Here is a 55,536-nt window from a genome sequence, read left to right as displayed (position 1 = left end):
GTGATGGACCGGCTCGGCCTGGGCAGCGAGGCGCTGCGCCAGGAGAAGCCGGAGCTCGTCTATTGCGCGATCACCGGCTTTGGCCATGAAGGTCCCCTCTCCGGCCGCCCGGCCTATGACCATGTGATGCAGGCAATGGCCGGCTTCATGACCCTGCAGGGCCATCCCGACAGCTTTGCCTATGTCAAAACACTGATCTGCGACAAGATCACCGCCTATACTGCCGCGCAGGCGATCACCGCCGCCCTGTTCGCCCGCGAACGCGGTGTCGGCGGCCAGCATATCGATCTGTCGATGCTGGAAAGCTGCATTGCCTTTCTCTGGCCCGACGGCGGCATGCACCTCACGCTGCAGGCCGACGACGTAACCCACGGCGCGCCCTTTGCCGACTATTATCAATTGCCGCTTCGCTCGACCGACGGAGCCATCGCCTACGCCGCGATGACCGACGATCACTGGGCGGCGATCTTCGATATCGTCGGTCGTCCGGATCTGAAGACGGAAGAAAAATATCAGGGCATGGCCAACCGCAGCGTCCATATGGCGGAGCTTGCCTCGATCATCGCCGCGCAGAAGCCCGACCTGACCAGCGCCGAAATGGTCGCCGGTCTCGCCGAACATGATGTGCCGGCCGCCCCCTGCCTGGCGCTCGAAGACCTGCCCGCCCACCAGCAGGCCGTTGCGATCGGCATATTCGAACAGACAGAACATCCGCTGCTCGGCGCGGTCCAGCATGTCAGCGCGCCGGCCCGCTTTGGCGGTACCAAGCTCGCCCCCTGCGGCCCCAGCCCGGCACTGGGCGAGCATAGCGACGCGATTCTCGCCGAGCTCGCCGCACGCCCGCAACCATAGACCGCTTCAATCGAATTCTGACGCCGTGATCTGGTTGCACATGGCTGCAATCTGGCTATTCTCTCCGAAAAATAAGGAGAGAATCGCATGACCTGGCAGATGGCAGATATCTGGGAAAATATTGCTGCGGCAATTCCCGACAAGCCGGCAATCGTCGATGGCGACAAGCGTTATAGCTGGGCCGAATATGAAGATCGGGCCGCCCGTGTCGCACAGATACTGGCCGACCATGGACTCGAGCCTGGCGCGAAACTCTCGATCTATTCCTATAATTCGGCCGAATATCTGGAGACCCAGTTTGGCGCGTTCAAGGCCCGCGTCACTCCGGTCAATGTCAATTACCGCTATCTCGAGGCGGAGCTGACCCATGTCATCAACAATAGCGACAGCGAGGCTCTGGTCTTCCAGGCGCAATTTGCACCGCGCGTGGCAGCCATCCGCGACCAGCTCGAGCAGGTCAAACTCTTCCTCGAAATCGACGATGGTTCGGGCGAGCATCTCGACGGGGCCGTGACCTATGAAGAGGCCCTGCAAAACGCGCAGCCAATGCCGTCGATAGAACGGTCGAATGACGATATTTACATGCTCTACACGGGCGGTACCACCGGCATGCCCAAGGGGGTGATGTATGATCACAAGAGCTTTGCCAGCGCCCTGCTCGCCAAAGGCTTTGAAATGCGCGAGATGGAGCCGCCGACCGATGCGTCCAGCTTCGGTCCCCTGGTCCAGCAACTCCACGCTGCCGGTGCGACCGGTCGATCGGTTCCGGCCTGCCCGCTGATGCACGGGACCGGCATGTGGATCGGCGCGATGATCCCGCACAGCCTGGGCGGCTGCGTCGTGCTGTTCGACAACAGCCATTTTGATCCGGCAACGCTCTGGCAACTGGCCGAGGACGAGAAAGTCACCGATATCACCATCGTCGGCGATGTTTTCGCCAAGCCGATGCTGGCGGCTCTAGAAGACGCCAAGACGGCAGGACAAAGCTTTGATTTATCATCGCTTCAGATGATGGGCAGTTCCGGCGTGATGTGGTCGACCGAAGTGAAGCGCGGCCTGCTGGGCCATTTGCCGCATATGGCGATCGTCGACAGCATGGGTTCGACAGAGGGCAGCATGGGGACATCGATCACGACGGTGGAAAATATCGATATCGACCAGACCGCGAAATTCGAAATGAACCCGACAACCAAGGTGCTGACCGAAGAGGGCAAGCCGGTCGCGCCCGGCTCCGGTGAAATGGGCCTGATCTGCAACGGCGGGATGGTGCCGCTCGGCTATTACAAGGACGAGGAAAAAAGCTCCGCGACCTTCAAGACCTTTGACGGTGTGCGCTATTCGATCCCCGGTGATTTCGCGACGGTCGAGGCTGATGGCTCGATCACTTTGCTCGGCCGCGGCTCCGCCTGCATCAACAGCGGCGGCGAGAAAATCTTTCCCGAGGAAGTGGAAGAAGCGCTCAAGACTCATGACAGTGTTTACGACTGTCTGGTTGTCGGCCTGCCCGACGACCGCTTTGGCCAGAAGGTAACGGCGGTTCTTTCGCTGGCCGAAGGCGCCAGTTTCGACGAAGCAGAACTCAACGACCATGTCCGCTCGAAACTCGCGGCCTACAAGGCGCCGCGTGCCATGGTGCTGGTCGACGAAGTGCCGCGCGCCGCCAATGGCAAGGCGGGCTATAAGGCCGCAAAAGAAATGGCGCTGGAACGGCTGCAGGTGCCCGCCTAACTCCGGTTCCGCCTGAACCCGCCGGCCTCTGTCGCCAGCTCGACCATTGACGGATCGTGACCATCCACCGCATGGACGGGAGATGATTGTCGAACTGATCCACAACCCGGCTTCGGGGACCTTTGACGAATTCCGGCTGGATGTGCTTTCCCGGGCCTTTCAGGCCTGTGGGGCGCAGGTACGGGTCGGCCGGACCGAGATTGACGGGCGGTTCGAGATATTCCCGGAATGCGATCTGGTCTGCGTGTCCGGCGGAGACGGCGCCTTGCGGCTGGTGGTTGCATCGATGGTCAGGGCCGGACTGTCGAAACCGCTCTGCATATTTCCCGCCGGCACCGTCAATCTGGTCGCCAAGGAACTCGGCTATGCCAGCGATCCGGAAATATTTGCCCGCGAGATCATGGCCGGTTTTCTCAACCGGCAGGTGGCAAGGATGGAAGCGCCGCTGGTAACCAGCGACGACCGACCCTTTGTCGCCTGCATCAGCGCCGGACCGGACGGACAGGCTGTAGCGCGGCACAATCCGGCATTGAAGAAACGCATCGGAGGTGCCGCTTATGCCTGGTCGCTGATCAAGCTGCTTGGCGACTGGCCGGAGCTGCGCTTCTCCCTGACAGCGGCCGCACCCGATGGATCGGAAACCCGCCTGACCTGCGCCGCTTTCTACGTGATCAAGGCGCATCATTATGCCGGCAGCTGGACGCTGGCCCCATCGGCAGAATTGGCGTCGGATCTATTCCATGTCGTCGCACTGACGCGGGCGCGCCGTCGCGATTTTTCCGCTTCTTGCTGGCAGTCGCACGGGGGCGGGATCCGGCGCGGCTCGGTTTCGTCCGGTCGCTCCCCGCCCGTCGCCTCTCGATAGGCGCAAAAGACGAGCCGTCCCGGCAGGCGGCTTTTCAGGTCGATGGCGATCTGCTTGCTCAGCAGCCGAGCGAGATCAGGATGACCGGACAGACGGTCACCTATTGCCTGCCAATCCCGGCATAGCCCCCGCTGGTTCAGGCCGCGCGGCAGTGTCCCGCGATCAGGTCGACCATCGCCGGCAATTTGCTCGGCGGCAGGTCATGGCCCATGCCCTCGACCAGCTCGAAGCGCGCGTCTTTGACATTGGCCGCTATATCCTCTCCGCATGCGGACGGAATGAGCGGATCATCCGCCCCGTGAATCACCATCGTCGGCGCGCTAATCCGCTGGGCGACCGGACGCAAATTGCCGGTATCGATGATCGCGGCCATCTGGCGTTTCGGGCCCGGCGGGTAGAAACCGCGTTCCTGCGCCAGCTTCATCATCGCCCGCCGTTCCTCCGGCCGATTGCGCCCTTCTTCCGACGCAATCAGCGAGGAAAAGGCCAGTCCGAGTTCCAGAGCCTCGTCCGGCGTGCGCGCCTTCGCCCGCGCTGTCTGCATCAAAACCTTGCGCACGTCGCGCTGCGCCGGGCAGGCCGGGACCATTGGTCGATGACATGATCGGCGTGAAGGACAGCACCCGGTCGGCGTGATCCGCGGCGATCAGCTGGCCGATCATCCCGCCCATCGAAGCGCCGACAATATGGGCCTTGTCGATTTTCAACGCGTCGAGCACCCCGACCGCGTCATTCGCCATGTCGCTGAGATTATAGGGTGCCATCTGACGCTTGGGAAAGAAGCGCTTGGCGAGCATCTGGCGGATCGGATGGGGCGGCCGCACGCCGTCAAATTTATAGGAGAGGCCAACGTCCCGGTTGTCGAAGGTGACGACGCGAAAGCCCTCGGCCACCAGGCCGTTGACGAAATCCATCGGCCAGTAGATCAGCTGCGCGGTATAGCCCATGACCAGCAGGATCGCCGGATCGGCCGGGTTTCCGTGGTCTTCCACTTCGATATTGATGCCGTTGGCGATGACTTGCATATGCACTTCCCGATCTGCGCGAAAACCGAATCAGTAACAGAAAGCGCCAGCGTTACAAGAAGCCTGGCACCGGCTCGCTAGGGTGTGCCGGTCGGTTCCGGCGAATCCCTGTCATTGGCCACCATATTGCCAGTCGATCCGACCGTCACGGCCCCCAGTCTGGCAACCTGATTGTCGTCGTCGACCACCGCGCGCGCCGTCAATTGCGTCGGCACCCTGATGGCCTGGGCCGACAATTTCTCGATGCGCACCGTGTAGCTGCCATAAGGCACCCCATCGAACAGGAAGAAGCCGTCAAACTCGGTCCGGGTTTCGCGCACCACCCGCCCCTCGCCATCGAGAAGTTCCAACCCGACGCCGGCGATCGTGCCGCCGCCCCGGCGAACCAATGTACCCTCGACCTCGCCGGCACTCACCAGCGGCAGTTCGACCGTCGTTGCGATTCCGGGCCGCGGCGTGATCACCACGCCGGGCAGGGCCGGTTGCACATAGGGGCTGGACAGGCTGCTGCTGTCGATCCCGATCAGCACCGGCCGGAAGGGCTGCAGATTGTCGATAACCGCCCGGCCCCGGATATCGGTGGCAGTGAAGGCCGCCGACTGGCCTGCGGTCAATTCGACATTTTCCGCCAGCGATTCACCGGGCTGGCGAATCCCGTCCCGGTTTTCGTCATGAAAGACGATGGCCAGCGCCTGGCCGTTGTTGGCCAGCTTGTTGCTCGAGAAGCGGAATTTGCCGTTGCGCGGATCGGGTCCCAGGCTGAAGGCCAGATTCAGGCCGGCCGCTATCGAACCATCGGTCGCGGCTTCGGCGGTCGCGGTCAGCGAAAAACGTTCGAAGCGGCGGATGATCCCGATAGCCGCCCGCCCGCGATCAAGCCCGGCGTCATAGCCCAGTTCGGCCCGCCAGTCGGACCGCTCCCCGGCCCGCCATTCACCGGTAAAATTGACCTGTTCGAAGCGCTTTTCGGGGGCCACGCGATAGATGGCTTCGCCACGGAGCCGGACCTTGCCAATCCGGCCGTTGGCGAGCAGCCGGGCTCCGATACGGTCTGAGGGAGCGGGACCGAATTCGCTGAACTGCTGTTCCCAGCTCAGCTCGCCGGTCAGCGACAGGCGATTGAGATTGAACGACATGCGGCCCGTTATATCCAGACTTTCACGGCCATCCGAACGCGTTTCATATTGCGCGTCAAGATGCACCGGTATGAGCTTGCTACCCAGCTTGAAACTATGGTCAAACGCCAGGCTGTGGCGTGAATCCGCGTTTTCTCGATCTGGTCCGATATGAAACCGCCGCGCGCCCAGATCGACTCCGCGGTGATATAGCTGTCCCCGATCTGGCCAAGCAGCTGGCCGCGTATCGCCATGCCGCTGCCAAGATTGGAAGCGGCCGAAAGCTCGACCAGAGCCGGTCCCACGGCGCGGCGCACCGAGCCCTCGAGATAATCATGCCGCTTGCCGTCAATCTGCAGGCTGAACAGGGACGCCGCGACCGAGGTTTTGGCGTTGAGTCCGCGTTCGAGTCCCACGCCGCCACGCCAGCCCGCCTGACGGGTCGGCAGGAAATCCCCGAGCCGGATCAGATCCTCGCCGGCTTCGTGAATACCGGCCCAATAATAGGTCTGGCGGGGCGGGATCGAGTCGATGCCCACCGGGATGACCTGCACGTCGCGCCGGATCTGCCCCTGCGGACCGTAGAGCACCACTTCAAAGCGATTCTGGCCATAAAGCAGCGGCACGTCGATAAATTCATAGCGTCCGTCGACACGGTTTTCGGCAAAGGCGAGCAGCTGGCCGTTACGGTAAAGTTCGGCATCCCAGCCGCTGGGCAACTCGCCACGAAACTCGTCCGGTCGAAACTGTCGGGCCGTTCGATCGGGCGATTGGTCACCAGGCTCCCCGTCCGGCGACCGACTGGGAAACCAGCGGAGTCGAAAAGGTGGAAACATCGCCCAAGGCAAAATGGGTGGCCTGAAGCGGCCCGAGAAGTTCGCCCCTGGGGTCGGTTCGATAGGCCCTGACCCGCAGGCTTTCGGGAACACCGTCATTATCGGAGGAAAGCCGGGCATCGAAACTCGCCTTGCCGACTTCACCGGACGCATAAAGCTCATATTGCAGATCGACTTTCTGGCCCGACCGTTTGTCGCTCAGCCCGCCGCCCGAAACCACCGCATCAACAGACGGTGTGCGCCAGAATTTGTAGGATTCCGAAGATTGCGGGAGAGAGGACAGGTCGAACGCCTTGCGCGGCCGGATTTTTGCCGCCTGTTCCTTGCGTTCCAGCGCGCGCTGGAAGGGCAATTTGGTCTCGGATTCAACAGTGAGCAGCGCGTTGGAAAGATCGGGAACGAAATCGACCGCAAACCAGTCCGACAGGCTTTTCACATCGACGCACCAGCCCTCGGGCACATCGTGAATCTGGTCGGGCAGAAGCTTCTTGCCAGCGTTCACCTTTTGTACCGTAGCGCTGTCGCGATCGATGGTCAGCGTCTGGCTCTCGGAAAAGATCCAGCCAGTTGCGCGGCGCGACTTCTTGTCCAGACGCAACGGAATATCCATGGCAATGATGATATCGGCGAGATCGACGCATACGCCCTTGTCGGTCTGATAACCCCTGACACCGTCGCCAAGGCGGTATTTGCCCGAACGCAGATCGAACAGGAGCGCATCGTCATCACTGGCGGTCCATTTTTCGACCGCCTGGGCCGGATTCCCGAGAAACAGCGAAGCCGCCGAGATCGCAATGATCCCTGCGGCCTTGACCAGGGCATTGAAGCCCCGGCCGATTATATCAGTTCGCTGTATCATGGGTTACATCATGACTTGGTGACGGCTTGATGCCACACTAAGTCATTGATATAAAATTTTTATCTAAGAACCATGTCGGTTTTGGCGATGAGCCCGCCGCCGGCATTGGCCGTCTCGTAATATTCCACGGTGATAGGTCCGGAGAGCTGGGCCGCGATTTCCGGAGGTACCGGCAAGGTTACCGTGCGCTTTTCCACTTCCGGATAGACGGCGATACCGCGGGCCACCATGACCGGCTCGTCCACGCCTGGCTTGGTAATCACGATTTCACCATAGGTGGACCGGTTGCCCGAGCGGCTGAGATCGAATGCGAAGGACTGGCCTTCCGCATTCTGTTCCATACGTCCGTTGGCGATGGCGGCGGTTGCCTGGAGATTTCCCTGGCGGACGATGACCGGAATGGTCACGCCATAAATAGGCGTCAGGGCGATTGTCAGCCCGCCCTCGGTCGCCGACTGTTCGGTCACCGAACGGGCCTTCGGGATGGCGCGGAAAAGGAGATGGACGCGATATTCCCCGTCCGCGAGACCGTCGGGTGCTCTCACGCCCAGACGAATGGCCTGCGGCTGGTTTGGCGGCAGCGTAACCCGGCGCGGCGCGTAGCGGATCATCGCCTTCGACGCTGTCTCGATCTCGTTGATCTGGTCTTCCGGCACATCTTCCAGACGGCCGTCGGCGGTCATCCGCCGCAACTCCATGGAAATCCGGTAGGTGGCGGTTTCGGATCCGATATTGTTCAGGATCACCTCGGTACCGCGCTCCCCGTCGAGCACCACCCGGGTCGGAGCGACCAGTAGATCGCCGGCGGCATAGGCCGGTGTCGATGGCAGTGATAGTGCGGACGCGATCGCGCCCAGCATGATGCTGTATTTTCTGAACGTCTTGAAACCCTGAATGGTCATGATAATCTCCGCCTTGCTGGTCATACGGATAGGTCGGCCGGTACGGCCTTTTCCCACAGCACCCTTATGCGCAAAGAGGGTTACCAAAGCGCTAACCATGCCGGATTTTTGCGCGGCGTCCGGCTTCGGCAAGCGTGATATATGAAGAAAAACCCGCCTGCAAGCTGGGCTGCAGACGGGCTTCCCGTGTTAAAAACTTGTGGCGGGTATTGGACCCGCCCGATCAGCTATTACTGATAGTCGACCGATACGCTGAACGTACCGGAATAGGCACCATCAGCCTGGTTAGCCGCAACGCTCAGCGTGCCGCCAACAGCGAAACTGTCGGTACCGTCCAGAACGAGCGTGGAATTGCTCGACGTCAGGGCAGCGGTCATGGTTCCGCTAGGTCCGTTCAGGGTCACCGAAGAGTCGACCGAAATGTCGACGGTTGCACCGGATGTGCCGTTAATGGTGAAACCGGCAGCGGTAGGCGTACCCGAGCAGACGAGTCCGGTGCCACAGGCGCCGACACCAGCGGTGCTTACGGAAACAGTCGACGCGGTCGCACCGGTGATGATCGTACCGAAGTTGAGATCAACTTCGTTCGAATCAACGGTTACCTGCTTGAGAATATTGGCGCGCGCATCGGCGGAAGCGGTGGCAGCTTCTGCTGCATTTGCGCCCACGACAGAAGCCAAGAGCACGGAAGAAGCCAAAGCGGCTTTCACAAATTTCGACATAGTTACTGGTCCCTATATTTGGTTACATCATTGAAAGGACACATGCGGTGTAGTCAGACCAAACCCACTGGACTGCTATCGCCTGTGTCAACATTCAGCTGCTCTTATCCAAGGGAAAGAATAAGGCTTTGCTGTGAGTCATGGTTAATTTCGGCTTAACAAATTAAGTCCCTGATATATATAGGTTATATAGGGTTAATCTGCGCGTTACCTTGCCCTGGCAGGGCCGTGTTCCGGCCCGAGAGGCCATTTGCGGCCGTCCGGTATCAAATATGTTCGCCGGTAAGGCGCTGGCAAATCAGATCGAGCTGATCGAGATTGGCATATTCGATAGCCATCGTTCCGCCCTGGCCGTTCGACTGGATCTTGACGTTCAGTCCGAGCAGATCGCCAAGATGCGCTTCCAGCGCCTGGATATCCGCATCGGTCTCTGACATGGCGGCCATTTTCTTCGCCGACATCGGCTTCTTGACCGCCATCGATTTGCGCACGAGCCGTTCGACATCGCGGACCGACAGTCCCTTTTTCGCAATTTGCGGCGCCAGTTCTTCCGCATTGGGCGCGTTGATCAGGGCCCGCGCGTGCCCCATGGTCAGTTTTTCATCGACGACCAGGCTTTTGACGCTGGCCGGCAGTTCCAGCAAGCGCATGATATTGGCGATATGGCTGCGCGATTTTCCGACGATCTCGGCCAGCCTTGTCTGGCTGTGGCCATAATCGGTGCTCAACCGCGCATAGGCTTCCGCCTCTTCGATGATATTCAGATCCTTGCGCTGGACATTCTCGACGATTGCGATCTCGAATGTTTCTTCATCGTTGAGATGGCGGACGACCGCGGGGATCTGATGCAGCCGGGCCCGCTGTGCAGCCCGCCACCGGCGTTCGCCGGCGACAATCTGGAACGTCTTGCCGTGCGGCCGAACCACGATCGGCTGGATGACACCGCGTTGCCGCATACTGTTGGCCAGTTCGTCCAGCGCATCGGTATCGAAATGCTGGCGTGGCTGGTCGGGATTGGGCCGGATATCGGAAACCGCAATCGAGCGCAGCCCATCGACCACGCTCTCCGGTGCATCGTTATTGCTTTCGGCGGGTTCGCTGGTGACGATCGGTTCTTCGCGCTGGATTTCGCCAAACAGGCTGTTCAGCCCCCTGCCCAGCCCGGTTGCTCGCTTCGGTGCCTTCTTCGCCTTTTCGTTGAGCGCCTGGTCCTCGTCCATCAAGCGGCCACCTTTCGGTCTGGAAGACGCTCGATCAGCTCGCGGGCAAGATCGATATAGGCGACCGATCCGCTGCAGCGATAATCATAGATCAGCGCGGGAAGTCCGTGACTCGGTGCTTCGGACAGACGGACATTGCGCGGTATCACGGTTTCGAACACCACGTCGCCGAGACAGGCCCTGACATCGTCGGAGACCTGTTCGGTCAGCTTGTTGCGGCGGTCATACATGGTCAGGACCACGCCCATCACCGAGAGCTGGCGATTGAAGCGGGCGCGGATGCGTTCCACCGTCTGCAACAACTGGCTCAGGCCTTCGAGCGCGAAAAATTCGCACTGCAAGGGCACCAGCAGCGATTCAACGGCGACCATCGCGTTGAGCGTCAGCAAGCCGAGCGACGGCGGGCAGTCCACAAGAATGATATCCCAGCGCCCGTTGTCGGCCGCATCGAGCGCCTTTTTCAGCCGGTGCGTCCGCTCTTCAAATTCCACCAGTTCCACTTCGGCACCGGACAGATCAACGGTGGCGGGAACGATTTCCAGTCCGGGCACCTTTGTCTGGTTGATGCAATCAGTCAGCGAGACATCATTGATCAGCAGATCATAGCTGCTGTTGACGCGGTCGCCCTGCGACAGACCGAGACCGGTGGAAGCATTGCCCTGCGGATCAAGGTCGATCAACAGGACTTTCCAGCCGCTCGCGGCCAGTGCCGTAGCCATGTTGATTGCCGTGGTGGTCTTGCCCACTCCGCCTTTTTGATTGGCTATTGCGATACGAACCATCTGCAGTTCTACCCTAGAAATTAGGTTTCTAGCCCTTTCCCACCAATATACCGGCGTCCGGATCGGTCAAACTATGTTCCACGTGAAACATTTTTTGCCGTTTTGGCGACAGGCCTTTCAACTCCCTTACCGCATTTTTGCCTTTTGGTAAGAGCCAAAGCGTATTTTTGTGGAAAACGGTGTGAAAGTGCGATGAGCCGTTCCAAAGGTGCAAAAGCGCGAGCACTTATGACATCGACCGGGAAGCTTTCGACATTTTCCAGCCGATCGGCGATCACGGAAGCATGTTCCGCGATCCCGGTTTTCGCGATGACGTCGTTCAGAAATTCGACACGGCGTTTGCGCGATTCTACCATCCGGACCTGGTAACGCGTCAATATGGCGATAATCATACCCGGGAAACCGGCACCGGTACCCAGATCCAGCCAGATTTTGCCGGAATCGGGCGTTGGTGCATAGCGCAGAAGTTGCGCGCTATCGACGATATGGCGCGCCCAGAGGCTGTCGGCGCTGGCTCTGGAAATCAGATTCTGGCGCTGCATCTCGTCTCGCAACAGGGCGTTGAAGGCTTCCAGTCGCTCCCATGTTTCACGTGAAACATCATATTCAGCGCGAAGCCAGGCTTGCGCCTCTTCCTCGGTCATGCCGCGATATTCCTGGCATCGCGGCGCCTTGCGTGGACGAGTATCGCTGCGAGAGCCGCCGGCGTAATACCACGGATCCGCGACGCCGCGGCCAAAGTCTCGGGACGCGCTGTCGTCAACCGCTCGACCATTTCGTTGGAGAGGCCTGCGATACCGGCATAATCAAGATCATCTCCGAGACGGATCTGCTCATTGGCCCGCAGATCGCGCAACTCGGATTCCTGCCGTTCGAGATAGGGCGCGTAGCGGGCATCCTCTTCGATTTCGAGCATCAGGGCCGGCTCCGCTCCGGTCAAACATGCTTCCAAGTCTTCCAGCGCAGTGATGCTGATATTGGGAAAACGAAGCCACTGGAACAGGCTTTGCCGGGTTCCGTCGCGCCGGACTTCAATCCCCGCCTTCACCAGATCTTCGCTGGAATATATGCTTTCCAGCTTGCTAAGAATATGGTTGCGCTGCTGCTGACGAGCGGAGAACCAGTCGCCGCGCTCGCGTGATACGCAACCCGCCTCCATGGCAATCGGCGTCAATCGGGTCGAGGCATTGTCCGCCCGCAAGCGCAGGCGATATTCCGCCCGCGCCGTGAGCATGCGATAGGGTTCGGTGACGCCCTGCAGAACCAGGTCATCGATCATCACCGCCATATAGCTGGTGCCGCGATCCAGCACAGGCGCGTCCTTGTCCTGAACCGCGCAAGCCGCGCCCAGTCCGGCGATCAGTCCCTGGGCTGCCGCTTCTTCATAGCCGGTGGTGCCATTGATCTGGCCAGCACAATAGAGGCCCTCCAGATCGCGGACTTTCAGCGAGCGATCCAGCGCGCGCGGATCGATATGGTCATATTCCACCGCATAGCCCGGCACCAATATTTCCGCCTGCTCGAGACCTTCCATCGTGCGCACGAAAGCCAGCTGGACATCGGCGGGAAGCGAGGTGCTGATACCGTTCGGATAGACGAGATCGGTATCGAGACCTTCCGGCTCCAGAAACACCTGATGCGAATCCCGGTCGGCGAAACGGTGAATCTTGTCCTCGATCGACGGGCAATAGCGCGGACCCTGCGCATCGATCGCGCCGCTGAACAGAGGCGAACGATCGAGCGAGCCGCGAATGATCTCATGGGTTTCGGCTGTGGTCCGGCTGACGGCGCAAAATGTCTGGGGAACCGTTCGCCCATTTGACAGCGGCGACATGGTCCACTGTTCGTCATCAGACGGCTGTTCCGGCAGGGCAGCCCAGTTGATCGTCCGGCCATCAAGCCGCGGCGGCGTTCCGGTTTTCAAACGCGCGATCGGCAGACCGGCATCACGAATTTGCTGCCCGAGGGAAACCGATGCAGCCTCGCCTGTCCGTCCGCCCTCAAGCGTTTCTTCGCCGCGGAACAGTTTGCCATTGAGGAAGGTTCCGGTTGCCAGGATGACGGCTTGAGCGTTGATCGTTGAACCGTCGGCCATGCGGGTGCCGGTGACCTGCGATTCTGACATGACCAGACTGGCGACCTCGCCCTCGATAATCGTCAGATGGTCCTGCGCATCGATCAGGCGATGAATCGCCGCCTTGTAAAGCTTCCGGTCCGCCTGGATTCTCGGCCCCTGAACCGCTGTGCCCTTGGACAGGTTGAGCATCCGGTAATGGATCGCGGCGGCATCGGCGGCGCGCCCGATCAGCCCGTCAAAGGCATCGACTTCGCGTACGAGATGGCCCTTGCCCAGTCCGCCAATTGCCGGATTGCAGGACATGGCGCCAATGCTGTCTTTGGTGAAGCTGACCAGCGCTGTGGATACACCCATGCGCGCGGCCACCGCGGCTGCTTCGCAACCGGCATGGCCACCGCCCACGACGATGATGTCAAATGTCTGCGTCATAGCGCGGCCCATAGCGGAAGCGCGATTGCAGGTCAAAACCTACCGTTCACGCCCTGCTGTTCCACGTGGAACAATCACTTGCCGATGCAGAATTTTCCGAACAGTCCGTCGAGCATATGCTCGGTGCTGGCCTTGCCGGTGATTTCGTCGAGTGCCTTGCGGGCCATGCGCAGATGTTCTGCAACAATCAGATAATCCTGTTCGCCTTCCATTGCATCCAGACTCTGGCAAGCCGCAGAGAGACGATCCGCCTGACGCGCGTTGACGCTGACCTGATCGGCGTCCGGTAATATATGTCGGGCTCTTTCCACAAGATGATCGACGAGGAGGTCCATTCCCTGACCGCTGACCGGCGACAGGGTAAATGCCGCAGCGGCCTTCGGCGTGTAATCCGGATGGTCGCAGCGCGAGCTGATCTCGATCAGATTGTCGCGATCCGGTCCCTCCCCCTCTTCGCCCAGCCATAAGATGATATCCGCCTCGGCAAATTGTTGCCGCGCCCGGTCGATGCCAATCTGCTCGATGGCCTCCGCACCGGTTTCGCGAACACCGGCGGTATCAATGAAGAGAAAGGGAATCCCGCCGAGCGCAATCGGCACCTCGATCACATCGCGCGTGGTGCCGGCAATATCCGAAACAATCGCAGCTTCCCGCTCGACCAGCGCATTGAGCAAGGTCGACTTGCCGCTATTGGGCGGACCGCCGAGCACAACCCTGATACCATCGCGCAATTTCTCGGCGCGCGGACGTTTCAGAAGGATCTGCATTTCCTCGACCAGCAAACGGGCAGTATTTTGAATTTGCGCCATTTGCGCCGGGGCAACATCATCCTCGTCGGAAAAATCCAGCTCGGCTTCGACCCGGGCCGACAATTGCAATATCATCTGCTGCCAGCCGTCGACCTTGCGCGACAAGGCGCCGCCGGCGCTGCGCACCGCTGCCTTGCGCTGCAATTCGGTCTCGGCAAACAGCAGATCGGACAGGCCCTCGGCTTCTGCCAGGTCCATTTTTCCCGACGTGAAGGCACGGCGGGTAAATTCTCCCGGCTCGGCCCGGCGCAACCCGTCCATCTGTTCCAGAGTCTGTTCGATCGCCCGGATAACCGCCCGACCGCCATGACAATGGATCTCGGCCAGATTCTCGCCGGTTGCGCTATTCGGGCCGGGGAACCAGAGACACAGTGCCGAATCCAGCAGATCTCCACTAACCGGATCGGTTATATCTGACAGGAAAGCAACACGCGGTTCTGGTGAGTTACCGGTCAGCGATTCTAGTGCCTGCCCGGCCTTCGCGCCGCTGATCCGCAGGATTCCGATTGCCGCCGGCGGTTGCCCGCTGGACAGGGCAAAAATGGTATCGTCGGCGGTCATAGAATCGAAAAACGGGGGCTAATCGGACTTTTTCTTGGTCGAAGAAGATTTTCCACCACCCGATGCCGCGCCCATGGCGCCGGTCAGAAAAGAGGAAAACATCTTCAGGCCGGCCTCGCCCATCGGGGCAATGATCTTGGTGAAATTCTGCAATTGTTCGACCGAATTGGCGCCCTGCAGGAATTTCGACATTTCCTGGACATAGCTTTCGTTCAGTTTCGCAACGTCGGGCAGACCGATCAGGCGGCGCGCCTCTTCCGGCGTGCAGTCCAGTTCAACGGTGACTTTCATTTTGACTTCCTCTGTTTGACCGTCGAAGCGAGTTCCCCCCTCACTCAACAGGTTGATGTTCCACCTTGTCTGAAGCTGATATGGGGATAATGTAGCCAAAGAATCAAGAGATGATGCAAAGGAGCTGTAACGATGGGCGCGTTGGAACAAATCAAGACACTGAGCGGAGACGCTGAATTTCCCTGCTATATCGCCCGGCCACAGGGCGAGATCAGCGCTGCAATCATCGTCATCCAGGAAATATTCGGGGTCAACAAGGGCATCAGGGCGAAATGCGATGACTGGGCCGGCAAAGGCTATCTCGCCATTGCCCCCGATCTGTTCTGGCGGATTAACCAAGGCACGGATCTTGATGCCGACGTGGAAGCGGAATTCCAGCAGGCGCTCGACCTGATGGGCAAATTTGATCAGGATCAGGGGATTCGCGACATCGAAGCGACGATCCATTTCGCCCAGAACAGCATCGGCAGCCACAAGGTCGGCTGTGTCGGCTATTGCCTCGGTGGCCGCCTCGCCTTCATGACCGCCTGCCGGACCGATATCAGGGCTTCTGTCGGCTATTATGGCGTGGGTATCGACGGTCTGCTTGGCGAAAAGCATGCGATTGCCCATGAAGTGATGCTGCATATTCCCACCGCCGACGGCTTTGTCCCTGCCGATGCGCAGGCCGCGATGCACGCCGGGCTGGATGATCATCCGAAAGTGACGCTGCACGATTATGAAGGGCTTGATCACGGTTTTGCCGCCCAGTTCGGCGCACGCCGCGATGAAGCCGCCGCGACATTGGCCGACAGCCGGACCGAAGCCTTTTTCAAGGAGCAACTGGCATGAGCGCGCGCGCCAATCTGAAAGTCTGGCACGACCATTTCGAGGATAAAGGCGGATCCGGTCTGGCCGACCAGATCGCCGAAGATGCCGTGTTCCATTCGCCCGTCGTGCACACGCCGCAATCCGGCAAGCCGATGGTCGTCGCCTATCTCAGCGCTGCTGATGTAGTGCTCGCCAATGACAGCTTCCGCTATGTCCGTGAAATTGTTGATGAATCGCAGAATATGGCGATGCTGGAATTCGAACTCGAGCTAGACGGGATCCAGGTCAACGGCGTCGATATCATCAGTTGGAATGACGACGGCAAGATTCAGGATTTCAAGGTAATGGTCCGGCCGCTCAAGGCGATCAACAAGGTCTGGGAAGAAATGGGCAAGATGCTGGAGAAGATGAAGGGTTAGGATTCTGCAGTCCTGGCCAGAAAATATTCACTGCAGCCTTGCGGATTCACCGGAACACCGAGAACAGAAAGCGGGATGAATGCAAGGCTTGGAATCCAGGATTCCGGTTCGTAAATCATTCTGGGAATGACCAGCAAAGCGATGGTAGCGACCCACACCAACAAGAACTTGGCCACCGCACGTCGCAAACCATAGCTGAACCTGAACTCGCCAAATCCGGGTGTATCGAGAATGATTGCACTGGCCTGAGCATGTTGAAACGCTGGCACCGTCAATCGGAACCCACCCAGCGCGAGCGGACAAATCGACACCGATGCATGATGATATCCGCCGATGTGAACCAATATCCCGGCTGCATCCAGCAGCGATGCAACAACCATGGTTTCGCTACGGGAGTTGATAATGGCAATCGGGATCATCTGGTCTGACACCAATCGATCCTACGAAAATTTTCGCCCCGCTCAACAATCACCCGAACAGCGTCAACACCCCGATCGTCTGCTCGTCACCGACCAAGCCTGAATAGATCATCTTGCCGGCGACATAGACGATGACCGCCAGACCCAGATAGGCGATCCATTTGTAGCGCTCGATATATTTGGCGATGACATTGGCTGCGAGGCCCATCAGCGCGACCGACAGGATCAAGCCAACGACCAATATACCGGGATGCTCACGCGCGGCACCAGCGACGCCCAGAACATTGTCGAGGCTCATTGATACGTCGGCGGCCATCACAGCCCAGGCGGCAGCCCACAAAGTTTTTCCTGATTTGACACCGCTATGCTCGTCGCCTTCGATTTCCGGCGAGCCTTCCGACTCTCCTTCGTGAAAAATTTCCCGGTAGAAGTTCCAGGCAACCCAGAGCAGCAACAGTCCACCCGCCAGCACCAAACCGACAATCTGAAGCAATTGCACCACGATCAATGCGAACAAGATGCGCAATATCAATGCCGCGCCAATACCGATCAAAATGACCTTCCGGCGCTGTTCTGCCGGTAATCCGCCGGCCAGGGCGCCCACGACAATCGCATTATCCGCCGCAAAGACAAGATCAATCAGGATCACCTGCCCGAACGCCGCCATGGCTTCGGGCGTGCCGATCTTGGAGAAATCGGTGAGAATCGCCTGCCAGATATCAGCGGGCGAACCGAGCCCGGAGGCGGCGGCGGAAAAGATGGAGATCAGATCAATCATGGAAAATACCGGGTCCGTAATAAGTTATCTCGGGCATAGGGTCGTAAAAAGCGTGAAGCAAGGCGCGCCAGCGCTGGTAATCTTCGGAACCGTGAAATCCGTCGCGATGCGACTCTATCCGGTCCCATGTCACCAACAACAAATATCGTTCCGGGTTCCCTGACTCCGGTCGAACTTCGATCGACTGAAAACCCGGCTGACGTGCAATGAGCGGTCTGGCTTTCTCCATCGCCGCTTCAAAACTCGCCGATTGCCCCGGCCGAATCTGCAATATGGCATGTTCCAAAATCACCAGGGCAGTCCGACAAGTTTACTGGTTCATACTGTCGAAGAAATCGTCGTTGGACTTGCTGTCCTTCATCTTGTCGAGCAGGAATTCCATCGCGTCGATCGTGCCCATCTGCATGAGAATACGGCGAAGGACCCACATTTTCTTGAGCTTCTCGTCCTCGACCAGCAGCTCTTCCTTGCGGGTACCGGACTTGCCGACATCGAGCGCCGGGAAGATACGCTTGTCCGCAACCTTGCGGTCCAGCACGATTTCCGAGTTGCCGGTGCCCTTGAATTCTTCGAAGATCACTTCGTCCATCCGGCTGCCGGTATCGATCAATGCGGTCGCGATGATCGACAGCGAACCGCCTTCCTCGATATTCCGCGCCGCGCCGAAAAAGCGCTTCGGACGCTGCAGGGCGTTGGCGTCAACACCACCGGTCAGCACCTTGCCGGAGCTGGGAACGACGGTGTTATAGGCACGGCCGAGACGGGTGATGGAGTCGAGCAGGATGACAACATCATGCTTGTGCTCGACCAGGCGCTTGGCCTTTTCGATCACCATTTCGGCGACCTGGACGTGGCGGGTCGCGGGCTCGTCAAAGGTCGAGCTGATGACTTCGCCCTTCACCGAGCGCTGCATGTCGGTCACTTCTTCCGGCCGTTCGTCGATCAGCAACACCAAGAGATAAATCTCCGGATGGTTGTCGGTGATCGCCTTGGCAATATTCTGCAGCAGCACGGTTTTACCGGTCCGTGGCGGTGCCACGATCAGGGCGCGCTGGCCCTTGCCCTGCGGCGAGATGATATCGATCACCCGGGCGGACTTGTCTTTTTCGGTCGGGTCGAGGCTGTCGAGCTTGAGCTTCTCGTCCGGATAGAGCGGCGTCAGATTGTCGAAATTGACGCGGTGACGAACGGCGTCGGGATCGTCGAAATTAATCGAGATCAGCTTGGTCAGCGCGAAATAGCGTTCTCCGTCACGCGGTGCGCGAATTTCGCCTTCGACGGTGTCACCGGTGCGCAGGCCGAATTTGCGAACCTGATTGGGCGACACGTAAATATCATCGGGACCGGCCAGATAATTGGCATCGGGCGAGCGCAGGAAGCCAAATCCGTCGGTCAGCACTTCGATCGTGCCGACGCCCATGATCTGTTCGTCATTGTCCGCCAGTTCCTTGAGGATCGCGAACATCAGATCCTGTTTGCGCAGGGTGGAGGCACCCTCGACGCCCAGCTCTTCAGCCATCGAGACCAGGTCCGCGGGCGATTTTTCTTTTAATTCTTTTAAATGCATGGAGTTTTATCCAGATATGTCAGGAGGTAATTTTTCAATTCCGCATGTGCGCAGCTGGTTGCTGTCTTCGATTCACATGAAAATTCGCCCGGACGGGCTTTGGCGTCTAAATACGCCTTTGTCATTTGGGTGTCAACCAGAGCCGGTCAGAATGGCTTGACGATTACCAATATGATGATGATCGCGGCCGTAATTCCCGGAACTTCGTTGACCAGCCGCAAAGCCTTGTCGGTCATCGTCCGCTCGCCACGGGCCAGTTTTTGACATAGCCCATCATCCAGCCGTGATAGCCGGTCAGCGCCAGCACCACGAGCAATTTGGCGTGAAACCAGCCCTGGCTGAAAGCGCCGATATTATAAGCGAGCGCCAATCCGACGATCCAGACAATGATCAAGGAAGGATTGAGAATGATCTTCCGGAGCTTGCCCTCGCGCTCGATCCATTTCCCGTCTTCTTCCGAACCGACCGCGGTTTCCTGATGATAGACAAAGAAACGCGGCATCATGAACAGCCCTGCCATCCAGAAAATCACGAAGATCAGATGGGCCGCTTTCAACCAGAGATAGAGCATCGACAAAATTTCATTCATTGCCTCACAAGTGTAAGCAGCTTTTCAACATGTTCAATGGGCGTGTCCGGTAAAATGCCGTGACCAAGATTGAAAATATGCGGGCGATCTTCAAAACCTGCAGGATATGCCGGACCGATTGTTCCAGCGCTTCGCCGCCGGCAATCAGCGCCAGCGGGTCGAGATTGCCCTGCAACGGCAAATCGTTCGGCAGATTCTCATGCGCCCAGACGGGGTCCACGGTTTCATCGAGGCCAATCGCATCGGCGCCGGTCTCGCGGGCATAAGCGAGCAATTTGGCGCCCGCACCTTTCGGAAAACCGATGATCGGCAGATCGGGATGAACCGCTTTCAACCGCGCGATAATTTCCGCATTGGGCGCGATCACCCATTTTCAAATTGCGCGGGTGACAGGGATCCGGCCCAGCTGTCGAACAATTGCAAAGCATCGACGCCGGCCTCGATCTGGCCGAGCAGATAGGTGACCGTATTGTCGACAATGGCGGCGATCAGCTCGCCGAAGGCCGCCTCGTCACGATAGGCAAAGCGGCGCGTGGCTGCCTGGTCCTTGCTGCCCTGGCCGTTGACCATATAGGTTGCGATCGTCCACGGGCTTCCGGCGAAGCCCATGAAGGTCGTTTTGTCATCGAGCTGCGAAGCGACGGACCGGACTGTGGCATAGATAGCCTCAAAATGCTCGGGATCAGCCTCCAGAGAGCCCAAAGCAGCATCCAGCAGCTTGGGGGCCAGCCGGGGTCCTTCCCCCGTCTCAAACCAGAGCTTCTGGCCCATCGCATGGGGTACGATCAAAATGTCGGAAAACAGAATCGCGCCGTCGAAACCGAAACGGCGGATCGGCTGCAAGGTCACCTCGGCCGCAGCCTCGGCATCATAGCAAAGTTCCAGGAATCCGCCCTTTTTGGCCCGCAAATCCCGGTATTCCGGCAGATAACGACCTGCCTGGCGCATCAGCCAGACCGGCGTTTGATCACTTTTCTTGCCGAGCAATGTCTGCAGGAGAATTTTCTGTGATTCATGTCCATTCGGCATAGCGAGACGGTTACCCATTATATTATCTTATATATTATATTAGATTGTTGTTGATGATAGAGCGTGGAAAAGGCGGTAACCCGCGAGCGCCGCGATTACAAACAGATTGACAGGGGCTGGTTGATGAAAATTTGACCGATTCCGAAATCTCATCCCCGTTATCCACAGACTGTTGATTGAATCGATCAATGTTGATCCGCTGTGGATGAAATTGCGGACGTCGGGGAAGAATATTGTCCGACCACTTATCCACATTTTCATCCCTTGCTTTATCCCCCGTGAAATCACAAAGCTTAGGCCATGAATCGTCTCCACCTTCATCTGCTGTCGGATTCCACCGGCGAGACCCTGGAAAATATCGCCAAAGCGGCGCTGGCCCAGTTTGACGGTGTCGAGATTATCAAGCATTTCTGGCCTATGGTCCGCTCCGAGAAGCATCTCAACCGGATATTGGTCGAAGTGGCGGACAATCCGGGGCTGGTGATATTTACCATCGTCAACCGCGACATCAGGGCAAAGCTGGAGCGCGAATGCCGGCATCTGGGCCTGCCCTCGGTTCCGGCGCTCGATACGGTGACCGATGCGCTGTCCAATATGCTGGGTCAGGAAGCCAAGGCCCGGCCCGGCCGCCAGCATATTCTCGATGCGGCCTATTTTGCCCGGGTGGAAGCGATCCAGTTCACCATTGCCCATGATGACGGCGTCGGTTGGGAAAATTGGGAAGAGGCCGATATCGTGCTCGCCGGCGTTTCGCGGACGTCGAAAACCCCGACCTCCATCTATCTCGCCAATCGCGGCTACAAGACCGCCAATATTCCGATCGTGCCGGAATCGCCGCCGCCCGATTCCCTGTTCCATCTGAAAAACCCGCTGGTCGTCGGCCTGATCACCGGCGCATCGCGGCTGGTGCAGGTCCGCCGCAACCGCTTGCTGTCACTGAACCAGGCGCCGGAAACCGACTATGTCAACGAAGAGAAGGTCAAGGCCGAAACCCAATATGCCCGCCGCATGTTTGCCGACAACGGCTGGCCGATGATCGATGTTACCCGTCGTTCTATCGAGGAATCGGCCGCGGCGATCATCAATCTCTACAACGAGCGTCACGTTGCCGCCGGGGAAGATCAGAAGGCCGGTCCGGATGAATGATGTGCCGCTGATACTGGCGTCCCGCAGCAAAGCGAGACAGGCCATGCTGGCCGCCGCCGGTGTCACGGTCGAAGCCATTGCGCCGAATGTCGACGAAGAATCGCTGAGGGACGGCCTCAAAAGCGAAGGCGTGACCGCGCGCAATCTTGCCGACGCGCTGGCCGAGGCGAAAGCGGTCCGGCTGTCGCAGCGGATCGGCGCGGGACTGGTGCTGGGCGGCGACCAGGTACTGGCGCTAGAAGACGGCAGCATGCTCGACAAGCCGGTCGACCAGGCCGACGCGATAGCCCATCTGAAATTGCTGTCCGGCCGGAAGCACAAGCTGTTCAGCGCTGCCGTGATCGCCGAACAGGGCAAGCCGGTCTGGCGCCATGTCGATATTGCGACGCTGACCGTTCGCCCGTTGAGCGATGCATTCATTGCGCAATATGTGGAAACGGAGTGGGGCAAAATCCGCCATTGTGTAGGCTGCTATGAAATCGAGGGCCGGGGCGCGCAGCTTTTCTCCGCCATCAACGGCAGCCTGTTCACGATCATGGGCCTGCCGCTTCTGCATCTGCTGGACTATCTTCGTATCCGGGGTATCTTACCGTCATGACCACAGAAATGCCTTATGCCGAGGTGATCGGAGATCCGATCGCCCAGAGCAAGTCGCCGCTGATCCACAAATTCTGGCTCGACCGGCTGGATATCAAGGCGGATTATCGCGCTTGCCATGTCACGCCCGACGAACTGCCCGGCTATATCGAGCGGCGTCGCGCCGATCCGGCCTGGCGGGGATGCAATGTGACCTTGCCGCACAAGATCGCCATGCTCGATCTGGTCGCCGATCCGGGTGGTGTGCGGGACAAGATCGGCGCGATGAATACGATTGTCCGGCAGGATGACGGCAGCCTGATGGGAACCAATACCGACGCCGCGGGATTTTTCGCCCCGATCGCCGACACTGACTGGTCGGGCAAACATGCCGTGGTCATCGGTGCCGGCGGTGCGGCTCGGGCCGTATTGTTCGCGCTGAAACAGGCCGGCATCGGCGAGATTACCATTGTCGCGCGCAACGGCTTGAAAGCCACCGGCTTGCTGATGCAGGCCTCGGCCAAGGGTGGCGTGATACCGATGGACGCGCAATTGCCCGCAGCCGATCTGCTGATCAATGCGAGCCCGCTCGGGATGACCGGCAAGCCGCCGCTCGAGCTGGATCTCGGTCCCCAGCCGGCCGATGCGCTGGTCTATGATCTGGTCTACGCACCGCTGAACACCGGTCTGCTGCGCGCGGCCCGGAAGCGGGACCTGGCGGTGGTCGATGGTCTCGACATGCTGATCGGCCAGGCCGCGCTCGCCTTTGAACTGTTCTTCGGTGCGACGCCGCCGATGGAAGATGACGAAGAATTGAGAAAGCGGCTGATCGCATGACCGACCGGACCCGGCCCTTCATCATCGGACTCACCGGCTCGATCGGCATGGGCAAATCCACGGTGGCGCAGATGTTTGTCGATGAAGGCGTGCCGCTGTTTGACGCCGATGCCGCTGTCCACGAGCTCCAGGGCCGGGATGGTGCGCTGGTCGAAGAGATCGAAGCGCTGTTTCCCGGCACCACGAACAGCCAAGGCGTCGACCGGCAGAAACTGGGTGCGGCGGTGCTCGGCGATCCGGGCGCCATGCAAAAGCTCGAAAAGCTGATTCATCCAGCCGTGGGCGAGATGCGTATCGCCTTCCTCGAAGAGAATCGGCATCGGCCGATGATCCTGTTCGACATTCCGCTATTGTTCGAGAAATCGGGCGCTCAGGGTGTCGATCATATCGTCGTCGTCTCGGCCGGCGAAGACCATCAGCGGGACCGTGTTCTCGCCCGGCCCGGCATGAGCGAAGAGCGCTTTTCCCACATCAAGGCGCTGCAAATGCCGGACGCGGAAAAGCGCGAAAAGGCCGATTCCGTCATCGACACATCGCTGCCACTGGCAGAAACCCGTCAGCAGGTGCGTAAACTTGTTCAAAAACTGAAAGCTGCCCTTGCGTAACCCAAAGATCGGTCCGATATTGGCCTTATGCGAGAGATAATTTTCGACACCGAAACTACTGGCTTTGATCCTCAAAATGGTGACCGGATGGTGGAAATCGGCTGTATCGAAATGATCAACCGGGTCGAAACCGGGCAGACCTTCCACTGCTATTATAATCCCCAGCGGTCGATGCCCAAGGCGGCAGAGGAAGTCCACGGGCTTTCGGACGTGTTCCTGTCCGACAAGAAACTGTTTTCCGACGGCGCCGAGGAATTGCTGTCCTTCCTGCAAGATTCGAATCTGGTGGCCCATAATGCCCAGTTCGATTTCAAATTTCTCAACGCCGAACTGGTCTTGTGCGGGTACAAGCCGATTTCCCAGTTCCGCATGATCGACACTTTGGCGATCGCCAAATCCAAACATCCCGGTGCGAAACTGTCGCTGGACGCCTTGTGCTCGCGCTACGGCATCGATCGCAGCCACCGCGTCAAACATGGCGCTTTGCTGGACGCCGAACTGCTGACCCAGCTTTATATCGAGCTGACCGGCGGCCGGCAGATCGGACTCGGTCTGGCCGATGACGCGAGAAAGCAGGATCCGGTTCGCGATATGCGGCCCGCGGCACGGCCGGCAGAGCGGAAACAGTTCATCGCCGCGCGCGAGCATCATGCCAGCGAGGACGAGCTGGCGCGGCACAGGATTTTTATCGAGGGCATAGAAAACCCTCTTTGGTCTGAGGTTTAGCTGCACCACTGTTTGCGTAACGGTGCAGAAGCAAAAGGAGAGTGAATATGGAAGTTCGTGTTTCAGGACATCAGGTCGATACCGGCGATGCGTTGCAAACCCATGCCGAGGATCGGATGAACGCGATTGCCAGCAAATATTTTGCCAAGGCGATTTCAGCGAACGTTACCGTGAGCAAGGCCCCCCACGCCCAGTTCAAATGCGATATCGTGACGCATGTGATGCAGGGTCTCACCCTGAAATCGGACGCGCAGGCCGGCGATGCGCATCAGGCGTTCGAACAGGCCGCCGACAAGACCGAAAAGCAGCTGCGCCGCTATATGCGCCGGCTGAACGACCATCATGTCCAGGCCCAATATGCGGCGAAGCAGGAAGAAGCAGCCTATCGCGTGTTCGAAGCCTCCGAAGAGGAAGAGGAAAGCGAAGTGAACGGCGAATCGCCCGCCATCATCGCCGAAACCAGCACCGACATCCCGGAAGCCAGCGTATCCAATGCGGTTATGATGATGGATTTGCGCAATACCAGCGCGCTTTTGTTCAAAAACTCTGGCACTGGCGCCCATAATATGGTTTATCGCCGCTCCGATGGCATGATCGGTTGGGTGGAACCAAATAGCTGACAGGCCCGTATCGCTTAAACCGAACGGATAACCGGTATTTTTAGCGGCTGGTTCAACGCGCACCAACGACCGGATTATCCGGTACCGGATTATACGGTGGTTGCCGAATTGGCTGAGTTTCGCCGGGACAAGAGGAAAGATTCATGACTGATTTGCCCGTTAGACTGGAGCTCGCCGCCGTGCGGGATTGTCAGGACATTGGCGACAAGAATGATATCTTCCGCACCATCGGCCAAATCGGGCAGGAATGCTATCGACTCGATGCCGAGGCCATCCGCACCGGTCTCGAGGCTCGCGAAGCGCTGGGATCGACCGGATTCGGACGGTCGGTCGCGATTCCGCACACCAAATTGCCCGGCCTCGATCATTGTATCGGCATTTTCCTGCGGCTCGCCGAACCGGCGCCGTTCAACGCGCATGACGGCAAGCCGGTCGATCTGATCTTCGCGCTGCTGTCGCCGGAGAAAAGCGGTGTCGAGCATCTCAAGGCGCTGGCCGCGGCCTCTCGCTTTTTGCGGGATGACCATATGGTGGCGAAACTTCGGGGTGCATCGGGTCAGGATGCACTTTTCGCGCTGCTCAACAGACAGCGCGAGCAGCGGGCGGCCTGATCCTTGGCGATGAACGAAAAATCGGCGGACGGTCCGCAGGATGCTGGAGGGGCGCAGGAGCATTTCCGGGCCCTCGAACGGCTATATGCGGAAGCGCCGATAAACCGGCTGTTCAATTCCCGTCTTGAAATCGCCGATGCCGGCATGGCGCGAATATTTTTCACGGTGGACGAGCGCTATTATCATGCCGCCGGCGCGGTGCACGGAACCGCCTATTTCAAAATGCTCGACGATGCTGCCTTTTACGCAGCCAACAGTCTGGTTTCCGACCGGTTCATCCTGACCACAGCGTTCAATCTGTTGTTCACCAAGCCGCTCAAGTCGGGACCGGTGATCGCGGAAGGCCGGTGGGTCAGCGGTAAACGGAGGGTGTTTGTCGCGGATTCGCGTCTGATCGATGACGAAGGCGAAGAAATAGCCCGTGGCACCGGGACTTTCATGCGCTCGCACATCCCGCTGGCATCCTTGCCCGGGTACAAGAAGGATGATTGAACCGCGGCTTTCCGCGGAAATGAAGGTCCAGACGCTGCTCCGGCTGGTCGACCAGCGTGGCGGTTTCGGGGCAGTGCTGAAAAAGGGGACCGGATTTCGGGAACCATTCTCGTCCAGTGCGTTGAAAAGGGGGAAAACCCTAGGCTTCTGGAGAATATGCCATCGCTGGACGGCACCCCCAATTGGCAGCAGATATGGCATCAAGATACTGATAATTCAAAAGAATTATCCGAATATCTCGCCCGCAGATTCCGTTTTGATCCCGATATGTGGTTAATTGAACTGGACATCCCGGATGGGGAACGGCTCATCGCCCTAATGGGTCAGTAAACTTGACTTTATTCACCAGAACCATATTTGGCGCTCAACTTTGATGCGCAGGTTGCCGCTCGTTTGTCGAATTGACAGGCGGTAAACACGCAGACGGGGAGAACAGAAATGGACCACGGGTTTTGGGTTTTCGGTCCATTTTCGGCATTCCGGACGGGGTTTTTGTCAGGATATGCTCTGGTCTCACCGCATAACAAAACAGGTTTATGAGAAAAATTTTCGTGCCACGAGCGTTTTGTCGCTCGCACTGACTGTTGTGGCGGCCTTTTCCGTCACAGATGCGTCTTTTGCTCTGGAAGCAAATGACGAGATTCCTGAATCCGAAATATTTGTTGATCCGGCGTTGCTGGAAGAAGATGAACCCGGCCAGGCCGTTATTTTCGGCGAACAGCAGGAAGTTGTTGCCGAAATCCCGCAGGATGTCGTGGAATCGGACAAGATTGCCAACGGCGAGGCGGAAGCTGACCGCTGGGCCACCGACGATTTTGTCAATGACGGGGCAACGACGCTGCGCCAGCTGGTCCGCCAGCAATCGGTCGCCGGCGCGCTCGACGAAGAAATGCACTGTCTTGCAGGCACCGTCTATTTTGAATCGAAAAGCGAATCGCTGAAAGGCCAGCTGGCGGTAGCCCGCGTTGTTCTGGCGCGTGTCGCTTCACCCCGTTTTCCCGACACGATCTGCGGCGTTGTATATCAGCGCAGCCAGTTTTCCTTCGTGCGCGGTGGCAAGATGCCCCGCATCAACAAGGGCCACCGGCAGTGGCGCAACGCCGTGGCGATTGCCAAGATTGCGATGAACGATGGCTGGGAAAGCTCGGTCGAAGGCGCGCTGTTCTTTCACGCACGCTATGTTTCGCCGGGCTGGCGTCTCAAGCGGCTGGCTACGATAGACAATCATATTTTCTATCAATAGGCGATCCGGAAACCGGCGAATAAATGAAGGCTCCCGAATGGGGGCCTTTATTTTGTTCTTTTATGTTCTAGTCAGATGTGATGACATCGATCGACGATTCCTCCGGCTTGCTGATGACCGCCGATGTGTTGAGCGGAGCACAGGCTGTTGCCCGCGGCGTCGCCCGGATGTTCATGCGGCACGATATCATGGTGTTGCCCGAGGTCAGCTTGCGGAACCGGCGCCGGGCCGACCTGATGGGGATTGATGCCAAGGGCCAGATTGTCATTGTCGAGATCAAGGTCGCGCGCAGCGATTTGCTGGGCGACGCCAAATGGACCGAATATCTGGACTATTGTGACCGTTTCTACTGGGCGCTGCCGGTCGGATTCGACGCGTCCCCGGTCGAAGGACCCGATTTCATGCCCGAGCGTACCGGACTGATCATCGCCGACGCCTATGATGCGGAAATGGTGCGGGCTGCTGCGACCAATGCTCTGGCACCGGCACGGCGCAAGACCGAGACGATGCGGCTGGCTCGCCGCGCCATGCAGCGGTCGGCGATTTCGGATGGCTGGATCAGTCCGGTGCGGGGACAGCACGAACCAGACGGTTATTGAGCGTCGACTAGCCTTCCGGTCCGAAGAAACGGCCTTGCGGTTCCGGTTTTTGTCAGCGTCCGCTTTTCAATCTCGGCCAAGATGGATGCGCCCCGGCGATCCTGCCTGGCATAGTCGCGGGCCGATTTTCCGGCGAGTGAATCGGTGTGGTCCGGGTCGGCGCCATTGGCGAGCAACAGGCGGACCAATTCGCTATCGCGAAGCTGGACGGCGCGGATGAGGGCCGTTTCCCCCTGTCTGTTCGTTGCATCCACCTTGGCCTTCTTGGCCAGTAGGGTCCTGACACCGTCGACGAAGCGCAACTGGGTCGCCAGCATGAGCGGCGTCACACCCTCCTTGTCGGCGAGATCGGGATTGGCGCCTTTTTGCAGCAGGAAACCAACCCAGATATTGTCGCGACGGGCCACAACGATATGCAGGGCTGTCTCTCCGGTCGAGCGGTCGCGCGTATTGACGATCACCGACCCCGGCTGGCTTAGAAATTTGGTCGCTTCCTCGCCATCTCTCTCCTTGACCGCTTTCAGAAAATTATAGCTTTCCGAAAACTGGGCGGCAGCCGGAGCGGAGATCGACACAAGGGTAACCGCCAGCAGGGCGAGCTGCAGGAATTTGACCAATGTACCGGATGATTGAGTGACCGAAGATATATTCTTGAACATTTTTAGCCCCGTTTTTGACCGGTGACCATTTGCACCGGTCCACTGCAATTGCTGTCTATCAATTATCTGTTGAAATTGATCCACTAGCAGACCATGTCTGGCCCCGTAATGAACAATATCAACAATGTCGTAAAAATGATCCTCGCCACAGGATTACTGACACTTCTGGCCGCCTGCAACCCTGCGTCCGACGGAGGTGCGCCGGCCGGTGCGGAGCCACCGCTTGCGGGCGCGAAGATCGGCGGGTCCTTCACGCTGACCAACCAGGACGGCGGCAAAACTTCGGACACTGACTTCAAGGGCCAGTATCGCATCATCTATTTTGGCTACAGCTATTGCCCCGACGTCTGCCCCGTCGATCTGGCCAATATCATGCTGGGATTGAAACAGGTGGAAAAGGACGATCCGGCTCTGGCCCGGAAGATCCAGCCGATTTTCATATCCGTCGATCCCGGTCGCGATACGCCGGACGTGCTGAAACAATATGTTTCCGCTTTCCATCCGCGGCTTATCGGTCTTACCGGAAGCGCCGAGGAAATCGCCGCTGTCGCGAAAAAATATCTGATTCTCTACGATATCCGTAACGACGAAGGGTCGAGCGAATATCTTGTCGACCATAGCCGCCAGGCCTATCTTTTCGGACCGGAGGGTGAGCCGCTGGCGCTGTTGCCCTTTGACGGCACGCCGCAGCAGGTCGCCGACGAAATTATCCGATGGGCGCGCTAGGCGCCGATCAGCCCTTCTGGGAAGCACCGCTTGAATCGCTGGATCGCGGTCAGTGGGAGGCCTTGTGCGATGGCTGTGGCAAATGCTGCCTGCTGAAGGCCGAGGACGAGGATGACGGTCAGATATATATGACCAATATTGCCTGCAAGCTGCTCGATCTGCAGAGCGCCCAGTGCAGCGATTATCGCCACCGCAAGTTTCATGTCCCGGATTGCGTCCGGCTGACGCGTACCAAGCTGGAAGAATTTGACTGGCTGCCCGACAGTTGCGCCTATAGAATGCGGGCCCGGGGCCTGCCGCTGCCGGAATGGCATTATCTGGTCTCCGGCGACCGGGAATCGATCCATGCGGCGGGTCAGTCGATCCGCGGCAAGGTCATTCCCGAGAGCAAGGCCGGACCGCTCGAGCAGCATATTCTCGATGCGCCTCTTTAGCTCCTCCCGCTCCGAAGCGCTTGCTATCAGCCTGGACGGGGTCAGCTATCCTCTGCAGCTGCGCCGATCGAAGCAGGCCCGGTCGATCATCGTGTCAGCCGATACGGTCAAGGGCGTCGTTCGCCTGACCTTGCCGCCTTATGCGTCGGAAAATCAGGCGCTGCGCTTCGCCCAGTCAAAGTCCGACTGGCTCAATGCCCGCTTCGCCGAAGCCGTTCCTCCGGTTCCGGTGGAGGATGGCGGCCAGATCGCGTTTCTGGGGGAGCCCTATATCATCAGATGGTCGCCGGAATTCGCCCGCACGCCGGAGATTGTGGATGGAGAAATCCGGTTGGGTGGCCCGGCCGAACTTGTCGAGGCCCGCATCCTCCGCTGGCTCAGGGCCCGGGCGCGCCCGATATTTGCCGATGATCTGCAATTCTACTGCAGCCGGGCCGGAACCGATTTGCCGCGGCTGGCCATCGGCGATGCGCGGCGCCGCTGGGGCAGTTGCTCCAGTCGCAAGTCGATCCGGTTGAGCTGGCGGCTGGTCATGGCGCCGCCGCATGTCCGCCGGTCGGTGGTTGCGCATGAAGTGGCCCATCTCACCCATATGGATCACAGCAAGCGATTCTATGCCCTGCTCGACCGGATATTCGAATCGGACCGTCACGTGGCCGACCGCTGGCTCAAGGACCATGGTCGTGGCCTGCACATGGTGGGCGCCGAAAGACAGTCTCCGCCGGTCGACCGAACCTGATCCCTATTGCTGTTCCTGACGCGCGGCTTCGGGAAGAAGGGATTCGGGTGGATTCTGTGGTGGTTGCGGCTTCGGTTTCTTGACCGGTGCCGGTTCCGGCTTGCGGGGACCGGGATCCTCGCCGCGACCCAGCACCGAATCGATCCAGTCCTGATCTAGCCGCGGACTGTCGGCGGCTTCCCCGCCTTCCAGATCATATTCGAATCCGCGACCCGTCTCGATCGGCATCCCGTTCTCGTCGACATAGATACCGTCTTCAGGCGCTCCGAACAGCTCGTCTTCATCCGGTTCCAGCTGCCATTCCGGCAAGACCAGTTCGGTATCGAATTTCTCGACCTTGCGATTGGCTACGGCCATTTTCATGAACTGCGCGAAGACGCTGGCCGGAGCCCGGCCACCTTGTAATCCGCCGACCGGTTTGGCGTCATCACGGCCCATCCAGACGCCGGTGGTCAGGCCGCTGGAAAACCGAGGAACCAGCCGTCCTTGTTGCTGCTGGTGGTGCCGGTCTTGCCGGCAACCGGCCTGCCGATCTGTGCGGCCCGTCCGGTGCCGGTGGCGACGGCTGTCTGCATCAGGTCCGTGATCCCGGCAGCGACCCAGGGGTCGACCAGCACGCGGCTGCCGTCAAATTTGCTCTGGTACAGGATATCACCCTTCATCGTCTGCACCTTGGTGATACCGAACGGGGTTATCGCAATGCCCTTGGCGCTGATCGAGGCAAAGGCGCGGGTCATGTCCAGCAAGCGCACGTCGGACGTACCCAATACCATCGAGGGGTTGGTGTTGATCGGGGTGGTGATGCCAAAACGCCGTGCCATATTGGCGATCGACGAAGTGCCGATATCATTGCCGATAGCCGCCGCGACGGTATTCTTGGAAAAGGCAAAAGCGGTGCGGACATCAATGTCGCCGGCATAGCGGTCCCCGCTGTTGCGCGGCGTCCAGTTGCCGATCGTGATCGGCTCGTCGGTCACCGTGTCATTGGGCGTATAGCCCGCTTCCAGCGCCGCCATATAGACGAACACTTTCCAGGCCGAACCGGGCTGGCGAACGGCCTGGGTTGCGCGGTTGTAATTGGAGGTCACATAGTCCGTGCCGCCGACCATGGCGCGCACCGCGCCATCGCGGTCGATTGCCACCAATGCACCCTGGGCACCGGCCGGCACACCGGACTGGATGGCCGCGGTGGCGACGCGCTGCATATCAAGATCCAGCGTCGTCCAGACCTCGATCGGCTCTACGCTCTCGTCGATCAGCAGGTCCAGCTGCGGCAGCGCCCAGTCGGTGAAATAGCGCACACTGTTCTGCCGCGGTTCGGGCGCCAGCTTGACCGACGCGGGATTGGTTTTCGCGGCTTCGGATGCGCTTATGGCACCGGCATCCTGCATCACTTCCAGCACCACCGTGGCGCGACCAATGGCTGCCGTGGCGTCGGCGGTGGGGGAATAGCGGGACGGTGCCTTGACCAGACCGGCGATGATCGCGGCCTCGGCCAGGTTGAGTTCTCTGGCGCTGTGCGCGAAGAAGCGGCGCGATGCGGCGTCGATGCCATAGGCACCGCCGCCATAATAGACCTTGTTCAGATAGAGTTCGAGAATCTGTTCCTTGGAAAATTTCCGTTCCATCGCCAGCGCGAGCAATATTTCACGGCCCTTCCGGCCAAAGGTGCGGTTGTTGTTCAGGAACACGTTGCGCGCGAGTTGCTGGGTGATGGTGGAGCCGCCCTGCGCCCAGTGGCCGCGCTGCATCCTTACCTGTAACGAGCGCGCGATGCCGATCGGATCAACGCCGGGATGGCTTTCGTAGCGGCGATCCTCGACCGCGACCATGGCGGATTTCATGACTTCCGGGATGTCCGAATATTCCAGCCATTCGCCGTAGCTCGGGCCCATCGAGAACAGCTCTTTGCCATTCACGTCCAGCACCCGGATCATCTGGCCGTTGGGAGAGGATTTGAGATCCTCGAAACCGGGGAGTGACGAACGGACCACCAATACCGCAACCACCAGAGCAATGGCGGCCAGCAATCCGACGACCAGACCCGCTTTGGTCAGCCGCCACAGCCATTTGCGGACTGGACCCTGTTTGTTGCTGCGTTTTTGGCCCGCGCCATATTGATCCACCCACTATATACTAAACCAGAGATTTTCTAGCGTTCTGGTGCCTTAGCGTAGGCTGAACAGGGAAGCACAGAAAAAAGTCAGTCGGCCTTGGGTTCGAAAGCCATGGCAGCGCTGTTCATGCAATAGCGCAGACCGGTTTCGGTTGGCCCGTCGGGAAAGACATGGCCCAGATGCCCGTCGCAGGTGGAGCAGCGAATCTCGATCCGGCGCATGCCGAGGCTGTTATCCTCGATTTCGGTGACCGCTTCGGAATCGGCGGGCGCGGAAAAGCTTGGCCAGCCGCAACCGCTGTCGAACTTGCTGTCCGATTCAAACAATTTGCTGCCGCAGCCGGCGCAGAAAAATTCACCATCGCGATATTCGGTGTTCAGCGCCCCCGTAAAGGGCCGTTCGGTGCCCGCTTCGCGCAACACGTGATATTGCTCCGGAGACAGCTTTTGCCGCCATTGCTCGTCGCTCAATATAGTTTTTCCATTCCCGCTAGATGGGCATTCGAGGGCAGCCGGTCAAGGGATCTGACGAAGCCAGCCGATCCGCCTTTTTGTTGGTTAACCCGATGTTAGGCATATCTGGGCAGGATGTGGGATTATGACAATGGTGGTGAAATCCTTGCTGACTGGCGCAATGCTGATGGCTTCCCTGGCCTTCCCGCCGGCGAGCTTGCAGGCGCAATGCCGCCTGTGTGCGGCCAGCGGTCAGCCTGACAGCCTGTCCGGGGCGATTGACGGGCGACCGGAGATTCCGTTGCAGATCGAGATTACCGCCAATCTGGATTTCTCGCGCATGGCCTTGCTCAGCAGCAGCGGCGGCGTGGTGAGCATTGATCCGATGTCGGGTGACCGGCAGATCCGCGGCAGCATTGCCAATCTTGGCGGCATGGCGCTGCACGGCGAGGGGCGCCTGACCGGCGAGCCGGGCCGCAGCGTGCGGATTTTCCTGCCGGAGCGGATTCAGCTGAGCGCACCCAATGGTTCGACGGCCGAACTGGAGCGGCTGGAAACCAATCTGCCGGCGCTGGCAAGGCTCGATCCGTCGGGACGGCTGACCTTTGCCTTTGGCGGGCAATTGCGTATTCGCGGTGACGCCAGCGGCCGGTTCCGCGGCCGGATCGCGATTACCGCCGACTATGAGTGAAGCCGCGCTTTTGTCCTAGCGACCGCTGGCCGCTTTTCGGGCGATCAGCAGCAGTTCTTCCTCCAGAAGTACCTGATCGGGCTGGCCGCTGCTTTTCATCGCGATCTCCAGCTGCAGGATCCGTTCGATCAACCGCGCGATATGGGCGGATGACCAGATGCGCAGTTGCCGCTTGAAATGTTTCTGTTCCTTGAAAACACGCTGGGATGACCGGCGACAGCATCGACATTGCCACCCTTGTCGACCTTGCTGCGCAACTCCGCGAGCTTGGACAAATGCCGGAGCATTATCCGTATCAGGCCGATCTCGCTGATGCCCTGCGCCCGGGTTGCGGCGATTTCCTGCGCCAGCCGGGCCGCATCGCCATTGAGCGCGGCGTGGATCAGCAGATTGATATCCTCTTCGTCATTTTCAGCACCGAGCAGCAGCAATATATCGTCTTCCGGGGCCAGTGGATTTTCCGGCGTCGCATCAAGATAGAGCGCGATCTTTTCCACTTCCATGCGCGCCAGTACCAGATCATTGCTGGTCAGCGCGGCGATTTCCTGGGCCATTTCCCGGCTCAGTCGGAGACCTTCGGTTTGCGCCATCGTCTGGATCGCCGCCGCTGCCTGCTGGGGTGTCGTTTCATAGCAGGTCGCGATCAATGCATCGGGCGCGGCGATGATGCTTTTTGCCAATGCGGTCTTGTCGCCCATGCCGGGCGCGATGACAAATACGGGGTCGCCAGCCGTTTCGCTGGCCAGAAGATTGTCGATTGCCGCTGTTGCGCGGACCGCTTCGCCGCTGTTCAGCCGCAAGACGAGAAAGCGCTTGTCGCCAAACAGCGATGCGGAATTGGCCTCGTCATTGAGCCGGGCCGGGCCGTCGGCAATATCGCCGATCGTCAGATCGACCCGCTCGGCGGCTTGCGCCAGCGGCTTGACCAGTTCCTCGACCAGTGCCTGGCAGCGGGTGACATTGGGACCGCATAGCAGGACCAGTCTGAATTGATCGGACCCGGCGTGAAAGCGCCTGACTATGTCCTCCGGCTTTGCCTTCATGGCTGCGGCGTCGCGCTGGCCTCTTTCCGGGCGAACAGGGACAGCCGGGTGACAATCTGGTTGGCCACGCGGGTCGCCAGATTTTCCAGTGCCGTGTCTTCCGCCGCGAGCGTGGCATATTCCGAAGAGACCACGTCGATACCCGCATCCGATCCGGCTGTGGCATCAAGGACCACTACGGAATCAGAGAGACGGACCAGCTGATAACGGGCGCGCAACGTTCTGCGCTCGCGCGTGATCCGGTCGTCGCTGCGCACGCCGAAACCGGCAATCTTGTCTTCCAGTGCGACCGTCAGCCGATATTTTGCCTGTTGTCCCTCAAATGCGCCGAGCTGATCCTTCAGTGCGTTGCGGGTGAGCCATCCGGCCTTGCCGGCGATCGGTTCAATCTCGACATTGCCCAGTTCCTGCGCAACGACGCCGTTCGTGCCACCAGCATAGAGCGGTCGCAGGTTGCAGCCGGCCAGCATCGCCGACAATGCCACGACCAGGCCGATCCGGGCGATCATGGAACTCATATGACGATATTGACCAGTCGGTCGGGCACGACAATCACCTTCTTTATTTCCGCTCCGTCGAGGCTACGCTGCACCTTCTCGGAAGCGAGGGCAAGCTCTTCGAGCTGATCCTTGCTGCTGCCCTTGGCCACGGTGATCGTATCGCGCAATTTCCCGCGCACCTGAATCGCAATCGTGACTTCGTCATCGACCAGCAGGCTTTCGTCCACTTCCGGCCATGGCGCGTCGGCGATCAGGCCGCTCTCGCCAAACAAGGCCCAGGCTTCCTCGGCAATATGCGGCACCATCGGCGCGACGATCCGCGCAAGGGAACGGATGGCCGTGGTACGGTCTGCGGACGGCTGCGATTTTTCGATCAGATTGACCAGTTCGAATATCTTCGCGACCGCCTTGTTGAACGACAGCGCCTCGACATCGCCAGCGACACCGGCGACGGTCTGGTGGAGCTTGCGGCGGAGTGCCTTGTCTTCGCCTGTATCTTCACTGTCTGCGACAGCGATAAACAACCGCCACAGGCGCTGGACAAAGCGCCAGCTGCCTTCGATACCCGCTTCCGACCAAGGCAGGTCGCGCTCGGGCGGCTGTCGGAGAGCATGAAGAAACGCACCGCATCGGCGCCATATTGTTCGATGATCGGATCGGGATCGACGACATTTTTCTTCGACTTCGACATTTTCTCGACCCGGCCGGTGGTGACCGGCGACCCGTCAGCGATCACCGCCCAGTCACTGCCGTTTTTCTCGACCTCGTCAGGCGACAGCCAGCTGCCATCACCATGTTTGTAGGTTTCGTGGGTCACCATGCCCTGGGTGAACAGGCTTTCAAACGGCTCGGCAAAATCCAGCTTGCCGATGCTCGCCAGAGCGCGGGTCCAGAATCGGGCATAGAGCAGGTGCAGGATCGCATGTTCGACGCCGCCGATATATTGCGTCACCGGCAGCCACTGCTTGACCACTTCGGGGTCAAAAGGCCGGTCGTCCGGCTGGCTGGCAAAGCGCAGGAAATACCAGCTGCTGTCGACAAAAGTGTCGAGCGTGTCGGTCTCGCGCCGCGCCGCCTTGCCGCATTTCGGGCAGTCGACATGTTTCCATGTCGCGTGGCGTTCAAGCGGGTTGCCCGGGGTTTCAAAATCGATGTCTTCGGGCAATACGATCGGTAGCTGGTCCTTGGGCACCGGCACCGGACCGCAAGCATCGCAATGAATGATCGGGATCGGCGTGCCCCAATAGCGCTGGCGCGATACGCCCCAGTCGCGAAGCCGCCAGGTCGTTTGGGCCTTGCCCCAGCCTTCGGACCCCGCGCGATCGATAATCGCTTGCTGCGCTGCTTCCACGGTCATGCCGTCGAGAAAGGCGCTGTTCACGATCTTGCCGGGACCGGTATAGGCCTCGTCCCCGATATATTCGGCAGCGGTTTCATCGCCGTCCGAGACAACGCGCTTGACCGGCAGATCATATTTGCGGGCAAAGTCGAGATCGCGCTGGTCGTGCGCAGGCACGCCGAATACCGCGCCGGTGCCATAATCCATCAGCACGAAATTGGCGACATAGACGGGCAATTGCCAGTCGGGATCGAGCGGATGGGTGACGGTCAGGCCGGTATCGAAGCCCTTTTTCTCCATTGTCTCAAGCTCGGCAGCGGTTGTGCCACCAGCCTTGCATTCTTCGGCAAAGGACGCGAGCGCGTCATTCTGGCCAGCAAGTTTTTGCGTCAGCGGATGGTCAGCCGACAGCGCGACAAAGCTGGCCCCGAAAATCGTGTCGGGCCGGGTCGAGAAAACCTCGACCGACGCAATATCGCCTTGCGCTTCGGCGAGCTGGAAATGGAATTGCAGGCCCTGCGACTTGCCGATCCAGTTTTCCTGCATCAGCCGCACTTTTTCCGGCCAGCCCTTGAGGTCGCCCAGTCCGGCCAGCAGATCCTCGGCAAAATCGGTGATTTTGAGAAACCACTGGCTGAGCTTGCGCTTTTCCACCGGCGCGCCGGACCGCCAGCCCTTGCCGTCGATCACCTGTTCGTTGGCGAGCACGGTCATGTCGACCGGGTCCCAGTTGACCGCCGATTCCTTGCGATAGACCAGACCGCCTTCGAACAGATCGATGAAAAGCGCCTGTTCCTGGCCATAATATTCCGGTTCGCAGGTCGCCAGTTCGCGGCTCCAGTCAAAAGCGAATCCCAAAGTCTTCAGCTGGCTGCGCATCGATGCGATATTGGCCCGGGTCCATTCGCCGGGATGTACTTTCTTTTCCATCGCCGCATTTTCCGCCGGCATGCCGAAGGCGTCCCAGCCCATCGGGTGAAGCACTTCAAAGCCCTGCATCCGCCGGAAACGGGCGAGCACGTCGCCCATCGTATAGTTGCGGACATGGCCCATGTGGATGCGGCCCGAGGGATAGGGGAACATCTCGAGCACATAGCTGCGCGGCTTGCTGCTGGCGTCGTCCGCCTCGAACGTGCCGGCACTCGCCCAGCGCTCTTGCCAGCGTTTGTCCGCCGCCAGTGGATTGAATCGCTGATCGGTCATTGCGGCCCCATGATGTGGCAGGAAGGTTTAGTTGGTGATCGCACCGCGCCGCAAATCGCGCGCCTTGGTGAGGATGATCTGTTCGAGCTTTTGCGTGGTCGCGGCCTTGACCGGGGCATCCACCCAGGTGCCGTTCTGCGCGACCTGCCGCGACGCTGCAACGCGCAGGGCGTCGGCGCGCAGATCCTGGTCGAGGATCGACACATTGATCTTCATCCGCTCGCCCGGGTTCTGCGGGTTTACATACCAGTCGGTCAGGATCACGCCGCCATTGCTGTCGGTCTGGGTCAGCGGCATGAAGGCCAGGGCATCGAGCGATGCGCGCCACAAATAGCTGTTCACGCCGATGGTGGTAACCTGAGACGCTGCGAGATCAGCTTTCGGCCGCTCTTTTCCGCCACAGGCGGAGAGCAGGGACAATGTCAGCAGGCTAGCGGTTGCAGACCGCAGGAATAGGGATGATTTGAGGCGGGACATGAAGCGCTCCTGGTTGCATTTTGCGCCGGGACGAAATCCCTTTTGCAGGATTTGTTCCGGACATGATATCATTTCAGCGCTCTCTATAAATGCTTTGCCGCGAGGGGCAAGCATAAGCGCATGTTTCGCTCTTGTGGAGCGCGGACTGAACCCCAGTTGAATGGCCGCAAAATCATCTCCGGTTCATCTTTTTCCTGCTAGAAAATGAAACGATGTCCGGACAAAAGCGTAACCGAACTGCAACAGAAACAGGCTAGTTTGAGAAAATCGGACAAAAACAATATGTTGACTCGTGCAGATCAGCGGTTTTGTTATATCGAAGGCCATATTAAGGGGAAGCATCTTCATCATGACGAAAAAGGTCAGTCATTTCGGTTGGTTAGCGACGGGACTCGCGATCTCTGGCCTTGCCATGACTCCTGCCCTGGCGAAGGTTCTTTCCGGTGATGACACGATGGTGTCGCTGAAAACCCTCGGATCGATCGGTTCCTTTACCGTTGCCGGTGCTGACCCTGATCTCGTCGCCAAATATAATCTGAATGCCTTGCGCGGCAATGCCAGTTTCAAATTCACGCCCTCCGGCGGGACCCGTGACGGCGAACGTTCGGTCACCGTCGTGGTTCGCCAGAAGGCGGACGCTGTTTCGATTCGCGAGAATATCCTCGCCGCAGCACCCGGATCGGGCGTGACAAGCGCGGCGAAAATTGCCCCCGTTTCCTATAGTCTCGGCGCTGCAAAAGGTCTGAAGAGCTTCGCGATTCCGGTCAAGAAGCTGAACGGCAATATGCCTGATCTTTCGGAAATCGGCGGGGAAAGACTGCTGGGCGAGGAGGATAAGGCAAGAAGAGCCGTTTCAACCCGCGCATGTCGCTCGATGCCTCGGCCCCGATCAACGCCGCTCCGCGGGCGCTGGACGCGAGCGAGAAAGATTATACGCTTGATGTCGGTGGCAGCTATTCGCTTACCCGCAATCTGCAGGTGACCGCCGGTGTCCGGATCAATAACGAGCGTGACCGGATGGCACCGCTGACCGACAGCCGTCAGGATAGCCAGGCCGTCTATGTCGGAACCCAGTTCCGCTTCTAGACATTCCTGAATTAGCGTAAAGCGTCGATCGCCGCCCAGCCGTGCGTCAGATGGTTCTTGCGCGTCCGGTAGCGATGCCGGTTCATCCCGCCCAGATAGATTACCGCGCCCTGGCACAAGGCGGCCAGCCGGCGCACCTGCAGGGGATTGAGAGGCCGCTGGCCGGGATGCGAGCGGGTCGTGAAGACCGGCGACAGAAAATAGAGGTCAGCACCGGCACGATTGGCCTGCTGGATCTCCCCCGCATCATGAACCGCGACGCTGTGCAGCAATCCGGCGGCTAGCTTCCGCCGCGGCGTCCGGCCATGCACGCCATCGGCTCCCCAGCGCCGGGCCTGTTCCACCGGCCCGGCGAGCAGCAGCCTATGCCCGTACCGCCGGGCGATACGTCGGATGGTCTCAAACCGCGCCCGCCGCGCGTCTGCCGGCAAATGATAATGACGAAAGACAATCCCGCTGCCGCGCGGCAGCTTGCGAACGGATTGTTCTAGCTGCGCGTCGTTTCGCTCGTCGGTGAACAGCCACAGGCGCGGCGGGAGCGATCCGTCCGGTCCGGCAAGAAGGGGCAGGGCTGGTCTCGCAACATAAGCAGGCCTATAGACGCAAGCTTGGCGAAAGAGAATGATTGAGAGAGATTCACCCTTGGCAAATCCAGCACTCGAGGACATCCGTGGCAAAATCGCGAAAGCCGCCGGAATAGCGGACCGCAAGCCGTCCGAGATCGCCCTGATCGCGGTATCGAAAACCCGCAGCAGTGACGAGATCCGGCCGCTGCTGGAATCGGGCCAGCGCCTGTTCGGGGAAAACCGGGTACAGGAAGCGATGGACAAATGGCCGGCGCTGAAAGCGGAATATCCCGATATCGAACTGCATATGATCGGCCAGCTGCAATCCAACAAGGCGGCCGAAGCCGTCGCCCTGTTCGACTATATCCATTCGCTCGACCGGCCGTCTCTGGTCAAGGCGCTGGCGAAGGAAATGGAACGGCAGGACCGCCAGATCCCCTGTTTTCTGCAGGTCAATATCGGCGAAGAATCGCAAAAGGGCGGCTGTGAAATCAAGGCGGTTCCGGATCTGCTCGCCCAGGCCCGGTCTGCCGGAATAGAGATATTGGGTCTGATGGCCGTCCCGCCGGACAATGCCAACCCGGTCCCCTATTTCGCCCTGTTGGCCAAACTGGCGCGCGAAGCCGGGCTCGCGGGACTGAGCATGGGCATGTCGGGCGACTTTGAAAAGGCGGTCAAGCTCGGTTCCACCCATATCCGTGTCGGCACCGCCCTGTTCGGGCCGCGGGACGCGCCGGCCGGATAATCAGCTCTCGCTGTTTTTATCGCCGTTCTTCTCGCTGTCTTTCGCTGCGCGGTCCGCCTTGCGCTCTTCCGGCGTATCGGCCGCGACATAGCTGATCACGACATCGCCATCCTCGATCACCGGTCGGGCATCGGTGGCGAAGAATAGAAGCCGCCGGTCCGGCTTGAAGACGGCCAGCGGCTCCTCGCCTTTTTCCAGATTCCTGCGATAGTCATCGGCGGTAAATTTTTCGGTGATATTGGTCTTGCTGAACCGCCAGCCCGCCAGGTCCCGATCGAGCAACGTGCCGAAATCTGCGCCGGATTCGAACAAGAGACGGCCATGGCCGACCCGGCTCTTGCTCTGGCTGTCATTGGCCAGGCGACTGATCTGCTCATAGCCCATCTCGGGGCCCAGATCGGCGGTGATCAGCTGGTTCTGGCTGTCATTGTCGGTCGCGGCAATGAGATGCTGATATTCGCCCATATCGATATTGTCATTATGGGCCTCGTCGAGCACATCGCCATGGTGGATCTCCAGACCCTCGCTGCGGGCACGGCGCAAGGCGAATTTGCTGTCGTCGGTGACGAGGACATGGATATCGAGAGATTTGAGCATTTTTCCGAGGGCGATCGACCAGCGATTGGCACCGGCAATCAGGACGCCCTCGCCCTTGCCTTCCGAAATGCCCAATCGTTCGGCAACCCAGGAGGCGGAGAAGCCATGCGCAAAAATCGTTGCGATGACGACGGCAAAACTGAGCGGTACAAGCGCTTCCGCCCCCGGCATGCCATAGTCCACCAGACGGATCGCAAACAGGCCGGTGATCGCGACAGCGACAATACCGCGCGGTGCGATCCAGGCGATAAACAATCGCTCGCGCCACGGCACCGAGCTGAACAGCAGGGCGACCAGCACCGAAACGGGGCGTACGAAAAACAGGAGCAATATCAGGAAGATGACAAATTGCGGCCGGAATTGCTGCACGGTTTCCCAGTCCAGCGTGGCGGAAAGAATGATGAAGACACCGGAAATCAGCAGCACCGCCAGATCTTCCTTGAACCGGTAGAGCGCCTGGCTGGAATAGATCTGCCGGTTGCCCATCACGATACCCATGACCGTGACCGTGATCAGGCCGGTTTCATGCTTGATCAGATCGGCGATGACAAAGCCGGCGATCACGGTGACCAGCAGGAACGGCGCTTTCAGATATTCCGGCACCAGTCCCCGGGGAAATAGCCAGGTGAGCGCGAAACCAAGCCCCGCGCCGATCAGGCCGGCAATGAAGCTGGCCGCCAGCACATCCATGCTGATGACGGCGATATTGGCGTCGGCACCTTCATAGGTGATATAGGCATAGATGCCGACCGCGAGCAAAGCGCCGATCGGGTCGTTCACTATGCCTTCCCATTTCAGGATATTGCGAACCCGGGAGGCACCCGCAAGGTCCGCAGCATCGGGCCGATCACGGTAGGACCGGTGACTATCATGATGCCACCGAGCAAAGCGGAAATTTCCCAGGACAGGCCGGCACCATAATGTGCGGCTCCGGTGCCCAGCACCCAAGCTATCGGACCGGCGACAAGCACCATTGCGGTCACCGCGCCTCCCGCCTGGCGCAATTCGCGGAAGTTCAGGCTGAGACCGCCCTCAAACAGGATGACGGCAACCGCCAGCTTGATGATCGGCTCCTGCAGCGCGCCGAAATCGCGTTCGGGGTCAATAATGCCCAGAACGGGGCCGGCAATGATGCCGACAATCAGCATCAGCGCGATGGCGGGACGGCCGGTCCGCCAGGCGATCCACTGTGCGCCGATACCGAGCAGGCCGATCAGCGCAATCTTGACCATCAGTGAATCTATTATTTCCATGATCTATCCTTGGCGGGTTTTTCGCCCTTATGCAAAAAACTTTCCGGGACCTGGGGATCAGCTGTTGCCGAAATGGCCAATCGCTTGCTCAATAACGCCATAGACGGAATCCAGTTCCTCGCGGCCGATACAATAAGGAGGCATGATGTAGACCGTATTGCCCAGGGGCCGAAGTAAAATGTTGCGATCCCGGAAATAGCCGAGCAGCTGCGGCCCGAGGCTGGACATATAATCGCCGGCGCCATCGTCGATCTCGAACGCCAATATGGTGCCGCACTGGCGCAGGCCGCTGACGTTGGATTTTTGCGCAAGCCGCCCTGCAAAGGCGCGATGCGAGGCGATGATGCTGTCGATCCGTTCCTGCACCGGCGCGTCGCGCCAGATCGCGAGATTGGCATTGGCCGCCGCGCAGGCAATCGGATTGGCGGTGAAGCTGCTCGAATGGAAGAACATCTGCGCCCGGTCTTCGGAATAATGCGCCTGGAAAATGGGATCGCTGGCTGCGGTAACCGCGAGCGGGATGACGCCGCCGGTCAGGCCCTTGGCCATGCACAATATATCCGGCTCGACGCCCGCCTGTTCGCAGGCGAAGACGGTGCCGGTGCGGCCCCAGCCGGTCATCACTTCGTCGGCGATGAACAGCACATCATGCTCGCGGCAGATCGCCGCCATCTGCGCCAATATTTCGGGGCTGTAGACCTTCATGCCGCCCGCGCCGAGGATCAGCGGCTCGACGATCAGCGCCGCCGGCGGGGTTTCGCTGTCTTTGCAAAAGGCTTCGAGCTGGTCGAGCGTGTGCTGTTTTGCTCCGGCTTCGGGAAAGGCGATGGTGCCCACATCGAACAGCAGCGGCGCATAGGCCTGGTTGAACACGCCGCGCGCGCCGACCGACATCGCGCCGATCGTATCACCATGATAGCTATGCTCCATGACCAGGATCTTCTGGCGCGCTTCGCCGCGATTGTGCCAGTAACCGAGCGCCATTTTGAGCGCGACCTCGACCGCCGTCGAACCGCTGTCGGAAAAGAAGATATGCTCGAGGGAATCAGGCAAAAATCCGACAGCCCTTCGGCCAGTTCCCGCGCCGGACCATGTGTCCATCCGGCAAAGATCATCTGGTCGAGCCGGGCGCTCTGCTTCTGGATCGCGCTGACGATTGTCGGATGGCAATGGCCGTGGGTCTGCACCCACCAGCTCGATATTGCGTCGATGATCCTGGTGCCGTCGCTCTTGTAGAGGCACGCGCCTTCTGCCCGCGCGATTTCCGGGATCGGTTCGCCCAGACCATGTTGCGTGAAGGGATGCCAGATATTGATGCTCATGATCGGAAGTCCGCGAGATTGAAATGGGCGGCGAAGGCACCCCGCAACGAATCCGGCGTGAGATTGTCGAGTATCGGCAAGCGCCCGAGGTGCCGCACGGCACCGATCCGGCAGATGGTCTGCTCGCTGTCGACAATTTCATCGCCGATGAAGGCGATGCCGTGAATCGGCACATCGCGGGCGCGCAGAGCTTCGACGGTCAACAGGCTGTGGTTGATGGTGCCGAGGCTGGTCGACGCGACGATGATCACCGGCAGGCCCCAATGGGCAAAGAGATCGGCGAACAGCAAGTCCGGATTGACCGGCACCAGCGCTCCGCCGGCCCCCTCGATGATCAGCGGACCTTCGACCGGCGGGATATCCAGATCGTCCAGACCAATGGTGATGCCTTCCTGCGCCGCTGAATAATGGGGCGATGCCGGAATTTTCAGCCGGTAGCGTTCGGGCAATATCCGGGCCGGATCAACGCCGCCGATCCGCGCCACGGTTTCGCTGTCGGTGCCGTCTGCGAGGCCCGCCTGCACCGGTTTCCAGTAGCTGGCGCCCAGCGCCGCGGTTAGCGCAGCAGCAAAGACACTTTTGCCGATATCGGTATCGGTGCCGGTGATGACGAACCTGCCGCTCATGCCGCTTTCGCCATTGCGAGCGCCTCGTGCAGGGCGGCTGCCAGATTCCGGATATCCTCCGGTGACACATTCAGCGTCAGCGATATGCGCAGGCGGGCTGTGCCGGCGGGTACGGTCGGCGGGCGAATGGCCCGGACATCATAGCCCTGCTCCTGCAGCATCGCCGCCACGCTCACCGCCACCCGGTCCTCGCCGAGAATGACGGGGAATATCTGGCTGTCCTGATCGTCACCGAGCGACAGACCGTCAAAGCAGCTCCGGGCAAGCGCGCTATGCTCCGCCAGACCGGTCTGCAGCGCGGGATTGGCCGCGACATGGGCGATCGCCTGCTGCGTCAGATGCGCGGTTAGAGGGCTGGGCGCGGTGGAAAAGATGAAAGGCCGCGCCCGATTGATGAAAAATTCGCGCAAGACTCTCGGCATGGTCAATATCCCGCCTTCGCCGCCCAGCGCCTTGCCGCAGGTGCGCAGGATGATGACATTTTCCTGGCTACCGATATCGCCGGCCAGACCGCCGCCGCCCTCGCCGAAAACGCCCACCGCATGGGCCTCGTCGATCACCAGCATCGCGTCATGGGCCTCGGCGATCTGTGCGAGATCACTGAGCGGTGCCCGGTCGCCGTCCATGCTGTACAGGCTTTCCACTGCGATCCAGACGGTGCCGGTGCCGCCGGATTCGCGCCATGTCCGGATCTCTTGCTCGACCGCGTCACAATCATTGTGCGGGAAAGCCCGGAACGCGGCGCGGCCCAGTTTCATCCCGTCATGGACGCTGGCGTGGACCAGCGCGTCATAGAGCACCAGATCGCCGGTCTGCGGCAGGGTCGCGAATAGGGCGGTGTTGGCGGCAAAGCCCGATCCGAAGAACAGGCTCGCCTCCGCGCCATAATGGCTGGCGGCAAAGGCTTCGAGCGCTTCATGTTCGGGATGGTTGCCTCCGAGTAATCGCGATCCGCCCGATCCATGTGCCATACCACCGGCAATCGCCGCCTGCGCGACCTCTTTCAGATAGGGGCTGCGGGAAAGGCCGAGATAATCATTGGAGGAAAAATCCTTGCCGGCCGGAATCAGAAGCCGCCGCTTGCGACCCGCCGTGTCGAGTGCGTCCAGCTGGTCGCGATAGGGTTTGAATCGATCCATCACCGCGCCGTTAGCAGTCAGGAACCCGTGCTGGCCAGAGGCAATGCAAGCTGGCTGTCATCGACCGCTTCTATGGCCCTGTCGCGGAAGGGCAGCGGGAAGCAGACGGGCTTTTCCTTCAGGCCGATGATCGCTTCGGCCGGTCCGCCGACGCAGGCCTCGATCACCGGATCCTGCGCCGCCATGCCGCCGGTCAGCGCCCCGAAAGCGGGCATGATCAGATGCTGGCGCCCCCTGACAAAACAGCGCCGCGACAGATGGCGGCCGCGTGTGGCGATCCGGATTTCGGGTGATAATGACCGGATATTTCCGGCAACTTGCTTTCCGCTGTGGCCTCGTGGCGCAGGGCCAGCCCCTCGCCTGTCCATTCGTCGACCACCGTGCCACCCCATAGCCCGGAAACATCGCGGTCATGATTGCCGGTGATCCAGATCCAGTCGAGTGCGGCGGTCATCGCCGAGAGCTGCCGCGCCGCCTCCGGCTCCAGTCGGGCTTCGCCTTCGCCATCATGATAATTGTCACCCAGGCAGAAGACTTGCGTCGCGCCGGTCTCGCTCACCAGACCGGCCAGCTCGGCCAGCGTCGCCTGACTGTCATAGGGCGGCAGCATCTGCCCCTGCCGCGCAAAGAAACTCGCCTTCTCCAGATGCAGGTCTGCCACCAGCAGCGCATTTTTGCGGGCCAATGCAGCGCGGCGGGCGCCACGATATCAAAGCGGTGCTGGGCGAACAGAAGGGGAACCATGGACCCGCTATGCGATGAACATCGGCGCTATGCAAGCCACCGGGTTGGAATTTCTCGCTCGCCCGCACTATATGCGCCCTCATGACCGAATCTCAAACGCCCGTAAAAGTCGCCGCGCTCTATCATTTTGCCGTGGTCGACGATCCCGCTGCCCTGCGCCTGCAAGTGCTCGCCCTGTGCGAGGACCATGGCCTCAAGGGCACGATATTGCTGGCCCAGGAAGGGATCAACGGCACCATTGCCGGCGCGCCCGACGCGATTGACGCAGTGATCGAAGGCCTGCGCCAGCTGCCCCGTTTCACCGATCTCGAGGTCAAATATTCCGAGGCCAGTGCGATGCCCTTCCTGCGGATGAAGGTCCGGCTCAAGAAGGAGATCGTCTCGATGGGCGTCGAGGGCGTCGACGCCGCGACCGAGAAAGGCGCCTATGTCGATCCCGCCGACTGGAACGACCTGATCGCCGACCCCGACACCATCCTGATCGATACGCGCAACGCCTATGAAGTGGCGATCGGCAGCTTCGATGGCGCGATCAATCCCGACACCCAAAGCTTCCGCGACTTCCCGGCCTGGTTCGACGATTTTTCCGAAAAGCTGCGGCAGGATTCGGACAAGGCACCGAAGATCGCTATGTTCTGCACCGGCGGCATCCGCTGCGAAAAGGCGACCGCCTATGTCAAGGCGCAGGGCTTTGACGATGTCCAGCATCTCAAGGGCGGCATATTGAAATATCTCGAACATGTGCCCGAAACCGAAAGCCGCTGGCAGGGCGACTGTTTTCTGTTCGACCAGCGCGTCGCCGTCGGCCACGGGCTGCGCGAAGCCGATTATGGCCAATGCTATGCTTGCCGGATGCCACTGAACGCCGCCGACCGCGCCTCGCCCGACTATATTCCCGGTGAGGCCTGCCCGCATTGCATCGACCAGCGGACCGACGAGCAGCGCGCCCGTTATCGCGAGCGCCAGCGCCAGGTCGAGAAAGCCGCGGCCGAGGGCCGGCAGCATCTCGGGACCGAATGACCGAATTGCCGGTCCTCTACAGCTTTCGGCGCTGCCCCTATGCGATGCGCGCGCGCATGGCGCTGCTGGTCAGCCAGACCCCGGTCCGCCTGCGCGAGGTCGTGCTGCGCGACAAACCCGAAGAGATGATCGCCGCCTCGCCCAAGGCCACGGTGCCGGTGCTGATATTGCCCGATGGGCAGGTCATCGATGAAAGCCTGGCGATCATGCGCTGGGCCTTGGAACGCAACGACCCTCAAGGCTGGTTGCAGGGCAGCGCCGCCGAATCCGAATTGATCGCGGAAGCCGATGGCCCGTTCAAACAGGCGCTGGACCGCTACAAATATCCGACCCGCTATGAAAATGTCGACCCGTTGGAGCATCGTGCTGCCGGACTGGCCTTTCTCGAAAAGCTCGACGGTCTGATCCAGACTTCGGGGCAGCTGCTCGGCGCAAAGCCCACGCTGGCCGACCACGCGATCTTCCCGTTCGTTCGCCAGTTCGCCAATAATGACCGCGGCTGGTTCGACGCGCTGCCCCTGCCCGCCCTGCAGAAATGGCTCGGCGATCATCTTGCGTCTGCGTTATTCACCACGACGATGGTGAAATACCCGCAGTGGAAAAGTGGAGATGCGGAACCGGTTTTGCTTTGGAAGTGGCGGCGTAACGCGGCCTGCGGGACTCGCACGAAGCCACGAAGACGCAAAGCGCCCCGCTCTGCAGCGGGATTGCGTGCTATCTTATAATCTTCGTGGCTTAGTGTCTTCGTGCGAGTCCAATTCGTGCCTGTCGCGGAAGCGGTGTAGACGACAAGCGATCGGCGTGGGTGTCGGAAAGCACCCCGATCAAATCCCGACCCGAAGCTTCAGCCCTACCCGCGTATCCGGTGCGGCGTCCGACAGGCCGACGGCGCCATCGACGCCGATCCGGACCGAGCGGGTCAGATTGGTCCCGAACCCCATGTTGAGGCTCTGACTGTCGCCGATGCTGGTCGAAGCGGATTGTTCGTAGGAATAAGATGCAGTCAACGCGCTATTCTCGCCGAGCAGGAGATGGCTCCCTGCGGCGCCCGATAGTCTGTTGCGGGTATCAAAATTGTCCGGTTCGCCGATGATCGTATAGCCCGCCCCGACGAAGGGCACGACCGCACCGAATTTCCTGGAAAGCTGGCCATTGACGCCATAATCGACCTTGCCGGTCCCCAGCCCCTTTGCCCGCGATGCGGTCGGCAGTTTGACCGACGCGCCGACCGTCGCGTTCACGCCGGAAACGGGTAGCTGATAGGCGGCGTTGAGCGACAGGTCACCGATGCCTTCGCGCTTCACCTGACCTGTCTGCGATCCGTTCGAGCCCAGCAAAGGCGTGCCGAACAGCCCGCCCTGGTTGACGATAACCTCCTGCGGGGCGGTGGAGGAGATATAGGGCAGCGAAGCGGCCGCGCTGAACCGGCCTTTGGTCATTGCGACGCCGGTGGTGGCGAATGTGGTCTTATAGTCCAGTCCGTCGCCGACATCGCCTTCAATATGATCCACCCCAGCGAGCAGATGGAACCGGGTTTCGTCCTTCGCGCTGCTATCCTCCTGAACGCTGGCGTCGCGGAGATCGGAATTCTGCGCGAGGGCAGGACTGGCAGCGGCGAGAAAAATCGGCAGGATGAGAAAAATACGCATATCGGGTTCGCTCCTTGAAGAAAAAGCAATGCGCCTGAGAGGCGGATGCTTGTCTGTATGGGGAGGGAACGAACCGCGGCGGCAGTTTAATCCATTTTAATTTGGCAAAGCTGTTCTGGAGGGCTAATTTTAACTTCACTCCAGCTTACTCAACCGTTTCGGGCCCGTATTTATCATCCGGTGCTATCTTGTGTAAACCAATCGAAAACCAACCAACTGCTCTTCGCTTTCACCATTTGTCTGCGATGCGTCATTAATCAAATCGAACGTATCGGGCGAACCTACGTTTCCGCCTTTGACAGTCGCCAGAGGGCTGGTTGGACATGTTGAGGCCCGACTCACACCTCGATGTTCAGTCCTGCAAACCAACTCCTTGGCGTTTCCGAATAGGTCATATAACCCCGAAGGCGTTGGTTTATATTGAGCGACTTTCCTAAGTGCCCTGAAGCGCACGGGCCTTCGTAGATCATTCGAGACCTCGTCGGAAAAACCAACCGATTTTTGAGATATCCCTCTTGGCGGCTTGCCTGGGCGACTCGGTAGACTTCGCGACCGGTTTCAGATCGTGCAATCGCAACCCACTCCTCTTCGGACGGCAGTCTATATTGGAGACCAGTTTTATTTCGAATCCAACCTAAATAACACTCAATCTGACTGGCTCTAATTGACGTCAGTGGATAATCATCTTCAAGATTTTTCCATTCAAATCGGCTATTATATTTTGGTTGAACAACCGGCATCGGGCATGTGTGTTCATGTCTTGTTTTGAGATATTGCTTCCAGGTCAGTTCCGTAGCCGCGACGGACAATTTGCTGGTTTTCCCAGCCAAATTCACTTCCAAAGTCACCATATCGGGGCATTCTTCACAATCCTTTTTCCCGACGAACTGAGCTATTTGAGGAACAGGCCTAACATCTAAAGATGCAGGCTCGTCGTTTCTTGATATTGTTTGCGCTTCGGCGCATCCCGTTACGGCTATTGATGACATCATCAAGGACAGCCAAATTGCTTTCACGCTCACTCCAACCCCTCCAACCGCCGCTTCGCCTCGGCCAGCCCGCTCCGCTTCGGCCCCGTATTCACCGGAATCGTCCGTCCGCTGGTGCCATTGCCGACGGGTGGCGAATAGACCCAGATCGTCCCGCCGCTATCGCTCGCTGCCGATCCGTAGAGTTTTCGCGCCTTGTCGATATCCCGCTCGACGCCGCGCCCCTCTTCAAAGCGGATGCCCAGTTCCAGCTGGGCCTGCTTGCTTCCCCCTTGCGCTTCGCTGGCCAGCGCGGTGAGCGGCATATCGGCATAGCTGCGCTCGAAGACCAGGGCGGGGCGGCGCAATTCCAGTAAGGCAAGTCGCAGGGCAATCGCACGACACACCGCTGGCTGGCCCGCATTCGCTTCGCCAATGCCCTCGCCAACCGGCGCATCAGCCGCCTCGTCCGCTGGCTTGCTTGAAATACATCCCGCCGCCTGCGCCTGATTATACAGCATATTCTGTGCCCGGAAAAAGCCAGCTTGTTCCGGGGAAAGCGTAAAAGCAGGAGCAGGCTTGCTGATATCAATGCCCATATAGCTGGTCGGCGCCGCGCAGCCGGCCTGCACCGCCGTCAGAAGCACGGCGGCCATGGCGAGGGTCAAACGCCGCATGCGCTGCCAGCCACCACTATTTTCAAAACCTGACCGCACGCAACTCCTTCGTCCCGCAGAGCGGAGAATGATCCTGATTGAGGACTCGCGCTGTCCGCTTCCGTGAGTCCGCGACTTGTGATGCCCAGTCTAGCCGGATGGTTCCGGATTTCAAGGCAGGCGGACAGGACGTACGGGTCAGGTCCGCCGGTTCCGGCCCATCACCCGCGCGCGGGTCCGCGCTGCATATTGTCAGAAATGGATCCGCTGGTTCAGCGGCTCGTCGACAAATTGCCGGGTGTTCTTGGGCGTCAGGAAGTGGATTTTCCGTCTCGGAAAGTCGATCGCGACCTGGTCGAATTTCCGCAGCACGTCCATCCCCATCAGCAGGGTCGGCTTGTCGGCCAGGCCAAAGCGTTCGAACGGTGGCGAATCGGCGAAGGCTACGGACAGGCGCGGGAACCGGGCGCGGCCGATCCGGAAATCACGGACCATGCCGAATTCCACGCCCAAGGTCTCGCCGGTGACCGCGATCAGCAGATCGGCATCGTCCAGTTCCTTGGCGCGTCGCTGCAATCGTTGCCGCAAGGCCAGATTGCCGATCGACATTTGCGCTCCGGTATCGACGATGACATTGACCTCGATCCCGGCAATCGTGGCATCGGTGAAGATCAGCTGGCCGGAACGCCGTTTCGCGGTCACGATGATTTCCCGGGATTTCAGCCGGCCACGGGTCTCGTCCGCATCTTCGATAACGATCCGATTGGTGAGAAAATCGAACAGAATGCGCTGGTCCTGCAAGCCGTCCAGACCCAAAATGCCATCGGCACCGATATGGTGGGCGGCCAGAACCGGCGAAATCAGACCATCATAATTTTGCGTCCCATGGTCAGCCGCGGCACATAGACCATATCGACCATGGTCGTTCCGGCAATGCTCATCAGTTCGGCCGGCTTCTCCCCTTCGAGGGCCAGGCTGTCGGCAATTTTACGGGAGATCACGCTCCGTTCGGCACCGGTGTCGATGACGAACGAAAAGGGCCCTTCCCCTCGATACTGACCGGAACGGTCATCCGCTTGGCGCGATCCTGGTCGATATCGACGATCTCGCCTTCGGGACTGGTCAGGCTGCCGGGCTTCACCGACTGGCCGAGGGGAAGGGGATAGGCCATCGTCAGCGCGTAGGCCAGTAAAGCGGGTGTCATGCTGGTAAAAAGGGCTGACATCGTCTCTCCTATCTGTCTGAGCCGGACGGCGAAAACTTAGTCCCTGCTGCCCGGCTTGCCGAAGCTATACCACAAATCATCCTCCTGCTTCCACAAAGAAGTATCTCAGGCATCTTCGGGCAGCAGAAAGTAGATTTTCCGGTTGGCGAAATCGATCGCCACCCGGTCGAATTTGCGCAACGCGTCCATGCCGAGAAACAGCGCCGGTTTCTTGTCCAGCTTCAGCGCCTTGAACGGTGCTATGTCGACAAAGGCGATCGGGATGAGCCCGAAGCGGGCGCGTCCGATCAGCAGCTCTTCGGCAATACCATAATCGGCTTCGATCGAGCGGCCGGTAACATCGACAAGTTCGGTTTTGACCAGTTGCGAAGAATGGATGCGCAACCGCCGCTGCAACGCCCGGTTGCCGATGGATAGTTCGCCGCCGGTGTCGATGATCACGCTGGTCCGGACTCCGGCGACCGTCGCATTGGTGAAGATCAGCTGGCCCGAGCGCCGTCTTGCCGTCACCACAATCTCGCGGCGGGAACGGCTTTTCAGCTTCTTGTCGGTGTCCTCGACCGTGATATTCTTGCCGACAAAATCGAACAATATCCGCTGTCCCTGCAGGCTGTCGAGGCCAAGGACACCGTCCGCGCCGATATTGGCTGCCCGGAAAGTCGGGGAAATCAGGCTGTCATAGCTGCGCTTGCCGAGCGTCAGGCTGGGCACATAGACGGTCTGCACCGTCGTCGTGCCGGCGAGCGCGATGATATTGACGACATCCTCGATATCGAGCGCCAGCGCGCCGGCAATTTCCCGGGACAATATCGTGCGCTGCGAGGCCGTGTCGATGATGAACTGATAGGGGCCGCCATCGGCAATGCTGACCGCCACCGTCATCCGGTCAAGCCGGTCCCGGGCAATGGCAATCTGTTCGGCATCGGGCTGCAGAAAGGCATCGGGCAGGGCATCGGCGACATAGGCTTTGGTCTCCGGCTCGACCGGAATCGCTGGCGCAACCTGTCCTGCGAACAGGGAGGCGCAAAGGGGAAACAGCATTGTCGAACAAGCCATTTCGCCACTCTACGCCAAAAAGCGTTTTCCGCCAAATCCCGGAGGACGGCGCGGCCTTTCTAGTCCGCCTGCATCGCCTCGTTGATCAAAGATTCCGCCTCGATCAGCAGGGCGTCGTCGGTGGCACCCTGGGCGACATGTTCGCGGCCGATCATCACCAGCACCGGTACCGCCAGCGGGCTGACCCGATCCAGTTCGACATGGATGATTGACTCCGCCGCCCGGTCGAGCAGGTCGCCCAGCCGCCCGACATCGGTCATCCGCGACCGGGCATCGGCCCAGGCCGCCTGCATCAGCAAATGGTCGGGCTCATATTTGCGCAACACGTCGAAGATCAGGTCGGTCGAGAAGGTGACCTGCTTGCCGGTCTTGCGCTTGCCCGGATGCTGCCGCTCGACCAGACCGCTGATCACCGCCACTTCGCGAAAGGCGCGCTTGAGCAGATGCGAGCCCTCGACCCAGTCGAAAAATTCCTCCTCCAATATGTCGGCGCTGAACAGGGGGCGGGGATCGGTCACCGGCTCGACGCTGTAGCAGGCCAGCGCATAATCATTGGCGACAAAGCGACCGGCTTGAGCCCGCGATCCTCCATCCGCCGGGTCAGCAACATGCCGAGCGACTGGTGCGCGTTCCAGCCTTCGAAACTGTAGCAGACCATATAATGGAGCTTCTTGTGCGGGAAGGTCTCGACCAGCAATTGCCCCGGCTCGGGCATCACCGAGCGATGGTCCTGCATCTCCAGCCATTCGCGCACATCGTCGGGAAAGCGCGCCCAGTCGGCGCGGTCGGTCAGAAAGCCGCGCACCCGGTCCGACAAATGGGTGGTCAGCGGCAGCCGCGCGCCGCCATAGCTCGGGATCATCGCCGCTTTCTTGGCCGCGCGGACGATGACATCGCTGGCATCCATCTTGATCAGCTCCAGGCTCAGCCCGCCAAAGAAAAATGTGTCACCGACCGACAGCGTGGCGGCAAAGCCTTCTTCGACCTTGCCGAGATTGCGGCCATTCTTGAAGCGGACGCTCATCATCGCGGCGTCGACGATGATGCCGGCGTTGAGCCGGTGCTGGGCAGCGAATTTCGGATGAGTCAGGCTCCACACGCCTTTTGCGTCACGCCGCAGCCGCTTGAACCGGTCATAGGCCTTGAGCGCATAGCCGCCGTCGCGGGTGAAATTCAGCACCCGCTCGAATTGCTCTTTCGACAGGGCGCTATAGGGCAAGGCGCTTTGCACCTCGTCGAGGAGATCATCCTCCTGAAACGGCCCGGCGCAGGCGCAGCTCATCACATGCTGGGCGAGCACGTCGAGGCCGCCCGCGCGAAACGGCTCGCCGTCGCGGCGGCCCTCGTTCACTGCATCGAGCGCCGCCTGCGCCTCGAGATATTCAAAGCGGTTGCCCGGCACCAGCAGCGCCTTGGACGATATATCCAGCCGATGGTTGGCGCGACCGATCCGCTGGAGCAAGCGGGACGAGCCCTTGGGCGCGCCCATCTGGATGACGCAATCGATATCCCCCCAGTCAACCCCGAGATCGAGCGAGGCGGTGCAGACCAGCGCCCGCATCTGCCCCGAGGCCATGGCGTTTTCCACCTTGCGCCGCGCTTCCTTGGACAGACTGCCGTGATGGATGCCGATGGGCAGCGTCTCGTCATTGATATCCCACAGCTGCTGGAAGGTGAATTCGGCGAGAAAGCGGGTGTTGCAGAAGACCAATGTCATCCGGTTGCTGCGTATCTGCTCCATCACCTGCGGGATCGCATAGGTGCCGGCATGGCCGGACCAGGGCACCCGCACCGGATCGCCGGCCGGTGTCTCGGGCAGCATGATCGACAGATCGGCCGGCGCACCGTCCGCGCCGAGCACATGGGTGACGGTATCGATATCGCCATAAGGCGCGAGCCAGGCGCGGAAATCGTCGGGCTCGGCCACCGTGGCGGACAAGGCGACCCGCTGCATCGCCGGCGCGATTTTTGCAGCCGCGCCAGCGAGAGCGCCAGCAGGTCTCCGCGCTTGCCGGTGGCAAAGGCGTGCACCTCGTCGATCACCACCCGTTTCAGCCCGGCGAACAGGGCAAGGCTTTCCGGCTGGCTGAGCAGCAGATTGAGCGACTCCGGCGTGGTCAGCAAGATCTGCGGCGGTTTCACCCGCTGGCGCGCCTTGCGACCCGCCGGCGTATCGCCGCTGCGCGTCTCGACCGTGATCGGCAGGCCCATTTCCTCGATCGGCGTCAGCAGATTGCGCTGCACATCGACGGCGAGCGCCTTGAGCGGGGAGATGTAGAGCGTGTGGAGGTCTTTCCGTTCGCCCTGAGCCTTTTTCAGGCCAGCCTGGGTCTGGCCGGGTGCTTCGACAGGCTCAGCACGAACG

At 59.9% G+C, this 55,536-nt stretch carries 58 protein-coding genes and 8 pseudogenes (1 of these 66 only partly in view); 24 read left to right on the top strand and 42 right to left on the bottom strand.

Features of this window, described 5'->3' with window-relative positions:
- The 3 genes from C8024_RS11925 to C8024_RS11915 form a co-directional block, all read left to right on the top strand.
- Positions 1-852: the 3' portion of a CaiB/BaiF CoA-transferase family protein gene (locus C8024_RS11925; protein WP_173205427.1), read on the top strand. Its footprint begins 306 nt before the window's first position; 852 of the gene's 1,158 nt are visible here — the last part of the coding sequence; its start codon lies off the left edge, out of view; it ends in the stop codon at positions 850-852.
- Positions 853-939: 87 nt separating this feature from the next.
- Positions 940-2,580, top strand: coding sequence for an acyl-CoA synthetase (locus C8024_RS11920; protein WP_173205424.1), 1,641 nt, complete (start codon positions 940-942; stop codon positions 2,578-2,580).
- An 82-nt stretch (positions 2,581-2,662) separates the two neighbouring features.
- Positions 2,663-3,445: a diacylglycerol kinase family protein gene (locus C8024_RS11915; protein WP_173205421.1), complete on the top strand. Its 783-nt coding sequence runs from the start codon at positions 2,663-2,665 to the stop codon at positions 3,443-3,445.
- Between the two features lie 136 nt (positions 3,446-3,581).
- Here the strand turns inward: C8024_RS11915 and C8024_RS11910 are convergent, their stop codons facing one another.
- The 13 genes and pseudogenes from C8024_RS11910 to C8024_RS11850 form a co-directional block, all read right to left on the bottom strand.
- Complete coding sequence (locus C8024_RS11910) at positions 3,582-3,818, bottom strand: alpha/beta fold hydrolase (protein WP_173205418.1); 237 nt, start codon at positions 3,816-3,818, stop codon at positions 3,582-3,584.
- Positions 3,766-4,470: an alpha/beta fold hydrolase gene (locus tag C8024_RS11905; RefSeq protein ID WP_173205415.1), complete on the bottom strand. Its 705-nt coding sequence runs from the start codon at positions 4,468-4,470 to the stop codon at positions 3,766-3,768. Before C8024_RS11905 ends, C8024_RS11910 begins: the two co-directional genes overlap by 53 nt.
- A gap of 77 nt (positions 4,471-4,547) precedes the next feature.
- The gene (locus C8024_RS11900; RefSeq protein WP_173205412.1) at positions 4,548-5,672 is read right to left on the bottom strand and encodes a carboxypeptidase-like regulatory domain-containing protein; all 1,125 of its coding nucleotides are present in this window, start codon (positions 5,670-5,672) and stop codon (positions 4,548-4,550) included.
- Complete coding sequence (locus C8024_RS11895; protein WP_173205409.1) at positions 5,615-6,304, bottom strand: hypothetical protein; 690 nt, start codon at positions 6,302-6,304, stop codon at positions 5,615-5,617. The genes C8024_RS11900 and C8024_RS11895 overlap by 58 nt, the downstream gene beginning before the upstream one ends.
- Before the next feature lie 55 nt (positions 6,305-6,359).
- On the bottom strand, positions 6,360-7,280 hold the full coding sequence (locus C8024_RS11890; protein ID WP_173205406.1) for a hypothetical protein: 921 nt from the start codon (positions 7,278-7,280) through the stop codon (positions 6,360-6,362).
- 59 nt (positions 7,281-7,339) lie between these two features.
- Positions 7,340-8,182: a molecular chaperone gene (locus tag C8024_RS11885; RefSeq protein ID WP_173205403.1), complete on the bottom strand. Its 843-nt coding sequence runs from the start codon at positions 8,180-8,182 to the stop codon at positions 7,340-7,342.
- 230 nt (positions 8,183-8,412) lie between these two features.
- Positions 8,413-8,904: a DUF4402 domain-containing protein gene (locus C8024_RS11880; protein ID WP_173205400.1), complete on the bottom strand. Its 492-nt coding sequence runs from the start codon at positions 8,902-8,904 to the stop codon at positions 8,413-8,415.
- Between the two features lie 266 nt (positions 8,905-9,170).
- Positions 9,171-10,124 (bottom strand): ParB/RepB/Spo0J family partition protein, encoded by a 954-nt coding sequence (locus C8024_RS11875; RefSeq protein ID WP_173205493.1) that lies wholly within the window; start codon positions 10,122-10,124, stop codon positions 9,171-9,173.
- Positions 10,124-10,906: a ParA family protein gene (locus tag C8024_RS11870; protein WP_100093092.1), complete on the bottom strand. Its 783-nt coding sequence runs from the start codon at positions 10,904-10,906 to the stop codon at positions 10,124-10,126. Before C8024_RS11870 ends, C8024_RS11875 begins: the two co-directional genes overlap by 1 nt.
- A 28-nt stretch (positions 10,907-10,934) precedes the next feature.
- Positions 10,935-11,550 (bottom strand): annotated as a pseudogene (gene rsmG, locus C8024_RS11865) (16S rRNA (guanine(527)-N(7))-methyltransferase RsmG).
- The gene (mnmG, locus tag C8024_RS11860; RefSeq protein WP_173205397.1) at positions 11,547-13,412 is read right to left on the bottom strand and encodes a tRNA uridine-5-carboxymethylaminomethyl(34) synthesis enzyme MnmG; all 1,866 of its coding nucleotides are present in this window, start codon (positions 13,410-13,412) and stop codon (positions 11,547-11,549) included. Before mnmG ends, rsmG begins: the two are co-directional and overlap by 4 nt.
- 74 nt (positions 13,413-13,486) lie before the next feature.
- On the bottom strand, positions 13,487-14,782 hold the full coding sequence (mnmE, locus tag C8024_RS11855) for a tRNA uridine-5-carboxymethylaminomethyl(34) synthesis GTPase MnmE (protein WP_173205395.1): 1,296 nt from the start codon (positions 14,780-14,782) through the stop codon (positions 13,487-13,489).
- An 18-nt stretch (positions 14,783-14,800) separates the two neighbouring features.
- Positions 14,801-15,073, bottom strand: a complete 273-nt coding sequence (locus C8024_RS11850) for a DUF6489 family protein (protein WP_100093089.1) — start codon at positions 15,071-15,073, stop codon at positions 14,801-14,803.
- Between the two features lie 132 nt (positions 15,074-15,205).
- Between C8024_RS11850 and C8024_RS11845 the strand changes: the two genes are divergently transcribed.
- Positions 15,206-15,904, top strand: coding sequence for a dienelactone hydrolase family protein (locus C8024_RS11845; RefSeq protein WP_173205393.1), 699 nt, complete (start codon positions 15,206-15,208; stop codon positions 15,902-15,904).
- Positions 15,901-16,302 carry a nuclear transport factor 2 family protein gene (locus C8024_RS11840; protein WP_173205390.1) on the top strand — a complete coding sequence of 134 codons (402 nt, stop codon included), beginning with the start codon at positions 15,901-15,903 and terminating at the stop codon, positions 16,300-16,302. Before C8024_RS11845 ends, C8024_RS11840 begins: the two co-directional genes overlap by 4 nt.
- Here the strand turns inward: C8024_RS11840 and C8024_RS11835 are convergent.
- From C8024_RS11835 to hemE, 6 genes and pseudogenes are all read right to left on the bottom strand, one after another.
- On the bottom strand, positions 16,299-16,733 hold the full coding sequence (locus C8024_RS11835) for a hypothetical protein (RefSeq protein WP_173205387.1): 435 nt from the start codon (positions 16,731-16,733) through the stop codon (positions 16,299-16,301). The genes C8024_RS11840 and C8024_RS11835 overlap by 4 nt on opposite strands.
- 37 nt (positions 16,734-16,770) lie before the next feature.
- The gene (locus C8024_RS11830; RefSeq protein WP_173205384.1) at positions 16,771-17,499 is read right to left on the bottom strand and encodes a YjbE family putative metal transport protein; all 729 of its coding nucleotides are present in this window, start codon (positions 17,497-17,499) and stop codon (positions 16,771-16,773) included.
- On the bottom strand, positions 17,492-17,791 hold the full coding sequence (locus tag C8024_RS11825) for an antibiotic biosynthesis monooxygenase (protein ID WP_173205382.1): 300 nt from the start codon (positions 17,789-17,791) through the stop codon (positions 17,492-17,494). The genes C8024_RS11830 and C8024_RS11825 overlap by 8 nt, the downstream gene beginning before the upstream one ends.
- A gap of 18 nt (positions 17,792-17,809) precedes the next feature.
- The gene (rho, locus tag C8024_RS11820) at positions 17,810-19,066 is read right to left on the bottom strand and encodes a transcription termination factor Rho (RefSeq protein WP_100093083.1); all 1,257 of its coding nucleotides are present in this window, start codon (positions 19,064-19,066) and stop codon (positions 17,810-17,812) included.
- Between the two features lie 146 nt (positions 19,067-19,212).
- Positions 19,213-19,655: pseudogene (locus C8024_RS11815) on the bottom strand (CopD family protein).
- Positions 19,652-20,684: pseudogene (gene hemE, locus C8024_RS11810) on the bottom strand (uroporphyrinogen decarboxylase). The pseudogenes C8024_RS11815 and hemE overlap by 4 nt, the downstream one beginning before the upstream one ends.
- A gap of 300 nt (positions 20,685-20,984) precedes the next feature.
- On the opposite strand from hemE, the gene C8024_RS11805 reads away from it, so the two are divergent.
- The 11 genes from C8024_RS11805 to C8024_RS11755 all read left to right on the top strand — a co-directional run bounded on the left by C8024_RS11805 (position 20,985) and on the right by C8024_RS11755 (position 28,139).
- Entirely contained in the window at positions 20,985-21,830 is an 846-nt protein-coding gene (locus tag C8024_RS11805; RefSeq protein WP_100093080.1) for a pyruvate, water dikinase regulatory protein, read from the top strand.
- Complete coding sequence (locus C8024_RS11800) at positions 21,823-22,428, top strand: nucleoside triphosphate pyrophosphatase (protein ID WP_173205379.1); 606 nt, start codon at positions 21,823-21,825, stop codon at positions 22,426-22,428. The genes C8024_RS11805 and C8024_RS11800 overlap by 8 nt, the downstream gene beginning before the upstream one ends.
- The gene (gene aroE / locus C8024_RS11795; RefSeq protein WP_173205376.1) at positions 22,425-23,243 is read left to right on the top strand and encodes a shikimate dehydrogenase; all 819 of its coding nucleotides are present in this window, start codon (positions 22,425-22,427) and stop codon (positions 23,241-23,243) included. Before C8024_RS11800 ends, aroE begins: the two co-directional genes overlap by 4 nt.
- Positions 23,240-23,848: a dephospho-CoA kinase gene (gene coaE / locus C8024_RS11790; RefSeq protein ID WP_100093077.1), complete on the top strand. Its 609-nt coding sequence runs from the start codon at positions 23,240-23,242 to the stop codon at positions 23,846-23,848. Before aroE ends, coaE begins: the two co-directional genes overlap by 4 nt.
- Before the next feature lie 27 nt (positions 23,849-23,875).
- Positions 23,876-24,574 (top strand): DNA polymerase III subunit epsilon, encoded by a 699-nt coding sequence (gene dnaQ / locus C8024_RS11785; protein ID WP_100093076.1) that lies wholly within the window; start codon positions 23,876-23,878, stop codon positions 24,572-24,574.
- Between the two features lie 47 nt (positions 24,575-24,621).
- Positions 24,622-25,194 (top strand): ribosome-associated translation inhibitor RaiA, encoded by a 573-nt coding sequence (raiA, locus tag C8024_RS11780; RefSeq protein ID WP_100093075.1) that lies wholly within the window; start codon positions 24,622-24,624, stop codon positions 25,192-25,194.
- A gap of 143 nt (positions 25,195-25,337) precedes the next feature.
- The gene (locus tag C8024_RS11775; protein ID WP_100093074.1) at positions 25,338-25,805 is read left to right on the top strand and encodes a PTS sugar transporter subunit IIA; all 468 of its coding nucleotides are present in this window, start codon (positions 25,338-25,340) and stop codon (positions 25,803-25,805) included.
- A 9-nt stretch (positions 25,806-25,814) separates the two neighbouring features.
- On the top strand, positions 25,815-26,297 hold the full coding sequence (locus tag C8024_RS11770; RefSeq protein WP_173205490.1) for a PaaI family thioesterase: 483 nt from the start codon (positions 25,815-25,817) through the stop codon (positions 26,295-26,297).
- A gap of 93 nt (positions 26,298-26,390) precedes the next feature.
- Positions 26,391-26,627, top strand: a complete 237-nt coding sequence (locus C8024_RS11765) for a DUF1491 family protein (protein ID WP_173205487.1) — start codon at positions 26,391-26,393, stop codon at positions 26,625-26,627.
- 235 nt (positions 26,628-26,862) lie between these two features.
- Positions 26,863-27,540: a cell wall hydrolase gene (locus tag C8024_RS11760; protein WP_254305841.1), complete on the top strand. Its 678-nt coding sequence runs from the start codon at positions 26,863-26,865 to the stop codon at positions 27,538-27,540.
- Between the two features lie 80 nt (positions 27,541-27,620).
- Positions 27,621-28,139 (top strand): MmcB family DNA repair protein, encoded by a 519-nt coding sequence (locus C8024_RS11755; RefSeq protein WP_100093070.1) that lies wholly within the window; start codon positions 27,621-27,623, stop codon positions 28,137-28,139.
- Here the strand turns inward: C8024_RS11755 and C8024_RS11750 are convergent.
- Positions 28,133-28,798, bottom strand: a complete 666-nt coding sequence (locus C8024_RS11750) for an ankyrin repeat domain-containing protein (RefSeq protein WP_173205371.1) — start codon at positions 28,796-28,798, stop codon at positions 28,133-28,135. The two genes, C8024_RS11755 and C8024_RS11750, sit on opposite strands and share 7 nt — an antisense overlap.
- Positions 28,799-28,891: 93 nt before the next feature.
- Between C8024_RS11750 and C8024_RS11745 the strand changes: the two genes are divergently transcribed.
- Genes C8024_RS11745 through C8024_RS11735 form a run of 3 tightly spaced genes read left to right on the top strand, consistent with a single transcriptional unit; the run spans position 28,892 to position 30,697 of the window.
- Complete coding sequence (locus tag C8024_RS11745; RefSeq protein ID WP_173205368.1) at positions 28,892-29,524, top strand: SCO family protein; 633 nt, start codon at positions 28,892-28,894, stop codon at positions 29,522-29,524.
- On the top strand, positions 29,512-29,958 hold the full coding sequence (locus C8024_RS11740) for a YcgN family cysteine cluster protein (protein ID WP_173205365.1): 447 nt from the start codon (positions 29,512-29,514) through the stop codon (positions 29,956-29,958). The genes C8024_RS11745 and C8024_RS11740 overlap by 13 nt, the downstream gene beginning before the upstream one ends.
- A complete protein-coding gene (locus C8024_RS11735) occupies positions 29,945-30,697 on the top strand; it encodes a M48 family metallopeptidase (RefSeq protein ID WP_173205362.1) in 753 nt (250 codons plus the stop codon). Before C8024_RS11740 ends, C8024_RS11735 begins: the two co-directional genes overlap by 14 nt.
- A gap of 3 nt (positions 30,698-30,700) precedes the next feature.
- Here the strand turns inward: C8024_RS11735 and C8024_RS11730 are convergent.
- A pseudogene (locus C8024_RS11730) lies at positions 30,701-32,763 on the bottom strand (transglycosylase domain-containing protein).
- Between the two features lie 137 nt (positions 32,764-32,900).
- A complete protein-coding gene (gene msrB, locus C8024_RS11725; protein WP_217272167.1) occupies positions 32,901-33,284 on the bottom strand; it encodes a peptide-methionine (R)-S-oxide reductase MsrB in 384 nt (127 codons plus the stop codon).
- Between the two features lie 133 nt (positions 33,285-33,417).
- On the opposite strand from msrB, the gene C8024_RS11720 reads away from it, so the two are divergent.
- Positions 33,418-33,957, top strand: a complete 540-nt coding sequence (locus tag C8024_RS11720; RefSeq protein ID WP_173205359.1) for a DUF4402 domain-containing protein — start codon at positions 33,418-33,420, stop codon at positions 33,955-33,957.
- 128 nt (positions 33,958-34,085) lie between these two features.
- Here C8024_RS11720 and holA read toward each other — a convergent pair whose 3' ends face one another.
- The 4 genes and pseudogenes from holA to C8024_RS11700 form a co-directional block, all read right to left on the bottom strand.
- A complete protein-coding gene (holA, locus tag C8024_RS11715) occupies positions 34,086-35,000 on the bottom strand; it encodes a DNA polymerase III subunit delta (RefSeq protein ID WP_173205356.1) in 915 nt (304 codons plus the stop codon).
- Positions 34,997-35,518, bottom strand: coding sequence for an LPS assembly lipoprotein LptE (gene lptE, locus C8024_RS11710; protein ID WP_173205353.1), 522 nt, complete (start codon positions 35,516-35,518; stop codon positions 34,997-34,999). The genes holA and lptE overlap by 4 nt, the downstream gene beginning before the upstream one ends.
- Positions 35,515-38,042 (bottom strand): annotated as a pseudogene (leuS, locus tag C8024_RS11705) (leucine--tRNA ligase). The gene lptE and the pseudogene leuS overlap by 4 nt, the downstream one beginning before the upstream one ends.
- A 27-nt stretch (positions 38,043-38,069) precedes the next feature.
- Positions 38,070-38,519 carry a DUF3576 domain-containing protein gene (locus C8024_RS11700; RefSeq protein WP_100095437.1) on the bottom strand — a complete coding sequence of 150 codons (450 nt, stop codon included), beginning with the start codon at positions 38,517-38,519 and terminating at the stop codon, positions 38,070-38,072.
- A 349-nt stretch (positions 38,520-38,868) separates the two neighbouring features.
- Between C8024_RS11700 and C8024_RS11695 the strand changes: the two genes are divergently transcribed.
- Complete coding sequence (locus C8024_RS11695; protein WP_217272166.1) at positions 38,869-39,501, top strand: hypothetical protein; 633 nt, start codon at positions 38,869-38,871, stop codon at positions 39,499-39,501.
- Positions 39,502-39,616: 115 nt separating this feature from the next.
- On the opposite strand, the gene C8024_RS11690 is transcribed toward C8024_RS11695, so the two are convergent.
- Complete coding sequence (locus tag C8024_RS11690; protein WP_173205347.1) at positions 39,617-40,273, bottom strand: thiamine phosphate synthase; 657 nt, start codon at positions 40,271-40,273, stop codon at positions 39,617-39,619.
- Between C8024_RS11690 and C8024_RS11685 the strand changes: the two genes are divergently transcribed.
- Positions 40,227-40,916, top strand: a complete 690-nt coding sequence (locus C8024_RS11685) for a YggS family pyridoxal phosphate-dependent enzyme (RefSeq protein WP_173205345.1) — start codon at positions 40,227-40,229, stop codon at positions 40,914-40,916. The genes C8024_RS11690 and C8024_RS11685 overlap by 47 nt on opposite strands.
- Here C8024_RS11685 and C8024_RS21685 read toward each other — a convergent pair whose 3' ends face one another.
- The 7 genes and pseudogenes from C8024_RS21685 to C8024_RS23400 form a co-directional block, all read right to left on the bottom strand.
- The gene (locus C8024_RS21685; protein ID WP_254305846.1) at positions 40,917-41,513 is read right to left on the bottom strand and encodes an NAD-binding protein; all 597 of its coding nucleotides are present in this window, start codon (positions 41,511-41,513) and stop codon (positions 40,917-40,919) included.
- Positions 41,514-41,651: 138 nt separating this feature from the next.
- A pseudogene (locus C8024_RS21680) lies at positions 41,652-42,661 on the bottom strand (cation:proton antiporter); the annotation flags it as partial.
- A 162-nt stretch (positions 42,662-42,823) separates the two neighbouring features.
- Positions 42,824-44,088, bottom strand: a pseudogene (locus C8024_RS11675) (adenosylmethionine--8-amino-7-oxononanoate transaminase).
- Positions 44,085-44,714 carry a dethiobiotin synthase gene (bioD, locus tag C8024_RS11670; protein WP_173205343.1) on the bottom strand — a complete coding sequence of 210 codons (630 nt, stop codon included), beginning with the start codon at positions 44,712-44,714 and terminating at the stop codon, positions 44,085-44,087. The pseudogene C8024_RS11675 and the gene bioD overlap by 4 nt, the downstream one beginning before the upstream one ends.
- The gene (locus C8024_RS11665; protein WP_173205341.1) at positions 44,711-45,853 is read right to left on the bottom strand and encodes an 8-amino-7-oxononanoate synthase; all 1,143 of its coding nucleotides are present in this window, start codon (positions 45,851-45,853) and stop codon (positions 44,711-44,713) included. Before C8024_RS11665 ends, bioD begins: the two co-directional genes overlap by 4 nt.
- A 17-nt stretch (positions 45,854-45,870) precedes the next feature.
- The gene (locus C8024_RS23405; RefSeq protein ID WP_367947302.1) at positions 45,871-46,068 is read right to left on the bottom strand and encodes a hypothetical protein; all 198 of its coding nucleotides are present in this window, start codon (positions 46,066-46,068) and stop codon (positions 45,871-45,873) included.
- 2 nt (positions 46,069-46,070) lie between these two features.
- A complete protein-coding gene (locus tag C8024_RS23400; protein WP_367947301.1) occupies positions 46,071-46,538 on the bottom strand; it encodes a metallophosphoesterase in 468 nt (155 codons plus the stop codon).
- A 140-nt stretch (positions 46,539-46,678) separates the two neighbouring features.
- On the opposite strand from C8024_RS23400, the gene C8024_RS11655 reads away from it, so the two are divergent.
- Both C8024_RS11655 and C8024_RS11650 read left to right on the top strand, forming a co-directional pair.
- Positions 46,679-47,617 (top strand): rhodanese-related sulfurtransferase, encoded by a 939-nt coding sequence (locus tag C8024_RS11655; protein WP_173205339.1) that lies wholly within the window; start codon positions 46,679-46,681, stop codon positions 47,615-47,617.
- Positions 47,614-48,342, top strand: a complete 729-nt coding sequence (locus C8024_RS11650; RefSeq protein WP_173205337.1) for a glutathione S-transferase — start codon at positions 47,614-47,616, stop codon at positions 48,340-48,342. The genes C8024_RS11655 and C8024_RS11650 overlap by 4 nt, the downstream gene beginning before the upstream one ends.
- A 99-nt stretch (positions 48,343-48,441) precedes the next feature.
- On the opposite strand, the gene C8024_RS11645 is transcribed toward C8024_RS11650, so the two are convergent.
- From C8024_RS11645 to C8024_RS11610, 8 genes and pseudogenes are all read right to left on the bottom strand, one after another.
- Positions 48,442-49,266 carry a hypothetical protein gene (locus C8024_RS11645; protein ID WP_173205335.1) on the bottom strand — a complete coding sequence of 275 codons (825 nt, stop codon included), beginning with the start codon at positions 49,264-49,266 and terminating at the stop codon, positions 48,442-48,444.
- 338 nt (positions 49,267-49,604) lie between these two features.
- A complete protein-coding gene (locus tag C8024_RS23395) occupies positions 49,605-50,288 on the bottom strand; it encodes an SUMF1/EgtB/PvdO family nonheme iron enzyme (RefSeq protein ID WP_173205333.1) in 684 nt (227 codons plus the stop codon).
- Positions 50,285-50,950 (bottom strand): SEL1-like repeat protein, encoded by a 666-nt coding sequence (locus C8024_RS11635; protein WP_173205316.1) that lies wholly within the window; start codon positions 50,948-50,950, stop codon positions 50,285-50,287. Before C8024_RS11635 ends, C8024_RS23395 begins: the two co-directional genes overlap by 4 nt.
- 192 nt (positions 50,951-51,142) lie before the next feature.
- On the bottom strand, positions 51,143-51,706 hold the full coding sequence (locus tag C8024_RS11630) for a retropepsin-like aspartic protease (protein ID WP_173205315.1): 564 nt from the start codon (positions 51,704-51,706) through the stop codon (positions 51,143-51,145).
- Between the two features lie 44 nt (positions 51,707-51,750).
- Positions 51,751-51,891, bottom strand: coding sequence for a hypothetical protein (locus C8024_RS11625; protein ID WP_367947300.1), 141 nt, complete (start codon positions 51,889-51,891; stop codon positions 51,751-51,753).
- A complete protein-coding gene (locus C8024_RS11620) occupies positions 51,888-52,115 on the bottom strand; it encodes a hypothetical protein (protein ID WP_173205313.1) in 228 nt (75 codons plus the stop codon). Before C8024_RS11620 ends, C8024_RS11625 begins: the two co-directional genes overlap by 4 nt.
- Before the next feature lie 105 nt (positions 52,116-52,220).
- Positions 52,221-53,171, bottom strand: coding sequence for an aspartyl protease family protein (locus tag C8024_RS11615; protein ID WP_173205311.1), 951 nt, complete (start codon positions 53,169-53,171; stop codon positions 52,221-52,223).
- 59 nt (positions 53,172-53,230) lie between these two features.
- Positions 53,231-55,536 (bottom strand): annotated as a pseudogene (locus tag C8024_RS11610) (ligase-associated DNA damage response DEXH box helicase); the annotation flags it as partial.

Source organism: Sphingopyxis sp. BSNA05 (assembly GCF_013265645.1).
Taxonomy (GTDB): Bacteria; Pseudomonadota; Alphaproteobacteria; order Sphingomonadales; family Sphingomonadaceae; genus Parasphingorhabdus.
This window is presented reverse-complemented; position numbering and strand designations above follow the sequence as displayed.

What these genes read in the sequence shown, in the direction of transcription:
- C8024_RS11700 (WP_100095437.1), bottom strand. Translation starts at nt 38,519, where the DNA reads ATGTCCCGCCTCAAATCATCCCTATTCCTGCGGTCTGCAACCGCTAGC.
- C8024_RS11880 (WP_173205400.1), bottom strand. Translation starts at nt 8,904, where the DNA reads ATGTCGAAATTTGTGAAAGCCGCTTTGGCTTCTTCCGTGCTCTTGGCT.
- C8024_RS11910 (WP_173205418.1), bottom strand. Translation starts at nt 3,818, where the DNA reads ATGGCCGCGATCATCGATACCGGCAATTTGCGTCCGGTCGCCCAGCGG.
- C8024_RS11800 (WP_173205379.1), top strand. Translation starts at nt 21,823, where the DNA reads ATGAATGATGTGCCGCTGATACTGGCGTCCCGCAGCAAAGCGAGACAG.
- C8024_RS11650 (WP_173205337.1), top strand. Translation starts at nt 47,614, where the DNA reads ATGACCGAATTGCCGGTCCTCTACAGCTTTCGGCGCTGCCCCTATGCG.
- C8024_RS11655 (WP_173205339.1), top strand. Translation starts at nt 46,679, where the DNA reads ATGACCGAATCTCAAACGCCCGTAAAAGTCGCCGCGCTCTATCATTTT.
- C8024_RS11905 (WP_173205415.1), bottom strand. Translation starts at nt 4,470, where the DNA reads ATGCAAGTCATCGCCAACGGCATCAATATCGAAGTGGAAGACCACGGA.
- holA (WP_173205356.1), bottom strand. Translation starts at nt 35,000, where the DNA reads ATGAAGGCAAAGCCGGAGGACATAGTCAGGCGCTTTCACGCCGGGTCC.
- C8024_RS11745 (WP_173205368.1), top strand. Translation starts at nt 28,892, where the DNA reads ATGTCTGGCCCCGTAATGAACAATATCAACAATGTCGTAAAAATGATC.
- aroE (WP_173205376.1), top strand. Translation starts at nt 22,425, where the DNA reads ATGACCACAGAAATGCCTTATGCCGAGGTGATCGGAGATCCGATCGCC.
- C8024_RS11685 (WP_173205345.1), top strand. Translation starts at nt 40,227, where the DNA reads ATGATTGAGAGAGATTCACCCTTGGCAAATCCAGCACTCGAGGACATC.
- C8024_RS11690 (WP_173205347.1), bottom strand. Translation starts at nt 40,273, where the DNA reads ATGTCCTCGAGTGCTGGATTTGCCAAGGGTGAATCTCTCTCAATCATT.
- C8024_RS21685 (WP_254305846.1), bottom strand. Translation starts at nt 41,513, where the DNA reads ATGCTCAAATCTCTCGATATCCATGTCCTCGTCACCGACGACAGCAAA.
- mnmG (WP_173205397.1), bottom strand. Translation starts at nt 13,412, where the DNA reads ATGACGCAGACATTTGACATCATCGTCGTGGGCGGTGGCCATGCCGGT.
- C8024_RS11775 (WP_100093074.1), top strand. Translation starts at nt 25,338, where the DNA reads ATGACTGATTTGCCCGTTAGACTGGAGCTCGCCGCCGTGCGGGATTGT.
- C8024_RS11805 (WP_100093080.1), top strand. Translation starts at nt 20,985, where the DNA reads ATGAATCGTCTCCACCTTCATCTGCTGTCGGATTCCACCGGCGAGACC.
- C8024_RS11850 (WP_100093089.1), bottom strand. Translation starts at nt 15,073, where the DNA reads ATGAAAGTCACCGTTGAACTGGACTGCACGCCGGAAGAGGCGCGCCGC.
- C8024_RS11870 (WP_100093092.1), bottom strand. Translation starts at nt 10,906, where the DNA reads ATGGTTCGTATCGCAATAGCCAATCAAAAAGGCGGAGTGGGCAAGACC.
- lptE (WP_173205353.1), bottom strand. Translation starts at nt 35,518, where the DNA reads ATGAGTTCCATGATCGCCCGGATCGGCCTGGTCGTGGCATTGTCGGCG.
- C8024_RS11620 (WP_173205313.1), bottom strand. Translation starts at nt 52,115, where the DNA reads ATGTCAGCCCTTTTTACCAGCATGACACCCGCTTTACTGGCCTACGCG.
- rho (WP_100093083.1), bottom strand. Translation starts at nt 19,066, where the DNA reads ATGCATTTAAAAGAATTAAAAGAAAAATCGCCCGCGGACCTGGTCTCG.
- C8024_RS11645 (WP_173205335.1), bottom strand. Translation starts at nt 49,266, where the DNA reads ATGCGTATTTTTCTCATCCTGCCGATTTTTCTCGCCGCTGCCAGTCCT.
- mnmE (WP_173205395.1), bottom strand. Translation starts at nt 14,782, where the DNA reads ATGACCGCCGACGATACCATTTTTGCCCTGTCCAGCGGGCAACCGCCG.
- raiA (WP_100093075.1), top strand. Translation starts at nt 24,622, where the DNA reads ATGGAAGTTCGTGTTTCAGGACATCAGGTCGATACCGGCGATGCGTTG.
- C8024_RS11920 (WP_173205424.1), top strand. Translation starts at nt 940, where the DNA reads ATGACCTGGCAGATGGCAGATATCTGGGAAAATATTGCTGCGGCAATT.
- C8024_RS11890 (WP_173205406.1), bottom strand. Translation starts at nt 7,280, where the DNA reads ATGATACAGCGAACTGATATAATCGGCCGGGGCTTCAATGCCCTGGTC.
- dnaQ (WP_100093076.1), top strand. Translation starts at nt 23,876, where the DNA reads ATGCGAGAGATAATTTTCGACACCGAAACTACTGGCTTTGATCCTCAA.
- C8024_RS11750 (WP_173205371.1), bottom strand. Translation starts at nt 28,798, where the DNA reads ATGTTCAAGAATATATCTTCGGTCACTCAATCATCCGGTACATTGGTC.
- C8024_RS11840 (WP_173205390.1), top strand. Translation starts at nt 15,901, where the DNA reads ATGAGCGCGCGCGCCAATCTGAAAGTCTGGCACGACCATTTCGAGGAT.
- C8024_RS11720 (WP_173205359.1), top strand. Translation starts at nt 33,418, where the DNA reads ATGGTGGTGAAATCCTTGCTGACTGGCGCAATGCTGATGGCTTCCCTG.
- bioD (WP_173205343.1), bottom strand. Translation starts at nt 44,714, where the DNA reads ATGAGCGGCAGGTTCGTCATCACCGGCACCGATACCGATATCGGCAAA.
- C8024_RS23405 (WP_367947302.1), bottom strand. Translation starts at nt 46,068, where the DNA reads ATGCCCGCTTTCGGGGCGCTGACCGGCGGCATGGCGGCGCAGGATCCG.
- C8024_RS11665 (WP_173205341.1), bottom strand. Translation starts at nt 45,853, where the DNA reads ATGGATCGATTCAAACCCTATCGCGACCAGCTGGACGCACTCGACACG.
- C8024_RS11770 (WP_173205490.1), top strand. Translation starts at nt 25,815, where the DNA reads ATGAACGAAAAATCGGCGGACGGTCCGCAGGATGCTGGAGGGGCGCAG.
- C8024_RS11615 (WP_173205311.1), bottom strand. Translation starts at nt 53,171, where the DNA reads ATGGCTTGTTCGACAATGCTGTTTCCCCTTTGCGCCTCCCTGTTCGCA.
- C8024_RS11740 (WP_173205365.1), top strand. Translation starts at nt 29,512, where the DNA reads ATGGGCGCGCTAGGCGCCGATCAGCCCTTCTGGGAAGCACCGCTTGAA.
- C8024_RS11875 (WP_173205493.1), bottom strand. Translation starts at nt 10,124, where the DNA reads ATGGACGAGGACCAGGCGCTCAACGAAAAGGCGAAGAAGGCACCGAAG.
- C8024_RS11755 (WP_100093070.1), top strand. Translation starts at nt 27,621, where the DNA reads ATGACATCGATCGACGATTCCTCCGGCTTGCTGATGACCGCCGATGTG.
- C8024_RS11845 (WP_173205393.1), top strand. Translation starts at nt 15,206, where the DNA reads ATGGGCGCGTTGGAACAAATCAAGACACTGAGCGGAGACGCTGAATTT.
- coaE (WP_100093077.1), top strand. Translation starts at nt 23,240, where the DNA reads ATGACCGACCGGACCCGGCCCTTCATCATCGGACTCACCGGCTCGATC.
- C8024_RS11695 (WP_217272166.1), top strand. Translation starts at nt 38,869, where the DNA reads ATGACGAAAAAGGTCAGTCATTTCGGTTGGTTAGCGACGGGACTCGCG.
- C8024_RS11915 (WP_173205421.1), top strand. Translation starts at nt 2,663, where the DNA reads ATGATTGTCGAACTGATCCACAACCCGGCTTCGGGGACCTTTGACGAA.
- C8024_RS11830 (WP_173205384.1), bottom strand. Translation starts at nt 17,499, where the DNA reads ATGATTGATCTGATCTCCATCTTTTCCGCCGCCGCCTCCGGGCTCGGT.
- C8024_RS11885 (WP_173205403.1), bottom strand. Translation starts at nt 8,182, where the DNA reads ATGACCATTCAGGGTTTCAAGACGTTCAGAAAATACAGCATCATGCTG.
- C8024_RS11735 (WP_173205362.1), top strand. Translation starts at nt 29,945, where the DNA reads ATGCGCCTCTTTAGCTCCTCCCGCTCCGAAGCGCTTGCTATCAGCCTG.